Origin of the sequence: Burkholderia cenocepacia (assembly GCF_014211915.1) — a bacterium.
In the GTDB taxonomy this organism is placed as follows: domain Bacteria; phylum Pseudomonadota; class Gammaproteobacteria; order Burkholderiales; family Burkholderiaceae; genus Burkholderia; species Burkholderia orbicola.
The window spans coordinates 401,036-455,796 of the sequence record NZ_CP060041.1 but is presented as its reverse complement, the minus strand read 5'-3'; the positions used below and the strand labels follow the sequence as shown (position 1 = coordinate 455,796).

The 54,761-nt window shown below is 68.1% G+C and carries 57 protein-coding genes and 2 pseudogenes (2 of these 59 running past the window's edge); 24 read left to right on the top strand and 35 right to left on the bottom strand.

Annotated features, from left to right (window positions below):
- A pseudogene (locus SY91_RS31265) lies at nt 1-676 on the bottom strand (prenyltransferase/squalene oxidase repeat-containing protein) (its annotated part extends 152 nt beyond the left edge of the window); the annotation flags it as partial.
- Between SY91_RS31265 and SY91_RS31260 the strand changes: the two are divergent.
- A complete protein-coding gene (locus SY91_RS31260; protein ID WP_043887792.1) occupies nt 616-1,329 on the top strand; it encodes a TetR/AcrR family transcriptional regulator in 714 nt (237 codons plus the stop codon). The pseudogene SY91_RS31265 and the gene SY91_RS31260 sit on opposite strands and share 61 nt — an antisense overlap.
- Before the next feature lie 219 nt (nt 1,330-1,548).
- Here the strand turns inward: SY91_RS31260 and SY91_RS31255 are convergent, their stop codons facing one another.
- Complete coding sequence (locus SY91_RS31255; RefSeq protein WP_023476732.1) at nt 1,549-2,457, bottom strand: LysR family transcriptional regulator; 909 nt, start codon at nt 2,455-2,457, stop codon at nt 1,549-1,551.
- Between the two features lie 130 nt (nt 2,458-2,587).
- On the opposite strand from SY91_RS31255, the gene SY91_RS31250 reads away from it, so the two are divergent.
- The 4 genes from SY91_RS31250 to SY91_RS31235 all read left to right on the top strand — a co-directional run bounded on the left by SY91_RS31250 (nt 2,588) and on the right by SY91_RS31235 (nt 4,255).
- A complete protein-coding gene (locus tag SY91_RS31250) occupies nt 2,588-2,998 on the top strand; it encodes a cupin domain-containing protein (protein ID WP_023476731.1) in 411 nt (136 codons plus the stop codon).
- The gene (locus tag SY91_RS31245) at nt 2,995-3,192 is read left to right on the top strand and encodes a hypothetical protein (RefSeq protein WP_185642899.1); all 198 of its coding nucleotides are present in this window, start codon (nt 2,995-2,997) and stop codon (nt 3,190-3,192) included. Before SY91_RS31250 ends, SY91_RS31245 begins: the two co-directional genes overlap by 4 nt.
- 103 nt (nt 3,193-3,295) lie before the next feature.
- Nucleotides 3,296-3,985 (top strand): carboxymuconolactone decarboxylase family protein, encoded by a 690-nt coding sequence (locus SY91_RS31240; protein WP_409557537.1) that lies wholly within the window; start codon nt 3,296-3,298, stop codon nt 3,983-3,985.
- 42 nt (nt 3,986-4,027) lie between these two features.
- Entirely contained in the window at nt 4,028-4,255 is a 228-nt protein-coding gene (locus SY91_RS31235; protein WP_023476728.1) for a tautomerase family protein, read from the top strand.
- Between the two features lie 86 nt (nt 4,256-4,341).
- Here the strand turns inward: SY91_RS31235 and SY91_RS31230 are convergent, their stop codons facing one another.
- Nucleotides 4,342-5,397, bottom strand: a complete 1,056-nt coding sequence (locus tag SY91_RS31230; RefSeq protein ID WP_023476727.1) for an aldo/keto reductase — start codon at nt 5,395-5,397, stop codon at nt 4,342-4,344.
- A 74-nt stretch (nt 5,398-5,471) separates the two neighbouring features.
- Nucleotides 5,472-6,062, bottom strand: a complete 591-nt coding sequence (locus tag SY91_RS31225; protein ID WP_023476726.1) for a flavodoxin family protein — start codon at nt 6,060-6,062, stop codon at nt 5,472-5,474.
- Nucleotides 6,063-6,178: 116 nt separating this feature from the next.
- Between SY91_RS31225 and SY91_RS31220 the strand changes: the two genes are divergently transcribed.
- The gene (locus SY91_RS31220) at nt 6,179-7,084 is read left to right on the top strand and encodes a LysR family transcriptional regulator (protein WP_006481141.1); all 906 of its coding nucleotides are present in this window, start codon (nt 6,179-6,181) and stop codon (nt 7,082-7,084) included.
- Nucleotides 7,085-7,141: 57 nt separating this feature from the next.
- Here SY91_RS31220 and SY91_RS31215 read toward each other — a convergent pair whose 3' ends face one another.
- On the bottom strand, nt 7,142-8,035 hold the full coding sequence (locus SY91_RS31215; protein ID WP_023476725.1) for a LysR substrate-binding domain-containing protein: 894 nt from the start codon (nt 8,033-8,035) through the stop codon (nt 7,142-7,144).
- A gap of 168 nt (nt 8,036-8,203) precedes the next feature.
- Between SY91_RS31215 and SY91_RS31210 the strand changes: the two genes are divergently transcribed.
- The 4 genes from SY91_RS31210 to SY91_RS31195 all read left to right on the top strand — a co-directional run bounded on the left by SY91_RS31210 (nt 8,204) and on the right by SY91_RS31195 (nt 11,895).
- On the top strand, nt 8,204-8,734 hold the full coding sequence (locus SY91_RS31210) for a hypothetical protein (RefSeq protein WP_006481143.1): 531 nt from the start codon (nt 8,204-8,206) through the stop codon (nt 8,732-8,734).
- Nucleotides 8,727-9,053 (top strand): hypothetical protein, encoded by a 327-nt coding sequence (locus tag SY91_RS31205; protein WP_027805988.1) that lies wholly within the window; start codon nt 8,727-8,729, stop codon nt 9,051-9,053. The genes SY91_RS31210 and SY91_RS31205 overlap by 8 nt, the downstream gene beginning before the upstream one ends.
- 18 nt (nt 9,054-9,071) lie before the next feature.
- Complete coding sequence (locus SY91_RS31200; RefSeq protein WP_023476723.1) at nt 9,072-9,917, top strand: MBL fold metallo-hydrolase; 846 nt, start codon at nt 9,072-9,074, stop codon at nt 9,915-9,917.
- A gap of 412 nt (nt 9,918-10,329) precedes the next feature.
- Nucleotides 10,330-11,895, top strand: coding sequence for a methyl-accepting chemotaxis protein (locus SY91_RS31195; RefSeq protein ID WP_023476721.1), 1,566 nt, complete (start codon nt 10,330-10,332; stop codon nt 11,893-11,895).
- Nucleotides 11,896-11,904: 9 nt separating this feature from the next.
- Here SY91_RS31195 and SY91_RS31190 read toward each other — a convergent pair whose 3' ends face one another.
- The gene (locus SY91_RS31190; RefSeq protein ID WP_023476720.1) at nt 11,905-12,312 is read right to left on the bottom strand and encodes a DUF3224 domain-containing protein; all 408 of its coding nucleotides are present in this window, start codon (nt 12,310-12,312) and stop codon (nt 11,905-11,907) included.
- 250 nt (nt 12,313-12,562) lie between these two features.
- Here SY91_RS31190 and SY91_RS31185 point away from each other — a divergent pair.
- A pseudogene (locus SY91_RS31185) lies at nt 12,563-13,479 on the top strand (acetoacetate decarboxylase).
- 43 nt (nt 13,480-13,522) lie between these two features.
- On the top strand, nt 13,523-14,785 hold the full coding sequence (locus tag SY91_RS31180) for a saccharopine dehydrogenase family protein (RefSeq protein WP_023476718.1): 1,263 nt from the start codon (nt 13,523-13,525) through the stop codon (nt 14,783-14,785).
- 77 nt (nt 14,786-14,862) lie between these two features.
- Here the strand turns inward: SY91_RS31180 and SY91_RS31175 are convergent, their stop codons facing one another.
- A complete protein-coding gene (locus SY91_RS31175; RefSeq protein WP_023476717.1) occupies nt 14,863-15,741 on the bottom strand; it encodes a LysR substrate-binding domain-containing protein in 879 nt (292 codons plus the stop codon).
- A 132-nt stretch (nt 15,742-15,873) separates the two neighbouring features.
- Here SY91_RS31175 and SY91_RS31170 point away from each other — a divergent pair, with 132 nt between their 5' ends.
- Nucleotides 15,874-16,506, top strand: coding sequence for an FMN-dependent NADH-azoreductase (locus SY91_RS31170; RefSeq protein ID WP_023476716.1), 633 nt, complete (start codon nt 15,874-15,876; stop codon nt 16,504-16,506).
- A 78-nt stretch (nt 16,507-16,584) separates the two neighbouring features.
- Here SY91_RS31170 and SY91_RS31165 read toward each other — a convergent pair whose 3' ends face one another.
- Entirely contained in the window at nt 16,585-17,202 is a 618-nt protein-coding gene (locus tag SY91_RS31165) for a LysE family translocator (RefSeq protein WP_023476715.1), read from the bottom strand.
- Between the two features lie 66 nt (nt 17,203-17,268).
- Here SY91_RS31165 and SY91_RS31160 point away from each other — a divergent pair, with 66 nt between their 5' ends.
- The gene (locus tag SY91_RS31160) at nt 17,269-18,192 is read left to right on the top strand and encodes a LysR family transcriptional regulator (RefSeq protein WP_023476714.1); all 924 of its coding nucleotides are present in this window, start codon (nt 17,269-17,271) and stop codon (nt 18,190-18,192) included.
- Between the two features lie 453 nt (nt 18,193-18,645).
- A complete protein-coding gene (locus SY91_RS31155; protein WP_023476713.1) occupies nt 18,646-18,978 on the top strand; it encodes a cupin domain-containing protein in 333 nt (110 codons plus the stop codon).
- A gap of 172 nt (nt 18,979-19,150) precedes the next feature.
- Here SY91_RS31155 and SY91_RS31150 read toward each other — a convergent pair whose 3' ends face one another.
- The gene (locus SY91_RS31150) at nt 19,151-19,450 is read right to left on the bottom strand and encodes an H-NS family nucleoid-associated regulatory protein (protein ID WP_006481154.1); all 300 of its coding nucleotides are present in this window, start codon (nt 19,448-19,450) and stop codon (nt 19,151-19,153) included.
- A 227-nt stretch (nt 19,451-19,677) separates the two neighbouring features.
- Between SY91_RS31150 and SY91_RS31145 the strand changes: the two genes are divergently transcribed.
- Nucleotides 19,678-20,166 (top strand): RidA family protein, encoded by a 489-nt coding sequence (locus SY91_RS31145; RefSeq protein ID WP_006481155.1) that lies wholly within the window; start codon nt 19,678-19,680, stop codon nt 20,164-20,166.
- 42 nt (nt 20,167-20,208) lie between these two features.
- On the opposite strand, the gene SY91_RS31140 is transcribed toward SY91_RS31145, so the two are convergent.
- Nucleotides 20,209-21,198, bottom strand: a complete 990-nt coding sequence (locus SY91_RS31140; RefSeq protein WP_023476712.1) for an AraC family transcriptional regulator — start codon at nt 21,196-21,198, stop codon at nt 20,209-20,211.
- Complete coding sequence (locus SY91_RS31135; RefSeq protein WP_023476711.1) at nt 21,195-22,253, bottom strand: NAD-dependent epimerase/dehydratase family protein; 1,059 nt, start codon at nt 22,251-22,253, stop codon at nt 21,195-21,197. The genes SY91_RS31140 and SY91_RS31135 overlap by 4 nt, the downstream gene beginning before the upstream one ends.
- Nucleotides 22,254-22,760: 507 nt before the next feature.
- On the opposite strand from SY91_RS31135, the gene SY91_RS31130 reads away from it, so the two are divergent.
- Both SY91_RS31130 and SY91_RS31125 read left to right on the top strand, forming a co-directional pair.
- On the top strand, nt 22,761-23,012 hold the full coding sequence (locus SY91_RS31130) for a hypothetical protein (RefSeq protein ID WP_043887787.1): 252 nt from the start codon (nt 22,761-22,763) through the stop codon (nt 23,010-23,012).
- Nucleotides 23,013-23,312: 300 nt separating this feature from the next.
- Nucleotides 23,313-24,398, top strand: a complete 1,086-nt coding sequence (locus tag SY91_RS31125; protein ID WP_226242192.1) for a helix-turn-helix transcriptional regulator — start codon at nt 23,313-23,315, stop codon at nt 24,396-24,398.
- A 35-nt stretch (nt 24,399-24,433) separates the two neighbouring features.
- Here the strand turns inward: SY91_RS31125 and SY91_RS35320 are convergent, their stop codons facing one another.
- Entirely contained in the window at nt 24,434-24,628 is a 195-nt protein-coding gene (locus tag SY91_RS35320; protein ID WP_074808121.1) for a hypothetical protein, read from the bottom strand.
- A 565-nt stretch (nt 24,629-25,193) separates the two neighbouring features.
- On the opposite strand from SY91_RS35320, the gene SY91_RS31120 reads away from it, so the two are divergent.
- The 4 genes from SY91_RS31120 (at nt 25,194) to SY91_RS31105 (ending at nt 29,297) form a co-directional block, all read left to right on the top strand.
- Nucleotides 25,194-26,180 carry a TRAP transporter substrate-binding protein gene (locus tag SY91_RS31120; RefSeq protein ID WP_034175457.1) on the top strand — a complete coding sequence of 329 codons (987 nt, stop codon included), beginning with the start codon at nt 25,194-25,196 and terminating at the stop codon, nt 26,178-26,180.
- The gene (locus SY91_RS31115; protein ID WP_006481161.1) at nt 26,177-26,749 is read left to right on the top strand and encodes a TRAP transporter small permease; all 573 of its coding nucleotides are present in this window, start codon (nt 26,177-26,179) and stop codon (nt 26,747-26,749) included. Before SY91_RS31120 ends, SY91_RS31115 begins: the two co-directional genes overlap by 4 nt.
- Before the next feature lie 4 nt (nt 26,750-26,753).
- Nucleotides 26,754-28,106, top strand: coding sequence for a TRAP transporter large permease (locus tag SY91_RS31110; protein WP_006481162.1), 1,353 nt, complete (start codon nt 26,754-26,756; stop codon nt 28,104-28,106).
- A gap of 99 nt (nt 28,107-28,205) precedes the next feature.
- Nucleotides 28,206-29,297 (top strand): lactonase family protein, encoded by a 1,092-nt coding sequence (locus SY91_RS31105; RefSeq protein ID WP_043887786.1) that lies wholly within the window; start codon nt 28,206-28,208, stop codon nt 29,295-29,297.
- A gap of 25 nt (nt 29,298-29,322) precedes the next feature.
- Here the strand turns inward: SY91_RS31105 and SY91_RS31100 are convergent, their stop codons facing one another.
- Genes SY91_RS31100 through SY91_RS30990 form a run of 23 tightly spaced genes read right to left on the bottom strand, consistent with a single transcriptional unit; the run spans nt 29,323 to nt 53,060 of the window.
- The gene (locus SY91_RS31100) at nt 29,323-29,574 is read right to left on the bottom strand and encodes a hypothetical protein (protein WP_023476707.1); all 252 of its coding nucleotides are present in this window, start codon (nt 29,572-29,574) and stop codon (nt 29,323-29,325) included.
- A 32-nt stretch (nt 29,575-29,606) separates the two neighbouring features.
- Nucleotides 29,607-31,025 carry an FAD-binding oxidoreductase gene (locus SY91_RS31095; protein ID WP_043887784.1) on the bottom strand — a complete coding sequence of 473 codons (1,419 nt, stop codon included), beginning with the start codon at nt 31,023-31,025 and terminating at the stop codon, nt 29,607-29,609.
- A gap of 2 nt (nt 31,026-31,027) precedes the next feature.
- A complete protein-coding gene (locus SY91_RS31090) occupies nt 31,028-31,570 on the bottom strand; it encodes a hypothetical protein (RefSeq protein ID WP_023476706.1) in 543 nt (180 codons plus the stop codon).
- Nucleotides 31,571-31,606: 36 nt separating this feature from the next.
- Nucleotides 31,607-32,686 carry an ABC transporter permease gene (locus SY91_RS31085; protein WP_023476705.1) on the bottom strand — a complete coding sequence of 360 codons (1,080 nt, stop codon included), beginning with the start codon at nt 32,684-32,686 and terminating at the stop codon, nt 31,607-31,609.
- Complete coding sequence (locus tag SY91_RS31080) at nt 32,679-33,692, bottom strand: ATP-binding cassette domain-containing protein (protein WP_023476704.1); 1,014 nt, start codon at nt 33,690-33,692, stop codon at nt 32,679-32,681. Before SY91_RS31080 ends, SY91_RS31085 begins: the two co-directional genes overlap by 8 nt.
- 11 nt (nt 33,693-33,703) lie before the next feature.
- Nucleotides 33,704-34,777: a TauD/TfdA family dioxygenase gene (locus SY91_RS31075; RefSeq protein WP_012337016.1), complete on the bottom strand. Its 1,074-nt coding sequence runs from the start codon at nt 34,775-34,777 to the stop codon at nt 33,704-33,706.
- A gap of 3 nt (nt 34,778-34,780) precedes the next feature.
- Nucleotides 34,781-35,443 (bottom strand): class I SAM-dependent methyltransferase, encoded by a 663-nt coding sequence (locus SY91_RS31070; protein ID WP_011549202.1) that lies wholly within the window; start codon nt 35,441-35,443, stop codon nt 34,781-34,783.
- Between the two features lie 28 nt (nt 35,444-35,471).
- A complete protein-coding gene (locus tag SY91_RS31065; protein ID WP_023476703.1) occupies nt 35,472-36,722 on the bottom strand; it encodes a citrate/2-methylcitrate synthase in 1,251 nt (416 codons plus the stop codon).
- Nucleotide 36,723: 1 nt separating this feature from the next.
- Nucleotides 36,724-38,574, bottom strand: coding sequence for an acyl-CoA dehydrogenase (locus SY91_RS31060; protein ID WP_043887783.1), 1,851 nt, complete (start codon nt 38,572-38,574; stop codon nt 36,724-36,726).
- Nucleotides 38,574-39,668, bottom strand: a complete 1,095-nt coding sequence (locus tag SY91_RS31055) for a hypothetical protein (RefSeq protein ID WP_011549199.1) — start codon at nt 39,666-39,668, stop codon at nt 38,574-38,576. The genes SY91_RS31060 and SY91_RS31055 overlap by 1 nt, the downstream gene beginning before the upstream one ends.
- Nucleotides 39,665-41,254, bottom strand: a complete 1,590-nt coding sequence (locus SY91_RS31050) for an acyl-CoA ligase (AMP-forming), exosortase A system-associated (protein WP_023477841.1) — start codon at nt 41,252-41,254, stop codon at nt 39,665-39,667. Before SY91_RS31050 ends, SY91_RS31055 begins: the two co-directional genes overlap by 4 nt.
- Before the next feature lie 16 nt (nt 41,255-41,270).
- Nucleotides 41,271-42,446, bottom strand: coding sequence for a PLP-dependent decarboxylase (locus tag SY91_RS31045; RefSeq protein ID WP_043888587.1), 1,176 nt, complete (start codon nt 42,444-42,446; stop codon nt 41,271-41,273).
- Entirely contained in the window at nt 42,436-43,419 is a 984-nt protein-coding gene (locus SY91_RS31040; RefSeq protein ID WP_023477839.1) for a 3-oxoacyl-ACP synthase III, read from the bottom strand. The genes SY91_RS31045 and SY91_RS31040 overlap by 11 nt, the downstream gene beginning before the upstream one ends.
- 3 nt (nt 43,420-43,422) lie before the next feature.
- The gene (locus SY91_RS31035) at nt 43,423-44,406 is read right to left on the bottom strand and encodes a ferritin-like domain-containing protein (protein ID WP_023477838.1); all 984 of its coding nucleotides are present in this window, start codon (nt 44,404-44,406) and stop codon (nt 43,423-43,425) included.
- A gap of 1 nt (nt 44,407) precedes the next feature.
- Nucleotides 44,408-45,037, bottom strand: coding sequence for a hypothetical protein (locus SY91_RS31030; RefSeq protein WP_023477837.1), 630 nt, complete (start codon nt 45,035-45,037; stop codon nt 44,408-44,410).
- Between the two features lies 1 nt (nt 45,038).
- Nucleotides 45,039-45,914, bottom strand: coding sequence for a hypothetical protein (locus SY91_RS31025; protein WP_043888586.1), 876 nt, complete (start codon nt 45,912-45,914; stop codon nt 45,039-45,041).
- 7 nt (nt 45,915-45,921) lie between these two features.
- Nucleotides 45,922-46,176, bottom strand: a complete 255-nt coding sequence (locus SY91_RS31020; RefSeq protein ID WP_006481176.1) for an acyl carrier protein — start codon at nt 46,174-46,176, stop codon at nt 45,922-45,924.
- Between the two features lie 58 nt (nt 46,177-46,234).
- Nucleotides 46,235-47,320, bottom strand: a complete 1,086-nt coding sequence (locus SY91_RS31015; RefSeq protein ID WP_023477835.1) for a hypothetical protein — start codon at nt 47,318-47,320, stop codon at nt 46,235-46,237.
- 13 nt (nt 47,321-47,333) lie between these two features.
- Nucleotides 47,334-48,662 carry a hypothetical protein gene (locus tag SY91_RS31010; RefSeq protein WP_006481178.1) on the bottom strand — a complete coding sequence of 443 codons (1,329 nt, stop codon included), beginning with the start codon at nt 48,660-48,662 and terminating at the stop codon, nt 47,334-47,336.
- A complete protein-coding gene (locus tag SY91_RS31005) occupies nt 48,652-49,404 on the bottom strand; it encodes an outer membrane lipoprotein-sorting protein (protein WP_023477834.1) in 753 nt (250 codons plus the stop codon). The genes SY91_RS31010 and SY91_RS31005 overlap by 11 nt, the downstream gene beginning before the upstream one ends.
- Nucleotides 49,401-50,618: an ABC transporter permease gene (locus tag SY91_RS31000; RefSeq protein ID WP_006481180.1), complete on the bottom strand. Its 1,218-nt coding sequence runs from the start codon at nt 50,616-50,618 to the stop codon at nt 49,401-49,403. The genes SY91_RS31005 and SY91_RS31000 overlap by 4 nt, the downstream gene beginning before the upstream one ends.
- A complete protein-coding gene (locus tag SY91_RS30995) occupies nt 50,590-51,300 on the bottom strand; it encodes an ABC transporter ATP-binding protein (protein WP_023477833.1) in 711 nt (236 codons plus the stop codon). The genes SY91_RS31000 and SY91_RS30995 overlap by 29 nt, the downstream gene beginning before the upstream one ends.
- Entirely contained in the window at nt 51,297-53,060 is a 1,764-nt protein-coding gene (locus tag SY91_RS30990; RefSeq protein ID WP_023477832.1) for a fatty acyl-AMP ligase, read from the bottom strand. Before SY91_RS30990 ends, SY91_RS30995 begins: the two co-directional genes overlap by 4 nt.
- Nucleotides 53,061-53,480: 420 nt before the next feature.
- Here SY91_RS30990 and SY91_RS30985 point away from each other — a divergent pair, with 420 nt between their 5' ends.
- Nucleotides 53,481-54,428 (top strand): fatty acid desaturase family protein, encoded by a 948-nt coding sequence (locus tag SY91_RS30985; RefSeq protein WP_043888584.1) that lies wholly within the window; start codon nt 53,481-53,483, stop codon nt 54,426-54,428.
- Between the two features lie 29 nt (nt 54,429-54,457).
- On the top strand, nt 54,458-54,761 hold the beginning of the coding sequence (locus SY91_RS30980) for a ferritin-like domain-containing protein (RefSeq protein WP_124591842.1). Its footprint extends 557 nt past the window's final position; the window shows 304 of its 861 coding nt (coding positions 1-304); it begins with the start codon at nt 54,458-54,460; the stop codon falls past the right edge of the window.

The following is a 54,761-nucleotide window of genomic DNA, read 5'->3' as shown; positions in this document are numbered from 1 at the left end:
AGATGCGCGGGAAGCCCGGCGCATTGTGCGAGCGGTGCCACCAGAAGCCGTCTTCCTGCTGCACCGACTGCAGATACGCGATGCCGCGCTTCACCGAATCGGATTCGCAGTCGCCGAACGCCATCTGCGCGAGCAGCGCCCACGCGGTGCAGTTCGACGTGCTCGCGCCGCCGTTCGTGCCGGCCAGCTTCGGATCGAGGTAGCTGTCGTTGGTCTCGCCCCAGCCGCCGTCAGCGTGCTGCCGCGCGCGCAGCCAGTCGAGCGCGCGGGCGATATAGGGCTGCGACCTGTCCTCGCCGGCGAGCGCGAGGCCGGCCAGCACGCTCCACGTACCGTAGAGGTAGTTCGTGCCCCAGCGGCCCCACCAGCTGCCGTCGGGCTGCTGCGTGCGCTTCACGTAGTCGATCGCGCGGGCGAGCGACGCGCGGTCTGCGGCGCGCTTCGTCACGCCGAAGCACAGCAGCACGCGGCCCGATACGTCCTCGGTCGGCGGGTCGAGCAGCGCGCCGTGATCGGCGAACGGAATCGCGTTCAGATACATGCGGTCGCAGTCCGCGTCGAACGCCGCGAAGCCGCCGTTGCGCGATTGCAGCCCGCGCATCCAGTCGAGCGCGCGTGCGACGCGCGACGCGTACGGGTGCGTGCCGTCCGCGGCGATCGAGCATCGCGCCGCGCGACGTGTCCGCGCCTGTCGAACCGGCTGGAACGCCCGATACACGGGCCTCCGAAGGATCATCGGCGCCGGCCGCAGCCGTGGCCGGCGTGCGGCGAAAAAAAGCGCCGGACCAGGTGCGCGCGCAATTGCTGGCGGCCGCGTCGGAGATCGCGACGCATCACGGCGTGGCCGCGTTGACGCTCGATGCGGTGGCCGAACGGGCCGGCGTGACGAAAGGCGCGCTGCAATATCACTTCGCGAACAAGCAGGGGCTGCTGGATGCGCTGTTCGGGCAGGCGACCGAGCGGTTCGGCGCGCAGTTGACCGCGCGGATGGCGGCCGATTCCAGCGGCGACGGCGCGGCGGCGCGCGCGTATCTGCATGCGGTGCTCGACGCGGCCAATCCGGCCGCGAGTATCGAGGTGCTGCGCGTGCTGGTCGCGTCGATGATCACCGAGCAGGACACGCGTGCGCGCTGGTCGGTGCCGATGCGCGAATGGACACGGCCCGATCCGGTACCGCTCGAACAGGCCGCGACGCTGATGATCTGCCGGCTCGCGGCCGACGGGTTGTGGATTTCGGAATTGCTCGACAGCGTCGAGGTATCGGCCGAATTGCGCGCGGAGATCGTTCGGCAGCTCGATGCGATGAGCAGAGGCGTGTTTCCGAAGTGATGGGCGACGCAGGATCGAGGTCGTCAGGCGAGGTCACGTCGCTCGACGGCGCTGTTCGACGTACCGCGCGTATCGAAGCCGGGATTGCCGATCACGTCTGCCCGTTACTCGACGCAGCGGTGCCGGCGGTGCTCGATTTCCGTTCAATACCGCGGCGGCGCGTCCATGCGGGCATCGCGTTTCCAGCGCTGCCCGCTGTCGACACGCCGGCGTGACGGCTCAAGCTTGCCGCGCATTGCGTTGATAGCCGCTCCTGAGCGCATCGACCACGAGCTCGACGGCCCGCGACGATTTGCGCCGGCTCGGGTAATAGACGTGGTGCCCGACGAACGTCGGAAACCAGTCCTCCAGCACCCAGCCGAGCCGGCCGGCTTCAACGTGATGCGCGACCAGATCCTTCGGCACATAGGCGAGCCCGAAGCCGGCAAGCGCCGCGTCGACCATCTGATAGACGTTGTTGAACGTCAGTTGGCCTTCGACGCGAACCTGCAATTCGCGGCGCCCCTTGCTCAACTCCCACGATAGCAGCGCGTTTCTGGTCGGCAGCCGAAGGTTGATGCAGTTGTGTTGCGTCAGGTCCTGAGGCGTTTTCGTCACGGGTCGGGACGCCAGGTACTCGGGAGAACCGATGATCGACATCGTCATGTCCGGCGCGATACGCTGCGCGACCATGTCCCTGGCGACCTGGTCGCCGAGCCGTATGCCGATGTCGTAGCGGCCGGCGACGAGATCGGTCAGGCCATAGTCGTTCACCAGTTCGACCTTGAGCGCGGGATAGCGACGCAGCAGCGGTTGCAGCCGCGGCCACACGTACTCGTTCGCCGCGTAGTCGGTCGCGGTGATCCGGACGTTGCCGGCCGGCTGATCCGTCATCGCGCGCAGCGACTCCAGCTCCGCCTCGATTTCCTGAAAGCGCGGGGCGATCGATTCCAGCAAGCGCTCGCCGGCCTCGGTCGGCGATACGCTGCGCGTCGTGCGCGTCAGCAACGGAATGCCCATGCGCGCTTCCAGCGCCCGCACCGTTCGGCTCAACGCCGATTGAGACACGCCGAGCTGCGCGGCCGCCCGCGTGAAATTGCGTTCGCGCGCGACCGCCATGAACGCCACCAGATCGTTGAAGTCTTCCATTGATTCATGCATCACAGCATAGGCCTATGCCGATTTTGCCATCTAGTCGCATGAATCGCGAGTCATTAAAGTGGGATGGCTGGCCGCTGGAGCGATCCATGCGGCACCCTTTTCGGTAGAGGACGACATCATGGAACTGAAGCGCGCGGGCTCGCAGCCCTCGATCAAGGGCCCCGACGAATGGTTCACCGGCACGGTCCGGATCGACCCGCTGAACGCACCGCCGCCGCCGGCGCGCGTATCGTGCGCCAGCGTGACGTTCGAGCCGGGCGCCCGCACCGCGTGGCATACGCATCCGCTCGGCCAGACGCTGCTCGTGACCGCCGGCTGCGGCTGGACGCAATGCGACGGCGAACCGCGCGTCGAGATCCGCGCGGGCGACGTGGTCTGGTGCCCGCCGGGCCACAGGCACTGGCACGGTGCGACGTCGACCACCGCGATGACTCACGTCGCGATTCAGGAAGCGCTCGACGGCAAGAACGTCCGTTGGCTGGAGAAGGTCACGGACGAGCAATACCTCGGCAGCGGCGGACCGCGATGAATACGCCAGCAGCCTTGAATTCGATGCCGGCCCGCGCGTCGTTCGCCGCAGCGGCCGCATCGGCCGATGCGGCGGCGAGCGCGGGCATCGCGGTTGCGCGCAGCGGCACGCAGGTCGCGCTTCGGGAGGCACTCGATGGGCGCGACGTCAACCGGCCCGAACACGTCACCGATGCGCAGCACGGCGCGCGTTGACGATCGCACGCGGCGCCTGTCGCGATTCGTCGCCGCGACAGGGCTGGCACTGCTGGCCGCCGCGTGCACCACCATGCAAAGGACCGACACCATGCAGGAACCCTTGTCTGTTGACGCCTTGAAGGCGGTTGCCCCGGCCTTCGAGCGATACACGAGCCATACCGTATTCGACGGCCTTTGGAAGCGACCGCACCTGTCGCTGCGCGATCGCAGCATCGTGACGCTGTCGGTGCTGATCGCCCGCGGCCAGACCGTCGAGATGCCGCTGCATGCGCGTCTCGCGCTGGATCACGGCGTGAAGCCCGCGGAAATATCGGAAATGATCGCGCATCTGGCTTTTTACGCGGGATGGGCCAACGCGAGCGCCGCATCGATCATCGTCAGGCATGTCTATGACGAACGCGGCATCGGGCCCGATCAGCTCGCGCCGGCGGACGTCACGCCGCTGCCGCTGAACGAGGCAGCCGAGGCGCAGCGTGCGCGGACGGTCTCGGAAAACTTCGGCGCGGTCGCGCCCGGCGTGGTCGAGTACACGACCGATGCGCTGTTTCGCGACTTGTGGCTGCGCCCCGGGCTCGCGCCGCGCGACCGCAGCCTGGTGACGGTGAGCGCGCTCGTCGCCAACGGCCAGGTCGCGCAAATCCCGTATCACCTGAATCGTGCGATGGACAACGGGCTCACGCAGGCCGAAGCGTCCGAGACGTTGACGCAACTGGCGTTCTACGCGGGATGGCCGAACGTCTTTTCGGCGCTGCCGGTATTCAAGGACGTATTTTCATGGCGCGCGGCGTGATGCGCGTGCACGCGGTCGTTTCGAATTTCGGAGAAGGATGTCATGCCCCACGTCATCGTCAAAGCCTGGCCCGGGAAGACCGAGGAACAGAAGCAACGTCTCGCGGACGCCATCACGCGCGACGTGATGGACATACTCGGTTATGGTGAGGAATCCGTTTCAGTTGGTTTCGAGGAGATTCCGGCGGATAGATGGAAGGAGGAAGTCTATCGTCCGGATATCGATGCGCGTTCCGGAACGTTGTACAAGAAACCGGGCTATCGGATGTAAGCACACGTCGCACGCCCACCCGGTTCGACACGAGCAGCTTCGCCACCCCCGCGTCGAACCACCGATGAGATGAAGTGCCGCCGCTCCTATTTCGACGCGGTGCGCGTAAACGGCCCGGGAATCCTGCCCGCTTCCTGACGCGCGATCATCCAGCCGGGATAGCAGGGCGGCAACGCGCTCACGGCGTCGAGACGCGCCAGCTCATCGTCGGTCAGGACGACATCGACCGCGCCGAGGTTGTCGTCGAGCTGGTCGATCCGCCTGGCGCCGATGATGACGCTCGTGACCGCCGGCCTGGCGAGCAACCACGCGAGCGCGATCCGCGCGACCGACACGCGATGCGCGCCGGCAATCGCGCGCATTTCCGCGACGCACGGCCAGGCCCGATCGAGATCGACCGGCGGAAAATCGAAATGGCCGCGCCGCGAACCTGCTTCGGTCGCCGCACCGGGGCCGAACTTGCCCGACAGCAATCCGCCGGCGAGCGGCGACCACACGAGCAGCCCCATCTGCTCGTCGACGGCGAGCGGAACCAGTTCGCGCTCCACGTCGCGCCCGGCGATCGAGTAGTAGGCCTGCAGCGTCTCGAAGCGCGTGGCGTGCAGCGCGGCACTCAGGCCGAGCGCCTTGCCGATCTTGCCCGCGCGCCAGTTCGACACGCCGACGTAACGGATCAGCCCCTGTCGCGTGAGATCGTCGAGCGCGCGCAGCGTCTCCTCGATCGGCGTGACGGGGTCGCTCGCGTGAATCTGGTACAGGTCGATATGGTCGACCTGCAGCCGCTCGAGGCTGCGCCGCACCGAATCCATGATGTGACCGCGCGACGCGCCCTGGTCGTTCGGGCCCGCGCCCATCACGCCGGCCGTCTTCGTCGCCAGCACGATTTCGTGGCGCGGGACGCCGAGGTCGCGCAGCGCCTGCCCGACCACGCGTTCGGCCTGGCCGAACGAGTAAATATCCGCGGTGTCGATGAAGTTGATGCCTGCGTCGAGCGCGCGGGCAATCAAGCGGTTCGCGTCGTCCTGGCCGACCGCGCCGATCGCCGCCCACATGCCGGCATCCGCGTTGCCGCCCATCGTCATCGTGCCGAGACACAGCTCGGACACATAGAGGCCGGTGCGGCCCAATTGCTTGTATTTCATTGCAGCGCCCTTCAGAATCGGCCGGACACGATGCGAGGCGTCGGCCGGTGGCGCCCCGCATGAACGGCGGAATGTTAGTTGGAGCGTGATTGGCCGGCCCGCAACTGCCCGGCAATCGCCGCAACGCGCGCGCCATAGCGGCGGGCCGTTTCGAGATCGCCCGGCGACATCTCTTCGGGCGACGCATCGGCCGGCGTCTGCGCCATCGGCGCGATGTAGGCGCCCATGCGGTTCAGGTCGTCGCGCGTCGACGCTTTCAGGTTGGCCGGCTTGATGTCCATGCTGACCCAGATGCCGCCGTGCTGGCCGGCCAGCAGGAAGAAGTATTCGAGCGTATTGAGCTTGTCGCCGTTGATGCTGGCGCTATTGGTGAAGCCGCCGAAGATCTTGTTTTGCCATCCGCTTTCGAACCAGACCTTCGACGACGCGTCCGCGAACTTCTTGAACTGCCAGCTCGGGCCGCCCATGTAGGTCGGCGAGCCGAACAGGATTGCATCGGCGTCGGCCAATGTGTTCCACGCGTCGTCGGCCAGGTTGCCGTCGGCATCGATCGCGACGAGTGCGGCGCCGGCGCCGTCCGCGACGGCGGCGGCCATCCGTTGCGTATGGCCGTAGCCGGAGTGGTAGACGACGGCCGTTTTCACCGGCGGGTTGAGTTGATCCATGAGGGTTTCCTTTCGGTTGGAGCGTCGTTCGGACGACGTGGGAAACCACTCTAGCGAGCGGCGATCGGGTGATAAACGACGACAGATTGAACGTTCTGTTACTTTCCGGATGAACAATGCAGAACCTTGATGCGCTTTTGATTTTTGCCCGTGTCGCCGAAATGGCGAGCTTCACGCGTGCGGCTGAAAGCCTCGGAATTCAGAAAGGACGGGTATCGACGGTCGTCCGCACGCTTGAACGGGACATGGGCGTCGCACTGCTGCATCGGACCACGCGGCGCGTGCAGCTCACCGAAGACGGACGCGCGTTCTATGCGCGCGCAACCGACCTGCTCGCGGAAGTGCAGGAATTGCAGTCGATGTTTTCGGGGCGTGGCGCATCGCTGCGCGGCAGGTTGCGTGTAGACATGCCCACGGAACTGGCGCGCAGCGTCGTGGTGCCGGCGCTGCCGCAACTGATGGCCGCGCATCCGGATCTGGAGCTGGAGCTTTCCAGCACCGACCGGCGTGTCGATCTGGTTCGGGAAGGGTTCGACTGCGTGATCCGGCTGGGCCCGATCGCCGACGAGACGCTGATTGCCCGGCCGCTGGGCAGGCTGCGCATGACGAATGCGGCGAGCCCGGACTATCTGGCGCGGCATGGCGTGCCGCGTACGCTCGCCGATCTGCACAGCCAGGGGCACAGGATGATTCACTACACGCTGACGCTCGGCGCGCGGCATCCCGGCTGGGAATACCCGGACGGCGACGGCTATGCGTGGCTGCCGTTGCCGAGCGCGATGCAGGTCAACAGTGTGCAGACCTATCATGCGGCCGGGCTGGCGGGCATCGGACTGATCCAGGCCGGCTATTCGGCGCTCGCGCATCACATCGAAAGCGGCGCGCTCGTGGAGGTGTTGCCCGACTTGCGGCCCGAGCCGCTTGCCGCGTCGCTCGTCGTCGCGCATCGGCGCAATCTTTCGCCGCGCGTGCGGGCGTTCATGGACTGGATCGGGGGCGTGTTGGAGCCGTACCTCGATTAGCGGGGCGGCGGAGCAGGCCCTTCCGAATCCGTGTCGCGAGGAACAGCGGGCGCGGCATCAACGCGCCAAATCTCGCGCCTCGCCCAGTACCCACTCCGCAAACGCCCGCACCGGCGCCGCGCTCAATTCGATCGGCTCGGGCAGCACGAGGCAGAAGTTTTTCGTCACCGCCGTGCCGTCGGGCCAGGGCGCGACCAGACGCCGTTGTTCAAGCTCGGCGCCGATGTAAAGGCGCGGCACCAGCGCGACGCCCAGGCCGGCCAGCGCGGCCTCGATCAGCATCGAATGAAGATCGTATCGAGGGCCGACCGCCGAATTGGTCAGCACGATGCCGGTCTCGTCGGCATAGCGCTGCCACGCGTCCGGATTCTGCCGCCGGTGAAGGCGCGGCAGCGCATCCAGCGACGGGTTCGCGCCGACTCCTTCGAGAAGCGCCGGACTGCAGACGGGCACCAGCACCTCCTCCAGCAGCGGATGCAGATGCATGCCGGCCCAGGCCGGATGCTCGAAGTGAATGGCCGCGTCGAATCCGCTGCCGGCCAGCAGGAAGGGTTCCATCCGTTCGGCGATATGCACGGTGACGTTTGGATGGCGATCCTGAAAGCGCTTCAGCCGCGGGATCAGCCAGCGGGTCGCGAAGGTCGGAATCGCGGCGATGTCGATGCTCGCGCCTTCGACGGGCTGCCCCATCAGATACAGGCTGTCCCGTTCCAGCCGATCCAGAATCTCGCGCACCTGCACTGCGTATCGCGTGCCGTTGGGGGCAAGCCGCACCCGGTTGCCGACGCGCTCGAACAGCGTCACGCCGAGGAACGCCTCCAGCCGGCCGATCTGGCGACTGACGGCGCCCTCGGTGCGGGCCAGCTCGTCGGCGGCGCGGGCGAAGCTGCCATGTCGGGCCGCCGCCTCGAAGGCCAGGAGCGCGGAATTGCTCGGGATCTTGCGTCGCATGGGGTCTCGTGAGTCGTATCGCGTTCGGCCATCAGCTTGATCAAATATCACTGAAGACTGACTTTAAGTCGATATCTACGCGGAAACCAGCAGATTAGCATTACGTCACTGCACTGAATATCCCGCATTCGACGCGCAGGATGCGCATCCGTCACGAAGGAAAATCCGATGATCTACACCGTGGAATGCAGCTTCGCCGACCCTGCCAGCGAAGCCGAATGGAACGACTTCTACAGCCTCGACAAGCTGCCGGCCCTCATCTCGGTGGCTGGCTTTCACACGTCGCAGCGTTTCAGGGCGATCAACGACGGCTGCCCCGTTTATCTGGCCATTCACACGATCGACGGCCTCGACGTGCTGACCGGCGATGAATATCGGCAAAAAGGCGGCGGCAATTTCGCGCGATGGCAGCAGCACATCACCGACTGGCACCGCAATCTCTATAGCGACATCGGTCGTGCGCCGGCGGTCAATGCCGACGAGCTACTCGTGCTGAGCGCCGGCGGGCCCGACTCGCTGATCGAACTGGGCTTGAAGCCGCTGGCCATGCAGGCCGTCGCACTGGAACAGTTTCCGGCGCGTCGCTGGCTCGCGGTCCTGCCGCGGCGCGCCGCTCCGCTTGGCGACAACGTGCCGGCCGGCCTTTACCTTTACACGCCGATGACCGAACAACTGACGAAGGCGGCCCGCGATGCCTAACGTGACTTTCCATATCGATGCGGAACGCATGCCGCCGGACGCGCGCCTCGCCGAGCTGTCCGACGATTGCATCGACCTTTGTACGCGGGTCCTTCAGGCAGAAATCACGAACGTCCACGTCATTTACGTCGCGGTTCGGCATGGCTGCGGGCATCCCGTTTTCGCGGAAATCCAGTATCGCGACGCGCCGTCTCGCCCGCCCGCGGTCATGAACGCATTCATGGAAGCGCTCGATCACGCTATCGTCCGCCGCACCGGGTTGACCGCACGCATCCGTTGCTTCGGTCATGCCGCACCGAACCTTCACGCCCGAAACTAGCCGCTACGGAGAAGCACGATGTCCAACGTTACGTTTCCCGGCCAACGTGTCGGGGATTTCACGATCACCGCGATCAGTGACGGCTACCTCACGGCCAGCCTCGATTTCCTGTCGAATATCGACGCGACCGACGCCGCCGGGATGCAGCGTGCGGCCGGGCAGCAGGCGCCGTCCGCCGTGCACATCAACTGCTACGTGGTGCGCGGCGCGGGCCGCACGGTGCTCATCGACGCCGGGGCCGGCGGCATCAAGCAATGGGGCGGCCGCCTGATGGACAATTTGCGGCTCGCCGGCATCGAGCCTGCCGCGATCGACACCGTCCTGCTCACCCACGCCCATCCCGACCACGTCGGCGGGCTGGTGCATGCCGATGGACTCGTCGCGTTTCCGAATGCGGAGCTGGTCGCGCATCGACGCGAGGTCGCATTCTGGCGGGACGACGGCAACCTGAGCCGCGCCAGCGAGCGCGCCCGCGGCAATTTCCGGATCGCGCGTCAGGTATTCGACGCTTACCGCGACGCGCTCCGGACCTTCGAGGAAGGCGAGGTGCTTCCCGGAATCGCCACCATTCCGCTACCGGGGCATACCGACGGACATACCGGATACCTGCTCGCATCCGGCGATCAGGGCCTGCTCGTGTGGGGCGACATCGTGCATTTTCCGCACATCCAGATCAGGCGGCCGGACGTGTCGATTGCGTTCGACCAGGATGCGTCGCAGGCAGCGACCACGCGTTCGCGGCTGCTGGACCGGGTCAGCTCGGAAGGGCTGTTGATCGCCGGCATGCATCTGGGCGAACCCGGGTTCGCGCGAATCAGGCGGGCGAGCGGTGAATACGGGCTGTTTTACGAGACCGATGCCTGACGCGATACAGGTGTTTCAGTACGTGCATGTCGACGACTCCGATTCGATCTGTCGACGGACGCTGCGCATTGCAGACGATTCCGCTGGAAGCGCCCGTCGACATGCCGTCCGGCGACCGGCGGCTGAGGGTGAGGGACGCGTGCGGAAACGTTTGGCAGATCGCCACGCACCAGCGCGGCGCGTCGGCCGACGAAATTCGTTCGAGGCTCGGCGATCGCCGGTAGCCGCGCTGCGCCTTCCCCCTCTGTCGCAATCGTCAAGATTCGTGTCGCGTGCGGATAAAAGCCGCCCGTTCCCCGCGCCGTTAACTCGTTCGCAACCCCGCGCCGCGTAGTGCGTCATGGCGCGCGCCGTTCGTGTTCCGGAATTCACCTCCGCCGCTGGCCGTGCCCGGCCGGCTCAAGGGAACGTCATGCGAAAACAACTCACTATCCGTGGTGGACTCGTCGCGACCATCGCCGGCTATACCGTGCTGCTCGTGCTGGTGGTCGGTGCGGGCATCGCGGCCCTCACCATCGGCAACGGTTCGCTCGAGGCGATGTACCGCGACGACACCGCGTCGCTGCTGCACCTGAAGACCAGCTCCGAGCGGATGCTCGTGCTGCGCGAACGCATGAGCGACGTCGCGCAGATCATCAGCGCCGGCCAGCCCGCGAAGGAGGAAGTCGCGCAACTTCACACATTGCTCAAGCAGAGCAACGACGAACTGGACGCGTACACGCATCTGCATGCGCGCGACGCCAGCGAGCAGGCGCTGTTCGACACGCTGCAAAGCCGTCGGCGCGCGCTGCTCGACCGCGTGTTCCTGAAGGCGCTGTCACAGCTCGACGGCGACGACGCATTCAACTTCCTCGACACGCAGCGCACCGCGCCGCCTGCGCTTTTCGCCGCCTACCAGGAGGCGATCGACGCGCTCGAATCGTTCCAGGTCGCGCGCCAGAAGGCCCGCTACGAGGCGGCCGGCATCAATTTCCACCGGATCGTGTGGGGAATGGGGGCGGTTGCGGTGCTGGCGCTCGTCGTCGGCTTCGTTGCGCAGCGCGTGCTCGCGAAGGCGATCGTCGGGCCGATCAATCTCGCGGTCGATCAGTTCGAGAAAATCTCGAAAGGCGACCTGACCGGTACCGTCGTCGTCCCGGGCGAGAACGAGATGGCGTATCTGCTGAATGCGCTGAAGCGGATGCAGGACGGCCTCGTCGATACCGTGAGCCAGGTGCGTGCGAGCACCGAGACGATCGTCGGCGACGTGCGCACCATCGCGAGCGGCAACGTCGACCTGTCCGCACGCACCGAGCAGCAGGCCGTGTCGCTGCAGCAGGCGGCCGCGAGCGTCGAGCAACTGACGGCGGCCGTGCGCCAGAACGCGGACAACGCACGCGATGCGCGCACGTACGTCGAGGGCGCGGCCGGCATCGCGTCGCGCGGCGGCGAAGCGATGCAGCGCGTCGTCGCGACCATGTCGGAAATTTCGACGAGCTCCACGCGCATTTCCGGCATCGTCGGCGTGATCGAGAGCATCGCGTTCCAGACCAACATCCTCGCGTTGAACGCCGCCGTCGAAGCCGCGCGCGCGGGCGAGCAGGGGCGCGGGTTCGCGGTCGTCGCAACCGAGGTGCGCGGGCTCGCGCAGCGCTGTGCGGCGGCGGCGAAGGAAATTCGCGACCTGATCGGTCATTCCGCGCAACGCGTCGAAGACGGCAGCAGCCTGGTCGCGCTGGCCGGCTCGGCGATGACCGAGCTCGTCGCGGCGGTCGAGCGCGTCAACGCGATCATGGGCGAAACGAGCCAGGCGTTCGACGAGCAGTCGTCGGGCATCGAGCAGGTGAACGCCGCGGTGATCCAGATGGAGCAGACGATGCAGCGCAATGCCGCGCTGGTCGAGGAGGCGGCGGCCGCGGCGCTGTCGCTCGACGAACAGGGCGCGCGGCTGAGCGCGGCGGTCGCGCAGTTCCGTCTGCGCGAAGCAGCGCTCGCGTGACGGGCGGGCTTATTGCGGCGCGTCAGGCAATGCGTAGTCGAAGCGGTACGCATGCTGGCCGTTGTCGATGTCGATGCGCATCGCGCCGGACAGCCCGAGCAATTCGTCCGTGCCGGAATCGGGCACGACCGTGATCGACTGCGTCGGCTGCCCGCGCGTCATGGTGGAGCTGTGCTGCAGCACGAAGCTGCCCTTGCGTCCGCCAAGCACGCCTTTGACGGTTTCCATCGCCACGTAGCCGGCCGAGCCCTGAACGCTGCTGCGAAACGCGAGCATTTCACCGTGGCTCACGGCTTCCAGATCGCCGTGAAAATGCTTGTCCAGCGACATGCGGCCGAGCCCGCTGCCTTCCGCGACGTTGCTCAAGGGTTCCGGATTCAGTTTCACTTCGAACGGACCGCGGGCCTGCAGTGTCATGACTGTTCTCCTCGTTGAATGGGCAATCGGCACTATAGGCGAATGCTGTCGGCGATGGGCCGATCGCGGCGCGCAATCGCCGATGAAACGACGCCGCCGGCAAATCGCGCCCCCGCAGTCCGACATATTCCTCTACTAGGCGCCTTGACCTTGAAGCTGACTTAAAGCTTAGAGTGCCTGCTGACGACGGTGAATCGGCAGGCTTCGGGTGTTGCCTGCCCCGATCGACCATCGACGGGAGACAACGAACATGGACAGGCGTTTTACACAGGTCGAATTCGGGCCGCATACGGTCGACGTGCCCGAGGGCGGCTACTACGACCGGTTCCGGATGAATCCGGACCTGGACGCGGTGGCGCGCGACCCGGCCGCGGGGACATCGATTTTTTCCGCCGGATTCCGAAGCGTCAGGTGATGTCGCGCGTGGGCCCGACGTGGGCGCCGAACTTCTACTATCGCTCCAGCAGCATTCAGCTGCTGTTCCTGGCGCCGCTCGACCGCCTGAGAACCATGCTTCCCGTACCGATCGAACCGCTGCTGGCGCTGCCCGGCTACGGGCTCGTCGCGCTGACGTTCTTTTCGTATTCGGTGTGCGACAACGATCCGTACGACGAAGTATCCGTCGCGGTGGTGATCCGCCGGCCCGGCGCGAAAGGGTCGCACGCGCTCGAGCTGATCGACTCGATGCGGCGCCGGAGTTTCTTCGCGCACGTGCTGGCGCTGCCGGTCACGACGGAAATCGCGCGGGTGCGCGGCGTGCACGGCTATCAGCTGCCCAAGTGGCTCGCGGATATCGACGTGGACATCGGCGCGACGGCGCGCGCACGTATCGCCGGCCCGGGCGGCCGGCCGGATCTGAGCCTGAGCGTGCCGCTGCCGGCGCTGACGCAAGTTCCGTCGCAATCGCACATGAGCACCGCGACGATGGTCAATCGCATCGACGGCGAATGGCACCAGTCGTCGGTGCAGACCAACATGCTGTCGTTCGCGCAGCGCCTGTTGCCGCGCAACGTCGAGCTGGTGCGGCACGGCGGCCCGCTGAGCCAGTTGCTCGACGGGCTCGGCGCATCCACCATCATGCGTCTCGACGTGGTCAAGGATGCGCAACTGGTGCTGAATCTGCCGACGCCGTTGACGGCCTTCGATGAACCCGGAAAGCCACGCTAACGATACGGCTGCGTGCGACGTGCGCGCGCCGAAGGAGTCGTCCATGCCGCAACCGACCTACGATCTCGTCGTATTCGGCGCCACGAGTTTCGTCGGGCAGATTCTGGCCCGCTATCTGTCCGACTATCTGTCCGACTATCTGTCCGGCGCGGGTGCGGGCGAGATGCTGCGCTGGGCGATCGCGGGCCGGTCCGACGCAAAGCTCAGGCAAGTCCGGGATACGCTCGGCGCGGCCGGGCAGTCGGTACCGATCATCGTTGCCGACGCGGCCGACGAAGCGCAGCTTCGGGCGCTGTGCGCGCAAGCGCGGGTGGTGGTGTCCACCGTCGGCCCCTACGCGCTGTACGGCGAGCCGCTGGTCCGGGTCTGCGCGCAGACCGGCACCGACTATTGCGATCTCACCGGCGAGACGCAATGGATCAAGCGGATGATCGACAAGTACGAGCCTGCGGCCCGGCAATCGGGCGCGCGCATCGTGCATTGCTGCGGCTTCGATTCGGTGCCGTCGGACATGGGCGTGTTCTTCCTGCAGCAACAGGCGCGGCAGCAGTGGGGCGTGCCGGCCGCTCACGTGAAGATGCGCGTCAAGACGCTGAAGGGCGGCGCGTCGGGCGGCACCGTGGCCAGCGTGATCAACGTCGTGCGCGAAGCGGCGGCCGATCCGGCATTGCGCCGGGAACTGCTCGATCCTTATTCGCTGTGCCCGCCAGGACATGGCTTCACGGTGCGGCAGCATGCGGTTCGATCCGCCGAATTCGATCGCGACTGCGATGCGTGGATCGCGCCGTTCGTGATGGCGGCGATCAACGAGCGCGTCGTGCACCGCTCCAATGCGCTGGCGGGCAATGCGTACGGCAGCCGCTTCACCTATGACGAAGCCGTGATGACGGGCACGGGCCTGAAGGGGCGCGTGAGCGCGCTGACGATGGTGGCGGGCCTCGGTGCGTTCATGGTGGGCGTTCTCATCGGGCCCGTGCGCGGCCTGATGGAGCGCTTCCTGCTGCCGAAGCCCGGCGAGGGGCCGAGCGTCGACGCGCAGCGGGCCGGCCGCTACGATTTGCGCTTTTTCGGCCGCACGGACGACGGCAGAACCCTGCGCGTGAAAGTCACCGGCGATCGCGATCCCGGCTATGGCTCGACCGGCAAGATGCTCGGCCAGGCCGCGATCAGCCTCGCGATCGATGGCAGCCGTGACGGTGTGAAGATCGGGCGCGGCGGCGGTTTCTGGACGCCCGCGACGATGTTCGACGAGCGTTTCGTCGATCGTCTCGTTCGCCACGCGGGCTTGCGTTTCGAGGTGATCTGAGCGCAGTTCGCGTCAGCTATCCGAGCAGCCGCGGGGGGCGTGGATGCCTTCGCCGGTACGCTGGCGGACTCTACCCGCTACGCACGGCGACGCGTGCCCGTGCCCGTGCGGGCGGCCGCTTCGTCCACGATCATCGCGGCGAATTCGGCGGCCGCCGGCATCCGCGCGTCGTGCATCATCACGAATTCCATCGCCGGCAATTCCGGCAAGCCTTCGGGCAAACCCAATTCGCGAAGCGTGTCGTCGATCGCGCTGCGCGGCACCGGCGCGATCGCGATGCCGGCCCGCGCGAAGGTGCGGATGCCGGTCACACTCGGGCTTTCGCACGCGATCCGGTAGCGCATGCCGGCCAGCGCGAGCGCCTTGATGGCGGCGCCGCGGTACGGGCACGGATCGGGAAAGCACGCGAGCGGCACGTCGCCTTCCGGAAGCGGCTCGTGGCGCGCGAACGCCCAGACGAGCGGTTCCTGCCACAACGTCGCGCCGTGGCCCGCGTGCGAGCACCGGCTGCCGATCACGAGATCGAATTCGCCGTTGGCGTGCCGTTGAAACAGGCTGTCGCCGATGTCGACGACCAGATCCAGCCGCAGGCCGCGCCGCGCGGCGCCATGACGGCGCATCAGGTCCGGCAGCCAGCCAGTTGCGAAGTCCTCCGATACACCGATCCGCAGCTTGACGTCGATCGCGTCACCCGTTCCCAGCCTGGCGCGCGCTTCCTCGCTCAGATTGAGCATCGCGCGCGCGTAGCCGAGCAGCGTCTCGCCATGCGCGGTGAGCGTGACGCTGCGCGTGTTGCGCATGAGCAGCGCCTGGCCGACCTGCTCCTCGAGGCGAACGATCTGCGCGCTGACCGCGGACTGGCTGAGGTTCAGCCGGCGCCCGGCGCCGGTGAAGCTGCGCACGTCGGCGACCGCGACGAACGTATGAAGCAGTGCCGTGTCGAGGGGAGCGTTCATTCATCACCAATCCGGGTTAGTTTGATCAATTAATATCGTTTCCGGATTATAGGCCGACCCGCTAGGCTGCGAAGGGCAGTGGGCGAGCGCGCATCCCGCGCGCCGTCGTCACGCTCGACAAGGATCGGCGCCATGACACGCGTGCTCTATATCGAAGGCTCACCCAACAAGGCCTATTCGGCATCCATCGAGGTGTGCGAGGCATTTCTCGACGCGTACCGGCAGGCCCATCCCGATCACGAGATCCGGAAGCTCGACATCTGGGATCTGGCGATGCCCGAATTCGATGGCGCCGCGCTGGCCGCGAAATATGCCGGACTGAGCGGCACGGCGTTGACGCAGGAGCAGGCGGCTGCGTGGCAGCAGATCGAGCGGCTCGCGGCGCCGTTCCACGAAGCGGACAAGTTCCTGTTCGGCGTGCCGCTGTGGAATTTCAGCATTCCGTACAAGCTCAAGCACCTGATCGACGTGATCTCGCAGAAGGACGTGCTGTTCACGTTCGACGGAACGGGTTTTACCGGCAAGCTGGCCGGTAAAAAGGCGGCGGTGGTCTACGCGCGCGGGCTCGCCTATCAGTCGCCGGGGTCGTTTACGCCGGCCGCCGAGTTCGATCTGCAGCGCCCTTACATGGAAACGTGGCTCAAGTTCGTGGGCGTGACGGACATCACGGGGATCGTCGTCGAGCGCACGTTGTTCGGCCCGGACGGGAAGGTCGACCGGAGTCGGGCGATCGACGAGGCACGAACGATCGCACGGACGTTCTGAGGTTGGTGGTGCGGGGCACCCGGCGCAGGGCACCCCGCCGCAGAGCACCCGCCGCCGCGCATCCGTGCGGGTCGAGCGTCAGCGCCCGCCGCGTGCGATGGCGAGCGCGACGCCGAAGCCCACCAGCAGGCAGCCGAACGTGCGATCGATCCAGTGTCGCAGCGACAGCAGCCGATCGCGGACAGCCGTGGCCGAGAGACACATCGCGACGAGGCTGAACCAGCCGGCATGTGCGGCCGCGATGAACGCGCCGTAGCCGAGCTGCACGATCAGCGGCGTGTCGGGCCGGACGGCCTGCATGAACAGGCTGACGATGAACACCGTGGTCTTGGGATTCAGCGCGTTGGTCAGGAAGCCCGTGCGCAGCGCGGCGAGATCCGACAGCGCCGCCACGCGGCTGTCGGCTTGCACGCCGCCGGATTTCGTCATGAGCATCTTCGCACCGAGGTAGATCAGATAGATCGCGCCGATCAGCTTGACGGCATTGAAGAGCCACGGCGACTGACGGATCAGCAGCCCGACGCCCAGCAGCGTGTAGCTCACGTGGACCGTTACGCCGAGCCCGATCCCGCATGCGGTGAGCACGCCGGAACGACGCGACAGCATCAGGCTGTTGCGCGTGACCATCGCGAAGTCCGGCCCCGGGCTGATGACGGCCAGCAGCGTAATGGTGACTACGACTATCCATTCGGTCATACGTTTCTCCTGCGCTGGGTGGGTTGATGGCACAATCCTATCGATCGGGCTTCACCAGGAAAAACGATGATTTCTGACCAGAATGGTGAGTTCGAATCACAATCGATTCGTACGAACCTGCCGTCGCTGATGGCGCTGCGTTGTTTCGACGCGGCGGCGCGTCACGAGCATTTCGGTCGCGCGGCCGACGAGCTGTGCCTGACCCACGGCGCGGTCAGCCGCGCGGTGCGTCTGCTCGAGGACGATCTGGGCGTGGCGCTGTTCGAGCGGCGCAGTCGTCGCGTGTTCCTGACCGAGGCGGGCCGCGCACTCGCCCGGGCCGTCCATGATGGGCTGGGCCTGATGCGTCACGCCGCCCACGCGTTGCGCACCGAGGCCGCCCGTGCGCGGCGTTCGGTCCTGTCGTGCGAGCCGACGCTGCTGATGCGCTGGCTGATCCCGCGCTGGCCGGATTTCCAGGCGCGGCATGCGGGCGTCGATATCCATCTGGCCGCCGCGGGCGGCCCGTTCTCGTTCGACAGCGGTATCGACATGGCGATACGTCGCAACGATTTCGCGTGGCCGGCGGGGTATCACGCCGAGCATCTGTTCGCCGAGCGGGTGGGGCCGGTTTGCCGGCCGGACAAGGTCGGCGCGTGGTTTGCATCGCGGCGCGGCGGCCGCGCGTTGAAGCCCGACGCCGCGCTGCTGCATACGCGGACCCGGCCGGACGCATGGAACGCGTGGGCGGCGGCGTCGAATCAGCCGGCCGCGAACGGGCGCGGGCAGCGGTTCGATCACTTCTACTTCAGTCTGCAGGCGGCCGTTGCGGGGTTGGGCGTCGCGATCGGGCCGTGGCATCTGGTGCGCGACGACATCGAAAGCGGTGTGCTGGTCGCGCCAATGGGGTTCGTCGAGGATGGATCGGATTACTACCTGTTGACGCCGGCGCCGGTGGCGGAAGGAAGTGCGCAGGCGGCGTTGCTGGCGTGGTTGAGGGAGATGGTTTGACGGGGGTTGCTTCGTCGGCACTCGCATCGATATCAACGACCCGGACAATATTGTCGTTCATCGGGCAAACACGACCTCGAATCGAAATAAAGAATGAATGTCCGTGCCGATGCTTGCTCATGCCGGCCTGCGAACGGAAAATGCGTCGATCGACGCGTGCTCGCAAGCCCGTTATTTGCGTGAAGAGCTTGGCCCGACGCTGCGGACGCCGGCGGGATGTCGGCCGGCTTTTACCGAAATGGCGCGCTATGGCGCGCGCGTCGCTAAAAGAATGTCGCGATGTACTTTATCGCGCCAATGAATGAGCGTCGGTAAAGTTGCACCCACTCTTCATCTTTTTATCAGACATTTGACGACGTCCGTGCAGACCAGCGCAATGTCAGGCTGATGCGACCATTTCCGTCGTCTTTAAAGCCGCAGCATTTACCCGACGATCAACGACGAGGCGAAGCGATGCAACTTCAAACCGGTAATTTATTCAGCGTCGACGGGCGGCGCGGCGGCAACGAGCGAATCGACCTGCTCGTGACGAGCCCGCGCGTGAACGTCGAGCGAATCGTATCGATGGGCCATGCGAGCCCGGACGGGTTCTGGTATGACGACGCGCGGGCCGAATGGGTCGTGTTGCTGTCCGGCGCGGCCGTGCTCGAATTCGAAGAAGATGCAACGCGGCTCGATATGCGCGCGGGAGATTACGTGCTGATCGAGCCGCATTGCCGTCATCGTGTCGCGTGGACGCATGACGAAGTGCAAACCGTCTGGCTTGCCGTTTATTATGAACGCTGAAGAAAGGATTGGCGTGCGGTGCGATTGGCCGATTGGCCAGTGCGCGACACGCCGATCGGGCAAGACCTCGTCAACCGGAGCGGCGTTGGAAACCCGCCGGTATCGATGCGCCAATCAATGCCCAAATCGCCGGACGGCGCGTTGAATCGCGCGCCGGCCCATGCCGGGATGCTTATTCCTGAATCAGGAATCGATTGCGATTCTTCGCATCCTTGATCCATGCGGGCGCGCGACCGCGGCCCGACCAGGTCGCCCCGGTCTTCGGATCGCGATACTTTGCCTGCACGGGGGCGCCCGCTTGTTTGGCCGGCCGACCACGGCGTGTACCGAAAATGTCTTTCTCGGTAATGCCGTATTCCGCGACTTTGGTGCGGATGTCGTCGACGACCGCCTGGAATTCAGCGGCGCGCGCGGCTTCGGCTTTCTCGGCCAAAGCGTCCATTTGAGCCTTCAGTTCCTTGTAAGTTGCCATATATCACTCTTCAGGTTTGTGTCCATACATGATAGCGGTTTCAACCGAAATGATGAAGAAAATTGCTGAGACGGTGAATTCCATTGCCGATATGGCAATCCGCGACTGCTTCGAACACCTGAGAAGTGGTTTGACTGGATCGTTCGTGACCGATCTTTTCGTGCGGGACAAGCTTCGGAGACTCAATTATTCTTTATCTTTTTTCAGAGGGATTGGGGAATTCACTGATGAACAGGGATGACAAACTGAAACAGGTCGCAGCCGAATTCGGATTCGATCCGGACGAAACGATCAGGATCGGCGGAAAGTACACGCCCGTTCTGGTCGACGGAAGCACGGCCTACATTGCCGGCCAGGTGCCGCGAATCGGTGAAGTCGTGCATTTCGTCGGCGTCGTGGGCGAATCCGTTTCGCTGGACGATGGCCGCCGGGCAGCCGGTATCTCGGCGCTGCGCGCGCTGTCGCTGATCCGCAAGCATTGCGGCACGCTCGATGCGATCGCGACGGTACCGCGCATGACCGTGTACGTGCGAAGCGCGCCCGGCTTCACGATGCAGAGCGAAGTGGCCGACGGCGCGTCGGACGTGTTGGTCGCGGTGCTCGGCGACGCCGGCATCCATACGCGTTCGTCGGTCGGCGTGCTGCAATTGCCGAAGGGCGCGTCGGTCGAAGCCGATTTCATTTTCGGCTTGAAGCGCAGCGGCACGCCCGGCTGATATGGAATGGCCGGGTAGACAGGGCGGGCCGCTTCGCGTTGATCAACGCGCCGTGCGTGAACGGGCGGCTTCGGGCGTCATTCCGGTCCATTCATTGAATGCGCGGAAGAACGAATTCGGGTCCTGGTAGCCGAGCAGGAAAGCGATCTGGCTGTAGGGCAGATCCGAGCGATCGAGGTAATGCCACGCGAGCTTCTCGCGGACTTCCGCAAGCAGGGTCTTGAAGTTCGCGCCTTCGTCGCCGAGCCGCCGCTGCAGCGTCCGTTTGCTGATCGCAAGCGTTTGCGCGACGCCGTCCGCGGTGGCGAGCCCGCCCGGAATCAGTTCGAGCAGCGTCGCGCGCACGCGCTCGACGATGCCGGCCTCGGCCGACAGTGCGTCGAGGCGGCGGCGCAGGTCGGGTTCGAAAATCTGCCACATCGCATGGTTCGCGGTCACGAACGGACGCCGCGCATCCTGCAGCGCCACGCTCACGGAAGGCGCATCGCCGTACTGCGGCGTCACGCCGAAAAAGCGCGCATAGCCGGGATGGGGGCTGACGTCGCGCGGCAGCATGACGGCGCGCGCGGGCAACTCGGTGCGGGTCGCCAGCCGCGCGAGTTTCACGAAGAAGCCGAGTTCGGCCGCGACCAGCATGCCGGGCGGCGGTACGTCGCGTTCCAGGAAGTCGACGGCGAGGGTGAGCGCGTCGGCCTCGTGCGACACACGCAACCGCATCGGGCCGATCAGCGGCTTGAACTGGCCGATGCGCCGGATCGCGATCTCCAGATTCGGGCTGCACAACGCGGCGAACAGCGGCGGATCGAAGGTTTCGACGGCGAGCAGATCGAGGATGCGCAGCGCGACGGCCGGCGTATTCGCCATGTCTTCCATCGCGCGCCACAGGCCGAAGTACTCGCGGGTCGTCAACCCGTTCTCGGGGCGCGTGAACAGATCGGCGGGCAACTGCGCGCGCCGCAGCAGTTCGTCGGCGCGCAGGCCAAGGTCGACCATCATGACCTGCCAGCCGGGCGAGATCGCGAAGCGGTTCATCTCTGTAATTGCCCGGTTTCGACGAGCTGCTGGAAGAAGTCGTTCATCGACTCGGCGAGCGGGCGATAGCGCATCCCGAGCTCGTTGCGGCTGCGGCTGTTGTCGGCCCGCCAGGGCAGCCCGATGTTGCGGGCGACCACGCGGCGCGTCACGCTCTTGTTCGCGAGCGGGCCGATCAGCCACACCAGCCATTTCGGCAGGATGCGCCGCGGAATCGGGTAGTCGGCGCCATACCGTTCCAGCAGCGTGGCGGCCATCGCCGGCAGGTTCGTGTCGTGCGCCGACACGATGTAACGGCCGTTGGCGTTCGGCAGGAACGCCGCACGCAGATGCGCATCGGCCACGTCGCGGACATCCACCGCACCCAGGCCGAGATCCGGCACGCCGGCCTTCATCGTGCCGTTGCCCATCTGCCGCACGATTTCGAAGCTTTCCGACGTCGCGTACGGATTGATGCCCGGCCCGATCACGAGCGACGGGTTGATGGTGACGAGATCCCAGCGTTGCTGCTGGCGGGCGATCTTCCACGCTTCGCGCTCGGCGACCGTCTTCGAATACGAATAGGGCTGGTGGGTCAGCGACGAACTGGTGTTCCAGATTGCTTCGGTGAACACACCGTCGGGCGTCGCGGCGAGGTCGGCGTTGTCGCCGTAGATCGCCGCGCAACTGCTGGTCAGCACGACGCGCCGCACCGACGGCGTGCGGTTGGCCGTCTCGAGTACGTTGCGCGTGCCGAGCAGCGCCGGATCGACCAGCTCCTTCTGCGGATCGCGGACGGTGACGGTGAAGGGCGACGCGGTATGGAACACGGTCCCGCAACCGGCCATCGCGTCGGCGTACGACCCGGGTTCGAGCAGGTCCGCGCGGAAATAGCGGAGGGTGCCGGGCTTGCCGGCCGCGATGCGCTGGAGATGCTCGAGCTTGTCGGGGCTGTCGGGGTCGCGGACGGCCGCATGGACCGTCACGCCGGCCTCGAGCAGCCGCTGCACGAGCCAACCGGCGACGTAGCCGGTCGCGCCGGTGACCATGACGGGGAGGTCGGTATCGATATTCATGGGCGGGATTCCGTTGCAGAAGTGATGCGCCATGATGCCGCCTTTTGCACGCCACTTCACTCGCAAAGCGCGCCAATCGACATGCAGGGGGCGACAGGCACGACGGCCGATTCGTCGGAGGTGAAAGTGAGCGGAGCGCCGGAATCGTCGCCATCGTATTGCCGGACAACAATGGTCCGTCGCGCCGTCGCGCCCGCTTGCGTTTTTCGCCCTCGTCGTTGCCGGCAACGATTCCTCGCCCATATCGGCCGGCATCCCCACTTTTGGGGATGCCGTCGCCGAGCGGTACGCCTACGATGGTCTACAAGGCGCCGGGGACCGGATATCACCAGAACAATCGAACAGGCCTGCCGTTGCGTGTCGATCGCCGTGAGCGTCCGCACAGTCGGTTGACACGGTCGTCGCGTACGCTGATGCGCAACGTCCGCGGTGCGTCGTTGGCGCCGCGGTCGACGACGCGTTGATGACGGAAGGCCTGATGTCGTATTTCGGGGAATTTCAATCAATATGCTCGCACGAGACTATGTGGAACGAGAGCTCTCCCATATCCAGCGCATGGTGGCGCTGCTGGACAGCGAGACGGACATCGACGACGTGTCGATGTCGGGCGCGGCGCGCGTCAGGCATCCGAGTTACTGGCGCGGGCGTATCGAGGAACTGCTGTCCACGCCCGACGTGCCGCGTCACGTCAGAAAGCTGAGCGAAGCCGTGCTCGCGAAGATCGACGAGATGGAAGCGCGGTTCGTGGCGATGAAGTAAGTGCATCGTCGGGCCGGGTGCCGAACCGCGTTCCATTGCATCGCATCCGGCCTCGCACGCCTCCACTCGCGACAAGATTTCGTCCCGCGCGACCCGCGCCGCAGGCCGCCATCGGCCGTCTGCATCGCCACCGATTCCACGCCCGCCGCGTCAAAAACCACCATTACGTCTGACGAGAAACGGTGACAAACGTGGTATTTCGGCCAAATCCGCATCGGCAATTTGAACAATCAGACCGATTGAGTAAGATGCCCGAACGGCGTTCGACAAAAACGCACGGCGCGGGGTGGCCAGATGCAGATGAACGGATTGATTCCCTCGGCATGGATCGATGACGTCTACGCTGCGGCACTGGGCGATCAACGATGGGAAGCGGTGCTGGACGGGCTGCGTCTGACGGTCGGCACGCGCATGGCCACGCTGCTGTCGTTCGACGACGCGGCGCGGATGCCGGCAATCGAGCGGGCAGCCGGCGACGATCCGTCATGGGTCGCCGCATGCCACCACCGCTACAACACCGAGTTCTACCCGTACGACCCGGTCGTGCCGGTCGCCGCCGACTGGCCGGCAGGGCGCTGGTTCGAGGACGTCAAGCACCTGTCGGTGCGGCAGCGTACACATGGCGTGTTCTATCGGGAATTCATGCATCCGTTCGGGCTCGGCGGCATCTCGGGCCTGTACATCCATCGCGGCGAGGGCGCCGGCGCTTTCCTCAGCGTACAGAGCGGCCCGGAATCGCACGGGTTGTCCGACGCGCAGCGCCGCACCATCGAAATCATGGGCGGCCACATCAGTCGCGCGCTGCGCATCCATGCGCGCATCGGCGAACTCGAAGCGCGCGTGGCTGCTGCGGAGTCGGCGCTCGATGCGGTGCCGGTGCCCGTGTTCCTGCTCGGCCCGCGGCGCGAACTGCGCTATACGAACCGCGCGGCCGATCAGCTGATCGCCGCCGAACCGGCGCTGCGGATCGTCAACGGCCGTTTCGCGCCGGAAGGCTGCGTCGATGACACGCAATGGCGGTACGCGTTCGCGCGCGGCGGGTTATTGCTGCGGCGTACGACGGGCGAGCCGCTGCCGCTTGCGCTGATCCCCGTTCCCGAACAGTCGCGCCTCGCGCGCGAACGGCCCGGCGTCGCGGCGCTGATGACCGCCGCGGACCTGCGTGCGCCGTCGGCGCGTGCGCAACGCTTGCGGGTGTTCTACGGGTTGTCGTCGGCGGAAGCCGAGCTGGCCGTGCTGCTGTGCTGCGACGGACGCTCGCCGCAGGAGTGCGCGGCGCTGCGCGGCGTGTCGATCGGCACGGTCCGCGCGCAGATCAAGTCGATCTACACGAAGACGGACGTGGCGCGCGCCGCGCAACTGACGTCGCTGGTCATGCAGACCTGAGCGCGCGACGCGCGCCGGCGCGGCGGCCTTTTTACCTATCCGCCGCCGATTCCCTGCAGTATCTTGCCGGTCCCGCCGCAGACGGTGCAGGGCTGGCCCTCCACCCTGCCGGTGCCGCGGCAGACGCGGCACGTGTCCTCGCCGATACCCGGCGCGCCTGCGGGGCCTTCGTCGCCGGCGTTCGGCGGGGTAGCCGGGTCGGGGGGCGCTGATGGCTTCGTGGTCGACATCACGGGCTCCTTGTGCGTTGCATGATGTCGCGGCGCGCATCGGACGTGCCTGCCAGGCGGCACGCGCGATGACGACGGAACGACCGCGCGCTACAGCGCCCACGTCGACCCGAACGGCTGCCACTGGTCGATATCCGGAAAATAGTCGACGACCGCCTTGCTGCAAGCCGAGCACGCTGGCCGGTTCAAGCGCGTGGGACAACAAGGCGACGTGGCAATTTTCTGGTCAGTCATCCTACAACATCTGCAAGCGAAGCGACGGAAATGCCACTGGCTGTCCGGAAGCTGCCGCGCCGGCGTCCAGTTCGCATGCTGATCCGTTTCCGGAAAACGTTTCGCGAAAAAATGCGAAAATGGAGAATGCACTTCCTCGATTTCTGCCAACAAACCTTTCTGGCATGGGTTATAGGGGTATGCACCAAGTGAGTTAAACGGTTAACCGACGTACATTCGCTCAACACGTCATACGACGTATGACTCTGCGATTCAAGGACGCGCCTGGATGAAGCAGGTGCCTGCCGACGGATCGCCGCACAACAACGATCGACCATCAAGGAGACTCACCATGAAGCACCGATTCACCGGCTCCCGTACCGCCCTGGCCGTCGCCTTGATGGCCGGCTTCGCGATCTCCGCGCAGGCGCGCGTGTTCCGCTCGGCGGACGTGCACGGCGACAACTTCCCGACCAACATGGCCGTGAAGTTCATGGGCGACGCGCTGTCGAAGCAGACGGGCGGCAAGGATTCGATCAAGGTGTTCGGCAACAGCGCGCTGGGCTCCGAGAAGGACACCGTCGACCAGGTGCGGATCGGTGCGATCGACATGGCGCGCGTGAACGGCGCATCGTTCAACGAGATCGTGCCGGAGTCGCTGATTCCGTCGTTCCCGTTTCTGTTCCGCGACGTCGATCACTTCCGCAAGGCGATGTACGGCCCCGCCGGCCAGAAGATCCTCGATGCGTTCACCGCGAAGGGGATGATCGCGCTGACGTTCTACGAGAGCGGCGCGCGCTCGATCTACGCGAAGCGCCCGGTGCGCTCGCCGGCCGACATGAAGGGGCTGAAGGTGCGCGTGCAACCGTCCGATCTGATGGTCGACGAGATCCGGGCGATGGGCGGCACGCCGACGCCGATGCCGTTCGCCGAGGTCTACACGGGCCTGAAGACGGGCCTCGTCGATGCGGCGGAAAACAACCTGCCGTCGTACGAGGAAACCAAGCATTACGAAGTGGCGCCCGATTACTCGGAGACGCAGCACGCGATGACGCCGGAAGTGCTGGTGTTCTCGAAGAAGATCTGGGACACGCTGTCGCCGCAGGAGCAGGCGGCGATCCGGAAGGCGGCGGCTGACTCGGTGCCGTACTACCAGAAGCTGTGGACCGCGCGCGAGGCGTCCGCGCAGCAGCTGGTGACGAAGGGCGGCGCGAAGATCCTGCCGGCCGCGCAGATCGACCGCGCGGCGTTCGTGAAGGCGATGCAGCCGCTGTGGACCAAGTATGAAAAGACGCCGCAGATGAAGCAGATCGTCGACGAGATCGAGGCCACCAAGTGACGCGTCGCACTTCCCTGAACAGCGCGGCGGCCGCGGGCGGGTCGGCCGCTGCCCCGGACGGCACGCCGCCCGCGCGGCCGCATGCCGCGCCGCTGCTGCGCTGCGTGAACGACGTGCTGTTCCGCGTGCTGGCCGTGATCGCGTCCGCGTGCCTCGCGGTGCTCACGGTGCTGGTGTTCTACGCGGTCGTGATGCGCTACGTGTTCGAGAACGCGCCGGATTTCGTCGAGCCGATCGCGCTGTTGCTCGTGATCGTGATCGCGATGTTCGGCGCCGCGATGAAGGTGCGCGACGGCGGCCATATCGGCCTCGATTCGCTGGTGCGCCGGCTGTCGCCGAAGGCGCGCACGGTGGTCATCGCGATCCAGCACCTGAGCCTGATCGCGTTTGCGATCATGATCATGATCGGCTGCGGCAGCATGGCCGTCGAGACGATGGGCGACCGCATCCCGATCATCGGGCTGCCCGAAGGCGTGCGCTACCTGATCACGATGCCCGCGGCGGTCGCGATCGTCTTCTTCTCGCTCGAGCACCTGCTCGCGCTTCGTCGTTCTTCGTCGGGACAATAACGCCATGGAACTCGCGATCCTGTCCGTCAGTTTTCTGATATTTCTCGTGCTCGGCGTGCCCGTGTCGTTCGCGCTCGGCATTGCGTGCGTGCTGACCTACATGGTCGAAGGCCTGCCGATCGCGACCGCGATGCAGGCGATGATCTCGGGGATGAACGCGTTCTCGTTCCTCGCGGTGCCGTTCTTCATCTTCTCCGGCGAACTGATGCTGCATGGCGGCATCGCCGACCGCATCCTGCGCTTCGCGCAGGCGACCGTCGGCCACTTCCGCGGCGGCCTCGGGATGGCGAACGTCGTCGCGTGCACGCTGTTCGGCGGCGTGTCGGGCTCGCCGACCGCCGATACGTCGGCGATGGGCGGCGTGGTGATTCCGCTGATGAAGCGCGAAGGCTACAGCGCCGCGTACGCGGTCAACGTGACGACGCATGCGTCGCTCGCCGGCGCGCTGATGCCGACGTCGACCAACATGATCATCTACGCGTTCGCCGCGCAGGGCATCACCGGGATGCTGCACGGCCAGCCGGTGAGCGGCGTGTCGATCGGCGACCTGCTGTTCTCGGGGCTCCTGCCGGTGTTGTGGGTGATGGGCTTCGTGCTCGCCGCCGCGTACTGGCAGGCCGTGCGTCACGGCTATCCGCGCCGCGAGGACGGCTCGTCCGCGCTGCCGCGGTTTCCCGGCTGGTATGCGGTGCTGCGCAGCTTCGTCGGCGCGGTGCCGGGGCTGATGGTGATCGCGATCATCCTGGTGTGCGTCGCGAAGGGCATCGCCACCGCGACCGAAGCGGCCGCGATCGCCGTCGTGTACTCGCTGGTGCTGACCGCGGTGGTCTACCGGACGCTGACGGCCGAGAAGCTGCGCCGCGCGCTGTCGCATGCGGCACGCACGACGGGCGTCGTGCTGCTGCTGATCGCGGTGTCCAACATGCTGCGCTTCCAGATGTCGTACCTGGAGATTCCGGATGCGATCGAAGGGCTGCTGAAGCAGTCGACCGCGGCGCCGTGGCTGATGCTGCTGTACATCAACATCATCCAGGTGTTCCTCGGCACGTTCGTCGACATGGCCGCGCACATCCTGATCACGACGCCGCTGTTCCTGCCGATCGCGATGGCGTGCGGCGTCGGGCCGGTGCAGTTCGGGATCATGCTGCTGCTGAACTGCTCGCTCGGCCTCGTGCACCCGCCGATCGGGTCGGTGCAGTTCGTCGGCTGCGCGATCGGCAACGTGTCGATCGGCGAGACGACGAAGATGGCGTGGCCGTACTACCTCGCGATCTTCAGTGCGATCAACATCGTCACGTACATGCCGTTCTTCTCGACGTGGCTGCCGAGCCTGATCAGCGGGCACGCGGTGTTCTGATTGCGTCGCGCGTTTCGCCCGTCGCGGCGCCGGACGACCGAGGTGGTCCGGCGCCGCGGTTGCATGCGCGGTTCCCTTTCTTCACTTCACGGCACTTCGATGAAAACGACTCTCCTGCGGCGCGCCGTGGCGGCGGCTGCGTTGACGATGGCGGCCTCGCTCGCGCACGCGGCGACGTATGCGTACGTGTCGAACAGCGACAGCCGCGATATCTCGGTGTTCAGCGTCGACACGGCGAACGGTGCGCTGACCGCGATCGAAACCGTGCCGGTCGACGGCACCGTGATGCCGATGGCGTTGTCGCCCGATCATCGGCGCCTGTACGCGGCATTGCGTTCGACGCCGTATCGCGTCGTCAGCTTCGCGATCAATCCGCTCGACGGGCGGCTGATCGAGCTGGGCCGCGCGCCGCTCGCGGACAGCATGGCGTACGTGTCGACCGATGCGTCGGGCCGCTACCTGTTCTCGGCGTCGTATGGCGGCAACCTGCTCGCGGTGAACCGGATCGGCGCGGACGGCGTCGCGGGCGACGTGCGGCAGACGGTGAAGACCGGCCCGATGGCGCACGCGATCCGCCAGTCGCCGGACGGCCGCTACGCGTTCGCGTCGGTGCTCGGCGCGGATGCGTGGTTGCGCTTGCCGTTCGATGCGTCGACGGGAATGCTGACCGACGACACGACGCCCGCGTACCGGCTGCCCGACAAGTCGGGCCCGCGCCATTTCGTGTTCTCGTCGAACGGCCGCTTCGCGTACCTGATCGACGAACTCGACGGCAAGCTGCACGTGCTCGCGCTGTCGCACGGCGGCGCCGATGCGCGCCCGATCCAGACCGTGTCGATCCTGCCGCCCGATTTTCACGGCGACAAGCCATGGGGCGCCGATCTCCATCTGACGCCGGACGGGCGTTTCCTGTACGCATCGGAGCGCACGTCGAGCACGCTCGCCGGGTATCGCGTCGACGCGACATCGGGCAGGCTCGTGCGGATCGGCACGTTCGCGACCGAACAGCAGCCGCGCGGTTTTGCGATCGATCCGTCGGGCAAGTATCTGCTCGCGGCGGGGCAGCTGTCGCCGACGCTGGCCGTGTACCGGATCGACGGCCACACCGGGCATCTCGACGCGATCGGCAAGTATCCGGTCGGCAAGGGCGCGAACTGGATCGAGATCGTCACGTACGACGGGACGAACTGATTCGGCGTGCGGCGCGAACGTTCGCCTAACCCCGCGGCGCGTCCGGTACGGCGTCGCCGCCCGATGCGTCATCAGCCGACCGATCGTTGCGCCAGTGCGCAAGCTCGCGCCACAGCGCCGGCCGCGCGTGGTCACGCGGCGGCAATTCAATGACATGCGCGACGCCGCGCACGTTGACCATTGCGCCGGAGTCAGGCAGCGCGGGAATGCCCGCCGACGATGAATCGTCGTCCGGCTCGGCGGTGACGGCGGGGCTGGGCGGGTGTGGCGACATCATGCGAATTTTCCTTGGGGTGTCGAAACGGTGCATCAGTAACGGACCCGCCCGATCAAGCCGAGCGGATCGATCGCGTGCTGGACGGCGCCGGCGAGTTGCCGTTGCGCGGCCGGCACGTGCTTGCGGTAGTACGCGATATTGACCGGCCCGACGCCGTGTTCCGCGCTGAAGCAGCCGCCTGCCTGTACGACGCGGTCGTACAGCGCGCCGCGCAGCGCCACCTGCTGCAGCGCGCCGTAGCGTGCTGCCTCGGCATGCGGAATCGACACGACGAGATGGCAGCCGCCGTCGCCGAAATGGCCGAACGCATGACAGCGCAGCGCCGGATGCGCGGCGGCGAGCCACTGCTCGGCGGCGGCGACGAATCCGGCCAGCGCGCCGCGCGGAAACGACACGTCGAACGACAGCGGCAGGCCGTCCTGCGCGACCGCGGCCGGCAGCGCGTCGCGAATCCGCCAGAACCGTTCCGCCGGCGCGCACGCCGCGTCGAGCACGACGCGTTCGTTCGCCAGGGCGTCGAGCGTCGCGACGGTGCGTTCCTCGAGCAACGCATCGAGCCCCGGCATGCCGGTCGCGATTTCGACGAGCGCGTAGCACGCGGCAGCGTCGGTCTCGAACGGCACGCGCAATGTCGGAAACGCGGCGGCGACACAGCCGACCGCCGCCGCCGACATGAACTCGAATGCCGACAGCAACTCGCCGAATGCGCGCTCGAACGCGAGCAGGCCGGCGAGCGCCGCATCGTACGACGCGAACGCGACGAACGCCGCGCACGACGACCGTTCGAGCGGCGCGAGCGCGAACGACACGGCGGTGACGAGGCCGTTCGCGCCATTCGCGCCGATGAAGCACTGCGCAACGTCGAAGCCCGCGTTGCGCTTGCGCAGCGGCGCGAGCGCGTCGATCACGGTGCCGGCTTCATCCGCAAGCACCACTTCGACGCCGAGCACGTGACGGCGCACGTCGCCGTACTTGATCAGGCGGCTGCCGCCCGCGTTCGCGCCGACGAGGCCGCCGGCGGCCGGATCGCTGCCGAGATCGATCGGCACGCAGAGCCCCGCTTCGCCCGCCAGACGGTTGATGTCGGACAGCCGTACGCCGGCCTCGACCGTGATGCTGCGATTGGCCGGATCGAACGCGCGCACGGTGCGCATCCGCTCGAACGACACCACGCATTGCGTGCCGCTGCGATCGGGCACGGCCGCGCCGACGAGCCCGGTGCGCGCGCCCTGGGCGACGAGCATGATCCGGTGCGCGACGGCGACGCGTGCCAGCGCACGCACGTCGGCGGTCGAAGCCGGTCGCGCGACGCCGAGCGGCACGCCGCCGTGCTGCACGACGTCGGTCGCATACGGCTCGCAGGCCGCGCCTTCGAGCCAGCCGTCGCCGAGTGCCGCGGCGAGCGCGTGCCGTTGCGCGGCGTGTGCCGCGGGGGCGGGCAGCGCGTTCATCGTCAGCTGGCCCGCGCGAGCTGCTTGCGCAGCCGGCCGCGCACGACGACCAGCGCGATCAGCGGCACGACGCCGCCCCACAGCGGGCTGTGGCGCATCGCGATCGACACCGCGAGCGCGACGACGGTGACGGCGAGCAGCACGAGCGACAGCGACCGTGTACGCGCGTGGTCGACGAACGTGCCGTCGACGAAGCCGCCGTCCGACCACGCGGTATGCACGATGCCGACCACCAGCACGCAGACGAGCATCGCCGCCGGCCCGAGTTCCTCGCCCCACAGACGGCTACCTGTCGGCGAGACGAGCGCGAGCACCGCGCCGATCACGAGGAACAGGTCGACGCCGAGCGCGATGCTGTTGCGCTCCGCGCGGCGCATCAGCCACGCGCCGTGCACGAGTGCGAGCACGCCGCCGATCAGGAACGCGTGGGTCCAGCGCAGGTCCGGCTGCTCGGGGCCGAGCCGGCCGTAGAACAGGAACACGATCGCCGGCAGGAAGTTGCTCGCGTGCAGCAGGTAGTCGGTTATGGGATGGTTCGATTTCATCGTGTCTCTCCTTCGTCGAAACAGCGGGGCGACGCGTCAGGCGTCGTGCCAGCGGAACAGCCGCGCGGCGGCGAACAGGAACAGCGCGGTGCACGCGGTCATGCCGAGCAGTTGCGGCGCGAGCTGCGCGTACGGCGCGCCGTCGACCAGCGCGCCGCGCAGCGCGACGGCGAACTGGTTGGTCGGCAGGAACGCGAGCCCGGCCTTCAGCCACGCGGGCGCATCGTGCATCGGGATCGTCAGGTCGCTGAAGAACAGCAGCGGGTAGTAGGTGACGTTGCACGCGAGTTCGGCGGCCGCGAGCGAGCGGGTGCGGCTGGCCAGCAGCACGCCGATGCTCAGCACCATCGCCGCGCCGAGCAGCACGATCGGCAACGCGCGCAGCCCGTCCGGCGTCGCGATCGGCAGCGCGATGCCGAACGCGACGCGCGCGACCGTCAGCAGCACGAGCGCCGACAGCGCCATCATCGCCATCCGCGCGACGATCAGCGCGGCGAGGAACACGCCGCGCGAGACCGGGAAGCACACGTACAGCTTGAACGTATTGCGCTCGCGCAGCGCCGCGATCGCGGTGGTCGTCGAGTTGAGGCCGATCGCCATGAACGCCATCACGAGGATGCCGGTCGCGAAGAACGCGCCATAGTCGAACGGGCGGCGCGTGGGCGCGGCATTCTCGAAGCGTGCCTGCGCGGCCGGCAGTCCGAGCCGCTGCGCGGCGCAGCGTGCGAGCGCGATCTCGACGACCCGCGACGCCGCCTTCACCGCGAGCGAGCCGTTGAAGTCGTAGCGGATCGTCGCCGGCGTGCGCTCGTCGGCGCCGAGCACGACGGTCACGCGCTCGGCCGGCGTGCCGCGGCCGCCGAAGGTCGCCTTCACCGTGTCGCTGTGCGACATGCTGGCGACGATCTCCGCCTTGCACGCCTGGTTGTACGGCGTCGCGCCGCCGGGCACGTCGAACGCGATGTCGGCCGTGCCGAGCGAGCCCGAGCCGCCGAACGCGAACAGCATCACGCTCAGCAGGAACACTGGAAACACGAGCGTCCAGAACAGCGACGAGCGGCTGCGCAGATAGCCGAGCAGCTCGTTGCGCACGAGGATCAGGAACACCTTAGTCATGGGTCGGGCCCTCGGTGCACAGGCGCAGCAGGTCGCCCGGCGTGCTCGGCGCGAGCGCGAGATGCTGGATACCCTGTTCGCCGACGATCCGGTGCACGTTCGGATGCAGCGTCGCATCGCCGAACGCCTCGACCACGTGCGCGGCCGACACGCGCACGCCGGTCACGCCGGGCAGCGCCGCGAGCCGCTTGCGCAGCGCGCGTGCATCGGCTGCGTCGCGGCAATGCAGGACCGCGCGCGCATCGCCGACGAGCTCGGCGCGCAGCGTGTCCTGGTCGCCCTGGTAGCGCACGCCGCCGTCGCGCACCCAGACGAGATCGTCGACCACGCTCAGTTCCTCCTCGGAATGGCAGATCATCGCGACGCTCGTGCCGCTCGCGCGGTGGCGCAGCAGGTCGATCACGACGCCCGCATAGCGACGGTCGAGGCCCGTGAACGGCTCGTCGAGCACAGCCAGTTCGGGCCGGTGCGCGAGCGCGACGTACAGGTCCACGCGCTGGCGCTGCCCCTTCGACAGCGCGCGGCACGGCTTGTCGAGCAGTTCGGCGATGCCGAGCGCGTCGGTGATCGCCGCATCGGTGTGTGCGTACATCGCGCGGTGCAGCGCGACGATCTCGGATACACGCAGATGATCGGGATACTCGACCTTCTGCAATTGCGCGCCGATTCGCTGCAGCGAGCGCGAATCGCGCATGAAGCGTTCGGCCGGCACGTCGAGCACGCGCACGTCGCTGCCGCCGCGCCGGAAGCCGAGCAGCGTTTCGAGCAGCGTGGTCTTGCCCGAGCCGTTCGGCCCGACGATCGCGGTGATCGCGCCGAGCCGGAACCGCACGTGGCGCGCGGAGAAGCGGAAATCGCCGGCCGCGACGTCGATCGCGCGCGCGCCGAGCGCCGCGCCCGGCGCATGTGCGTCGGGCAGCGGCGGCGTGCCCGCGCGCCGCGGCCGGTCGAACGCGGCGCGCGGGGCGAACATCGCGCGCACGGACGCCAGAAACGAAACGCTCATCGTCGGCATCCTCAGTCGAACAGCATGACCTGCGTGTCGCGCGCGCCCCGGTACGGGTTGCGGCCGTGCGCGACCAGCATGTTGTCGACGACGAGCACGTCGCCGGCCTGCCACGGGAACGCGCATTCCTCGTCGTCGAGCGCGTCGTAGATCGCCACCAGATCGTCGAACGGCATCGGTGCGCCGTCGCCGTAGCGGATCTCGTACGGGAACGCGGCGCGCGCGCCGTACATGCGCTGCAGGTAGCGATAGCTGAGCTCGCCCATCGAGCGCGGGTTCGGGTGCTGCGCGCTCGCCTGGTTGAACCACACCGTTTCGCCGGTGCGCGGATGCGTGCGCAGCGCGCTGCCGACGTGCGACACGGTCACGCTGCCGTCGTCGAGCCAGCGGCAGCCGACGCCGCGCTCGGCGCACAGCCGCTCGACTTCGTCGCGCTCGGTCGTGCCGAATGCGTCGTCCCACGGCCGGTGGTACGCGGCGAACGGCAGGTTCGGGTTCGCCGCGAGGCCGTCCGCGCGGTCGCCCGGCGCCGCGAAATTGCGCAGGTACATCACGCCGCGTTCGGCGAACCGCTCACGCAGCGCGGCCGGCACGCGCGCGGTCACGCGCCGCATGTCGCAGATCGGCGTTTCGCCGCCCGCGTCGGCCGGCTGCCGGCAGTAGAACGCGACGAGGCGCGGAAACGCGGGCATGTAGGCCATCTCCTGATGCAGCCCGATCCTGAACGGCGGCGGCATGCGGGTCGACTCGTAGACCTGGCCGTCGATCTGCTTGCGCGGCGCGGCGCCGGCCGTATAGCCGTTCGCGTGCGCCGGATACAGCGCGCCGAGGCGGCCGAACGCGGCGGTGTCGGGCACCGCGAAGCCGCGCCACAGCAGCGCGCCGCATGCGTCGAGCAGCGTGTCGATCGTGTCGAGCCGCGACCGGTACCATGCGACGAACATCTCCGGCGACGTCGCGAGTTCGGCGCTGCGCGGCGTCACGCACAGCGGCAGCGTCGCGCCGGGCGCGACCGGCGCGCAGTGCACGTCGTCGGCGCCGAGCCGCACGGCCGCATGCGCGGCGAGGAAGGCGAGATCGGTCATCGCTCAGGCCAGCGCCGGTTTCTTCAGCAGGATTTCGAAGCCGAGCGCGCCGAGCCCCATGCTCGGGCTGTAGATCGACGCGACTTCGGCCAGACCGGCCTCGGCGACGAGCGCATGCGCTTCGTCGAGCGTGATCTTTTCCTCGACGTGGGTCGGCGGATAGTCGGCGGCCGCGCGCATCTCGGTGAAGCGGTCGAGCAGGTGCTGCGGCGCGTCGCGTCGCATGTCGTGCACGAGCGCGATGCCGCCCGGCTCCAGCACGCGATACATCTCGGTCAGGCTGAGCGCCTTGTCGGGCAGGTGGTGCAGCGTCGCGCGGCCGACCGCCATCGTCAGCGTGCCGTCGTCGAACGGCAGCGCGAGCGCGTCGCCGACGCGCATCTCGATCGTGTCGTCGAGCCCGAGTTCGTGGATGCGCGGGCGGCCTTCGTCGAGCATCGCCGGATCGAGGTCGATGCCGACGTAGCGCCAGCCGCGCATCGCCGGATCGGTCGCGAGCCGCACCGGCACGACGCCGGTGGCGGTGCCGATGTCGGCGATCGTGCCGGCCGTCATCCCGCGCGCCAGCTGGCGGATGCGGCTGATGAACAGCAGGTCCCACGGTTCGAGCGTCTCGGTGGCGAAGCGATCGTAGTCGTTCGCCGGGCGCAGGTTCTTGAGCAGCATGACGTTCCTTGTGCGAGAGAGTGAGGGTTCACAGCCAGCCGACCGGCACGGCGGCCAGCAGCCGTCGCGCGGTCGCGCTGTTGACACCGAACGCCGGGCGGCGGCGGCGTTCCACCGCATGCGCGGCCATCGCCGCGATGCGCGCGCCGAGCCCGATGCCGACGCCCCACGACGGCGCGGCGACACCGAGCTCGAGCAGCGTCGCGGCGGTCAGGAAATCGATGTTCGGCCGCAGCGCGCGGCGCGCGTCGGCCTGCGCGCAGCATGCGTCGAACAGCGTGACGTATGCGCCGTCGAAGCCGGTTTCCGCGAACCGGCCGCGCATGTGTGGCGGACGCGGATCGGCGACGAACAGCGGATGCCCGAAGCCGTACAGCGTGCGTTTCGCGTCGAGCGTCGCATCGATCGCCGCGCGGCCTGCCGCGTCGAGCGCGGCGGCCGGCGCGTCGGTGCCGCCCGGTATCGACCGCGCGAGCGCGGCGAGCCACTGCATCGCTTCGAGTGCCGCGCCGACGTGCGACGGCCCGCTCGCGAGGAAGCCGGACGCGATCGCCTGTGTCAGCGTGACGCCGGTGCCGATCGCGACGCGCGGCGCGAGCACGGTCGGCGTGATGTAGCCGAAGCCGGCGTGCCACGCGACGAGCAGCATGTCCATCGCCGCTTGCGCCGGTGCATCGGCACGCATCGCGCCGGTCAGCACGAGCATGCGTTGCGCTTGCGTCTGCGCTGCATCGAGCGCCGTGCCGCCGCGGGCGTGTGGGTCGGCAGCGAACGGCCGGCCCTCGATCGCCGCATGCAGCAGGAACGGCGCGGCGGCCGCGCACAGCAGCATCGTGTCGAGATCGGCATCGTCGGGCGCCGGGCCGTGCACACGGCCGGCCACGTCGTCGAGGCCGCGCAGCAGGCCGGACGCCGCCGCGAATACCGGCGCGACGCCCGCCGCGCCGAGGTCGGCGGCGACCGACTGAGCGACCGAGCCCGGCGCCAGCGCGTCGGCGAACGCCGCGAGCCGCGCGGCGATCTCCGCCTCGTGCGTGCGATGGTCGGCGTGGCCGGGCGCGACGTCGAACCACAGATGCGCGAGCGCGCCTTCGAACGTCGTCGCGCCGATCAGCGCGTTCAGGTCGAGATCGCGTACCCGCAGCGCCTCGGGGTCGAGCGTCGCGCCGTCGATGTCGGTGCCGCGATGGCGCGTCGTCGGCCGGCCGAGCAGGTTGCGCGGCGCAGCGCCGGGCGTGGTCGTGGTGGCGGAGATGCTGGAGTCGAGTGTCGTATCCATGTCATTCCACCGCGGCAAGTTCGTCGCTGCTGACGCTGATCGCCGCGTGCGCCATCGCGGCGATCACGGCCGCGTGCTGGTCGACGACGGGCAGCACGTTCGCGAAGTAGTAGCGCGCGCTCTTCAGCTTGCCGCGATAGAACGCCAGCTCGGCCGGCGCGTCGGCGGTGTCCGGCGCATCGAGCCGGCGCGTGGCGATCGTCGCCGATTCGAGCAGCACCCACGCCGACGTGACCACGCCGAACATCTCCAGAAAGCGCGTATAGAACTGGCTGCTGCGATGCGTGTGGCCGTCCTGCACGTCGCGGGCGATGTCGTCGAGCGCGGCGGCGATCCGGTCGGCGCCCGCGCGCAGCGCATCGAACAGCGGCCGCAGCTCCGCATGCGTGCCGGCGTGATGCTGCTGCGCGAGGAACGCGTCGAGTTCGTCGCGGTAGTACTGGATCAGCCGCGAATGGCGGCCGAAGCCGAGCTTGTCGCGCACGAGATCCTGCGCCTGGATGTAGTTCGTGCCTTCCCAGATCGACAGGATCTTGACGTCGCGCGCGTTCTGCTCGACCGGGCTCGCATCGGTATAGCCGAGCCCGCCGTGCACCTGGATCGCCGTTTCGCAGATGCGCCACGCCTGGTCGGAGATGAACGCCTTGCAGATCGGCGTCAGCAACAGTTGCAGCTTGCGATGGCGCTCGATCTCGGCCGGGTCGGCGTCGGGCGTGGCTTCGAGCATCGCCGCGCGCGTCGCGGTCGCCGCGAGCTTGCCGAGCAGGCCGCGACAGCCGTCGACACGGCTTTTCATGTCGACCAGCATGCGCTGCACGTCCGCGTGCTCGACGATCGCGACGCGCGCCGCGTGGGTGTTCGACGCGCGCTCGATCGGCCGGCCCTGCAGCCGGCGGCCCGCATACTCGACCGCGTGCAGGTACGCGCTCGACGCGACGCCGACGCCGAACATCCCGGTGCTCATGCGCGCCTGGTTCATCAGCGGCATCAGCTGCAGCAGACCGACGTTGCGCCGGCCGCCGAGCAGCCAGCCTTTCGTCGTGCCGTTCGAACCGAATACCAGATGCGTGTTCGCACAGCCCTTGAGCCCCATCTTGCGCGGCAGGCCGATGCAATCGACGTGGTTCGGCCGCAGTTCGCCGGTTTCCTCGTCGGGCCAGAAGCGCGGCACGACGAGGCACGACAGCGAAAACGAATCCGGCGACGCGGTATCGATGCGGCCGAGCACGAAATACAACGTGTTTTCCGTCAGTTCGTGCATGCCGGCCGAGATGTACACCTTCTCGCCGTCGATTGCGTAGATATCACGTTCGAGCGGCGTCGCGCGCAGCGCCACGGCGGTCAGGTCGGTGCCGGCCTGCGGCTCGGTCGCGCAGAAGCACGCGTCCCAGCGATACGCTTCGAGCGGTGCGATCAGCGCCTTCTGGTGCGGCGTGCCGTGCATCTGCAGCAGCTTGACCGCGGGGCGCGTGAAGCCGCCGTAGGTCATGAACGACGGATTCGCGCCCATGAACATCTCGTAGATCATCTGCGTGACGATCGGCGGCAGCCCGTGCGCGGTGCCGAACAGCGTGTTCGACCATTCGTCGCGAAAGCGCGCCCACAGCGCGTGGAAATGCGAAGGAATCCGTACCTGGCCGTCGTCGAGCAGCGTGCAGCCCTCGACGTCGGCCTGCTGGTAGCTGCGCCCGAGATCGAGCGCAAAATCGCGTGCACGTTCGAGCAGCGCATCGATCGACGCGCGATCGTGCGTGCCGTACAGGCCGTGTTCCGCCAGGAACCGCTTGTCGGCCTCGAACAGTTCCCACAGAAAGAAGCGCAGTTCGCGCAGGCTCACCTTGTATGCGCTCATCATGCGTCTCCTTCGATATCGAGCGCGGCGTCGAGCCCGCCGGCCAGGTCGACCACGGCGGCCGCTGCCGCGCCATGCAGCGCCGCGTCCCACACGAGCACCGTGCGGCGTTCGCCTTCGTCGAGCGCGCCCGCGAGCCGGATCAGCGCGGCGGCCGATTCGGCCGACGACAGATGGCCCGAGCCGTCGTGCTGGATGCGCGCGGCGACCGGAATCGACGCGGCGTCGGCCACGCGCGCCGCGAAGCCGGGATCGAAGCCGGGCGGCACGCACCAGTCGATCTGGTTCGCGCGCAGGTTGGCCTGTTCGAGCGCGCGGCGGATCGCGCGGGCGGCGACCGGCGCGAGCGTGTCGCGCAGCGCGGTTGGCGCATCGGCCCACGGGTCCGTGATCGATGGCCCGAATTCGAGCGCGACGGACCGTACGCCGCCCCACGCCGCAGGTTCCGGCGCCGGGCCCGCGCGCGACACGAGCAGCGCGGCGGCCGCGTCGCCGTAGCCGACCAGGTCGCCGAACTGGCGGAAGAACGGGTAGAGCCACTTGTCGCTGAGGATCACGAGCGCCTGGTCGCCTTCGTCGAGCAGCAGCCCGTCGAGCAGCATCAGCGCCGAATACCAGCCGAGCGTGCCGTTCTGGCCGAGCGCGAACGGCGTCACGCGCTGCAGCCCGAGTTCGTACTGCATGCGGCCGACGACCGAGTCGCCGATCCCTTCGTTGAGCGCGCAACTGGCGACGATCACGTGCGTCGTGCGGGCCAGCGCGCCGGAGCCGAGCTGGTCGCGCAGGTCCAGCGCCGCGTCGGCGGCGAGATCGGCGAGGCTGCGCCCGGGCGGCGCGACGCGCAGCGCGGGCCGGCCGCCCGGCGCGAGGCGCGTGCCTTCGTCGGGCGTCAACGCGCCCATGCCGCGCGGCCGCGCAAAGCGCGCCTGCGGCAGCAGCAGGTGCCGGTAGCCGGGGTGGCGCTCCTGCGCCTGGATCGCGCTGAACACGACGGCGGGCGGCAGCACCACGACGCCGCCGGACAGCGCGAGCGTGCCGGGCGCGGCGACGCGCGGCGCGCCGACACAGGTTTCATCGAGCGTCGACAGGCTCATGCTGCGGTCTCCTCGAGGTTCGGGCGCGCGAACGCGTCGCGATACTGCGCTTTCAATGCGGGTCGGTCGATCTTGCCGTTCGGGTTGCGCGGCAACGTCGGCAGCGGCTCGACGACGAGCGGGTTCATGTAGGTGGGCAACGCGTCGCGGCATGCGCGGGCGATGTCGGCGCGGCACGCGTCGGCGTCGAGCGTCGACACGACGCACGCGGCGATCGCTTCACCGAGCGCCGGGTGCGGGACGCTGAACACCGCGGCCTCGCGGATGTGCGGCAGCGCGAACAGCACGTCCTCGACCTCGGTCGGGCTCACGCGATAGCCGGACGTCTTGATCATGTCGTCGCCGCGCGCGACGAAGTACAGGTAGCCGTCCGCGTCGCGCCGCACGATGTCGCCCGACCACACGGCGACGTCCGGGCGCGGAATCTCGCCGTGCCGGCGCGGCAGCGGACGAAAGCGCTGCGCGGTCAGCTCGGGCCGGTTCCAGTAGCCGAGCGTGACGAACGCGCCGCGGTGCACGAGCTCGCCGGGTTCGTCGGCCGCGCATTCGCTGCCGTCCGCGCGCAGCACGAGGATCTCCGCGTTCGGCACGGCCTTGCCGATCGACGTCGGGCGCAGCGCCGCGTCGGCCGGCGCCAGATAGGTCGAGCGGAACGCCTCGGTCAGCCCGTACATCAGGTACGGCGAAGCGTGCGTGAACAGCGCCTGCAGGCGGTGCAGCAGCGGCGTCGCGAGATGGCCGCCGGTGTTCGCGAAGCGGCGGACCCGCGTGCGTGCGGCGTCGCTCCAGCCGGCGGACGCGATCTGCATCCACAGCGGCGGCACACCGGTGATCGACGTGACGCCGAACGCATCGCAATGGCGCGGCACTTCGGCCGGCTGCAGGAAGTCGAGCGGCGTGTAGCACGCGCCGGATGCCAGCGCGGTCGTGAGCTGGCTCAGGCCCGCGTCGAAGCTGAGCGGCAGCACGCCGAGCACGACGTCGTCGTCGGCGAGGCGCTGGTACGCCGCGACGCTGAACGCGCCCGACACCAGGTTGCGATGCGACACGACGACGCCCTTCGGCTTGCCGGTCGAGCCGGACGTGTAGAGCAGCGCGGCCGGATCGTCGTCGACCGGGCGGCCGGCGGGGGCCGCTGCCGATGCCGATGCCGGCGCGTCGGTGCCCGGCGAATCGATCGCGTCGGCCAGCTCCTCGATCAGCAGCGTGCGCCCGCCGACGAGTGCGGCGAGCGCCGGCAGGCGCTTGAGCCGCTGCGCGCCGGTCACGAACAGCGCGGCGCCGCTGTCGGCGACGATGTGTTCGATCTGCGCTTCCTTCAACTGCGGATTGACCGGTACGAAGATCGCGCCGAGTGCGTTGGCCGCGAGCATCGCGACCACGGTTTCGATGCGCTTCGGCGCGTAGATCGCGACGCGTTCGCCGGGCTGCGCGCCGCGCGCCGCGAGTACGGCGGCGGCGCGCCGGACCGCGCGGGCGAGCTGGTCGTAAGTCAGGGTGCCGCCGCCGTCGGCATACGCCGGATGATGCGGCCAGCGCGCGGCGCCGTGTTCGAGCAGGTCGGCGATGCTGATCAATGCGTTCATGATCGGCTCCTCGGGTTCAGGCCGGCCGCACGTACACGTGCGCGGCTTCGTGGGACAGGAAATGCGCCATCGAGTACGTGCGGTGATACGCGCCGCAGCGCTCGAACACCGCGATGTCGCCGACCTGCGGCGGCGCACCCGCGTCGTCGCGGCCGATCACGTCCGCGCGGCTGCAGGTGCTGCCGACGTAGAGCGTCGGCACGCCGCGCGGCGGCGGCGCGGGCGTGCGGCGCACGAGCGACGGCGCGGCGAGGCGGCGCATCACCGATTCGGTCTGCGCGAGCAGGAACGCATGCGACAGCCCGCCGTCGCAGACGGCGATCGTGCGGTCCTGCCATGTCTTCACCGCGACGACGCGCGTCGCGAACACGCCCGCATCGGCGAAGATCGCGCGGCCCGATTCGTGCGCGAGCGAATAGGGGCCGGCCAGCGGCGCGAGCGCGGCGGCATAGCGGTCGAATGCGGCATCGCCCGGGTGATCGTCGGCAAAGCCGCCGCCGAGGCTCAGCGAACCGAGCGGCGCGCCGTTGGCGGGTGCGAGATCGCGGGCCAGCGCGGCGAGCAATTCGGGCAACACGAGCGTGTCGGGCTGCGTCGGGTCCTGGCGGATGAACGAATGCGGGCCGGAGAAGACGTGCAGCCCGGCCACCGGCAGGCCGGCAGCCGCGAGCGTGCGCACCGCGTCGTGCGCCTCGTTCGGCGTCATCCCGAAGTGGTCGTGCCACAGTGCGCGCGCCTGTTCACCCGCCAGCGCGCCGGCATTCACGCGCAGCAGCACCGCGCCCGGCGTGCTGCCGCCGGCCGCCGCTTCGCGGGCGAGCGGCACGAAGCGCGCGACCGCGTCCGGGTTGTCGAGCACGAAATGGCAGCGCGACGCGAGCCCGGCACGCATGAACATCTCGTCCATCGACGGATTGTTCAGGTAGCGCGGCGTCTTGATCCGGCCGATCACCGCGTCGAGTTCGCCGCGGCTCGCGAGTTCGACGCCGTCTTCGTACGCATGCGCGCAGCGCGCGAGCATGTCCTGATTCGGATTCGCCTTCAGCGACACGATCAGCCGCGTGCCGAGCCGCGCCTTCAGCGACCGGTAGCGAGCGATCGCGATCTCGGGCTCGTACACGTAGCACGGCGTGCGCAGATCGGCGATCCACGCGTGATCGGCGGCGGCGGGAAGCGGGCGCTCAGGCGTCATGGCGGCCCACCGGATGGAGCGTGGCGGCCGCATACGCGCCGCAGTTCGACTGCATCACGCCGAGCACGCGCCGGCCATGCGCGAGCGCATCGAGCCCGACGTCGGCCAGGTTGATCGGGAAATCCGAACAGCACGCGTGGCCGCGCGCATGGATGTTGTCCGCGTAGAGCCGCTCGGCCGGCACGCGCATCGCGCGGCACAGCGCGTTCCAGCCGGGCAGGTCGGCGTTGTGCGGCAGCACGAGGTCGTACGCGTCGAGCGCATGCGGCTCGAGCGCGACGGCCGCGTCGATCGCGCGGCGCGTGTACGGCCATTCCATCATGATCAGGTCGGCCTCGTTCGCGGCGACCGTGTCCGACCCGCGATGCCATTTCGCGTGCGTCTCGATCGCGATGCCGCCGAGCCGGTTCTTCGTGCTGTTGCGCGCGATCAGCATCGCGGCCGCGCCGTCGCACTGCACGCCGGTCATCTGCCGCATCCGGTAATCCTCGCCGTACACGCGGTCGGACGACACGACGAGCGCCGCGTCGAGCTGCGGATGACGGCGCATCAGCGCGCGCACGGTCTCGATGCCGGCCGCGACCGACACGCAGTTCAGTTGAGCGACGGAGCCGAGCCACAGCGGCTCGATGCCGAACTGCGCAGCCACTTCGTGTGGCAGGCTGCGCGGCGCGGGCGGCACGCTGAACTGCTGCGTGTGGACGTGCACGATCGCACCGACGTCGGCCGGCTGCACGCGCGCGGTGTCGAGCAGCCGGCCGACCGCCGCGATCGCGAGATCGGTCTCGCTGGTGTCGAGCGCCATGTGGAAATAGCGGCTGCCCGACTGCGCGATCGCGGCCGCCCGCTGCGCCGGATAGTCGCGCTCGGCGGCCCAGGCCTCGATATCGACGGGCGGGCCCGGCAGCTCGTAGGCCACCGCGTCGATGCCGATCCAGAAATCGCGTGACGCTTGGGAGGAGGTCGTCGTCATGGTTCAGTTGAGCGGCATCGCCGCGTAGTCGAGGACGTCGAGCTTTTCGAAGGTCGCCTGCACGGTCGGCGTGAGCAGCCCCATCTCGCGGATCGTCGGCACCAGGCGCCGGAAGATCGAGCGGCGGATCGAGCTCGACACAGGCGATTCGCGCACCATCGCGCTGCATTCGCGCTTGGACAGCCCCATCGGTTCCCAGATGTCGTCCGCGCACAGGTGCTCGTACAGCACGGCCGCGCCTTCGCAGATGAACTCCTCGCGCTCGCGCAGTTCGTGCGAACTCATCTCCGCGTACACGCGGCACAGCGTGATCCGGCCGACCGCGAAGTGGCGTGCTTCGTCGCGCTGGATTCGCAGGAACAGGTCCTTGATGAACGGATCGGTGCTGTACGCGACGACGCTCTGGAAGATCGACAGCGCGATACCCTCGACCAGCACCTGCATCCCGAGGTTCGTCATGTCGAGCGCGCTGCTCGTGATCGTGTCGTGCAGCAGCCCCTTCAGCGAGCGGCTCATCGGGTAGCTGACGTCGAGCTTTTCGTTCACGAGCTTCGCGTAGGCCTCGACGTGGCGCGCTTCGTCCATCATCTGCGCGGCCGCGCACAGCCGCGCGCTCAGGCCGTCCTCGGCCGACGCGAGCTTCGACGCGCAGATCAGCGCGGCCTGCTCGCCGTGCAGGATCTGCGACAGCAGCCAGCCCTGCGCGTGATGGCGCACCTCGCGCCTGTCGGCGTCCGCGAGCTTGCCCCACAGCTCGGTGCCGTAGATCAGCAGCGTCGGGTCGGGCATGCCGAGCGGGTTCGCCGGGTCGAGGTCGTGGCTCCAGTCGACGTCGGTCGCGACGTCCCACTGCGCGGCCTTCGCCTTCTCGTACAGCCGGTTCAGCGCCTCTTCGCGCAGCGCGTAGTCGTTCGACATCAGCGCGTCGACGGGCATCGACCAGCGGATGTCGGCCGTGTCCTGCATCACGGTAAGCGTGTCATTCATCTCAGGTTCTCCCCGGCCGCGCGGCGGCGCCGGAATGATGGGCGGAATCGGTGAACGGGGCGGCGGCGCGCGACGCGCCCGGGTGCGGTTCAAGGCGGATCGCGAACGACGGCCACGTGCCGCGCAGTTGCGCGTCGAATGTATCGGCGAGCCGCGCGGGCCAGATCGCACAGCACACGCGGTTGTCGCCGGCGAACTCCGCGTCGCGCAGGATGCGATCGCCGATCCACACGACCGGCGCACCGCGCGATGCGTCGCGCAATGCTTCGTCGTACAGGTGCACGCCGAGCAGCACGTGCGGCGCGAGCAGTTCGGCCGGCAGCGCGCCGAAATACGGTGCGCAGACTTCGATGAACAGGCGGGCGTCCGCATGCACGGCGTCGCGAATCCGCGCGGTGACTTCCGCGAGGAATGCGAAATACTGCACGTGGTCGAGCAGCACGCGGCGCTCGCCGCCGGCCACGTCGTACGTATTGCCCGCGTCGTACGCATCGCCGGCCGCTTCCGCGAGCGCGGCGCGCGCATAGTCGGCTGGCGTGTCGAGCGGCATCCGGTACGCGCTGGCCGCGACCGCCACGGGCTGTCGCGCGTCGCGCTCGATCCGGTAGGTGAAGTGAACGGGTCGCACCATGTCACGCCTCGCCGTCGAGAGAAAACGTCGCGTCCGGCGCGAACGCGACGTCGGCGATCGCGTAATAGCCGTTCAGCGCGAGCGAGCAGACGGCCGCGCGGCGCGGCGTGTCGCCGTCGCGGTGCGCGAGCAGCACCGACAGCCACGGGTCGCTGCCGAACGCATGACCGAACACGCCGTGGCCGTCCGGCAGCAGCGGCGTCTTGCCGACCGACGCGAGCAGCGCACGGCGCGACGTGGCCGGAAAGAACGGCAGCGCCGCGTGCAGGCCGGGGCGCGCCGCGCAGAACGTGCGGATGTCGCGGCCGAGCCGCACGACCGCGCTGGCCGGCGGCGCGGCGTCCGCGATGACCGACTGCGCCGGTTCGCGGCCGACGTCGACGAGCAGCGTGCAGACGCCGAAGCCCGAGCGCCCCCAGGCGGGATTGCCGTGCCAGTACGTGTAGCCGTGCACGTCGACGTCGACGATCTGCAGCAGCAGCGTGCGCGGCCCGGTTTCCGCCGCGGTCGCGAGCGCGCGGCGCAGCACGTAGCCCCAGCCCGCGCATTCGTACGAGCAGGTCATCCAGTCGGGCGTGTAGTCGTTCGCGCCGGCAAGGGCCTGCGCGAACACGCGATGCTGCGGCGAATCGTTCATCAGCAGCATCGACAGGATCGTCGAGCTGACCACGTAGTCGTCCGCGCCGATCGCACCGCACAGCCGCTCGCGTTCGGCGCACGCGAGCGTGCCGATCGCGCGGGCCGTATCGTCGAGCGGCACGGCCGCGCCGTCGCGCGACGGCGCGACGCGCCGGTACGCGAGCGCCTGCACGGTCAGCGCGGTCGCCGGGGCCGGCTGGACGGTGGCGGCCGCCACGGGGGCAAGGGGCGCGAGCATCGCCGTATCAGGCCGCGTGCTGCTGGCTGCGCAGTTGCGCGTCGAGCTGCTGCAGCGTCGTGTACTGCGTGATGTTCAGCGCTTCCGGATCGATCGAACCGTAAAGCTGTTCGCAGAACACGATCAGCTCGACGATGTTCAGCGAATCGATGCCGAGTTCGCCGATGCCGGCGTCCGTGTCGACGGTTTCGACGTTGAGGATCTTCGCGACTTCGCGGGACAGGATGTCGAGCGCGTCGGCCGGAACGTTCTGGGTCGTCATGAGGGGAGCTCCTGAAGTTGAGTGGATTTGATCGGGATCGATCGGCCTGTCGCGTGGGTCAACTGCCGGCTTCGCAACGCAGGCTCTTGCGAAGCTCGTGATAACAACGGTACGAACTGCCTTCCATTTTCGAAAACGCCAGCAGGTCGCGCTGGTCGTCGAACAGCGGTACCCTGCCGTCGCGCACGAGCGCGCTCAGGAACTCGTTCGACAGCAGCTTGATCGCGAGCACGCGCTGCACCTTGCCGAAGCTGTAGTGCGCATCGTCGGTCTGGCTGCGCGCGGCGTCCGCGATGAAGCGGTGCACGGCGCGCGCGTCGGCGTCGAGTTCGACGCGGCCGGTCCGCTCGAGCCAGCCGACGTGCGCCATCAGCGCGCGGACGAAGTACGGCCGCACGACGGTCAGGTATTTGTTGAATACGGTCGGGCCGCCGATCCGCAGGCGGTCCTCGGCGGCGACGCGCACCTGGCCGCCGACGTTTGCGAGCTGCAGGTTGCCCGCGAGGAACGGCGCGCCGCAGGTCGAGCGTTTCAGCTTCCGGTATTCGTCGGGCCACACGAGGTAGGCGGCCGGGAACATCACGCCCGGCAAGCGCGCGGCGACCACGGCCATGCAGTCGCGATGCGCCTCGATGCCCCACACCTTGTCGACGGTCAGCGCGAGCCCGTTGTCGTCGCTGCGCACGACCGTGCGCCAGGCAGCGAGCGTCGGGCCGCCGCCGTCGCTCATCAGGAACGCGAAGTTGTGGCCGGCGTCGATGCACTCGCAGGCGCGGCGATTCTGGTCGTCCGAGAAGAACAGCCCGAACATGATGCGGATGAACGCGCGCATGAACGGCTTGAACAGATGATGAAACCCTTCGCGGCCGATCTGCTCGAGCAGCGCTTCGGTGAGCGGCGCTTCGTCGTGCCGCAGCGGGGTCGACGCGGACGCGTCGGGCAGTACGTCCGGTGCCGTGGAGCGCAGCGCGATCACCATCTCGCTGTCGAGCAGCCGCACGGCGGCGGCCTCGACGAGCCGGGCGGCCGCGCGCGGCGGCGTGCCGATCGCGTCGAGGTGGCGCAGCACCGGATACGCGGCCTGGTCGGCCACGCGCAAAAGCAGAGGCGGTGCGATCGGGGCGGGAGCGGAAAGCGTGGACATGGCAGGGTTCCTGTCAGAAGCGCACGCGCACGGCGGCGTCGATGCGGGTGCCGAGACCGACCATCCGGTACTCGGACTGGCTGTCGGAGAAGGCGTGGGTGAGCGCGACATCGACGCTCACGCGTTGGTTCAAGTCGGCGACGACCTGCGCGATCGCGAGCAGGCCCTTGTCCTGCGGCGAATAGACGCCGCGCAGCGAATACTCGACGCGGCCGACTTTCTTGCCGAGCCGCGCGAACAGGTAGTCGCGCAGGCTGCCGTCGACGCTCACGAAATTGGCCGTGCCGCCGAGGCCGGCCAGCGCCGCGCCGGGCGCGACGGGCAGCAGCGCGTTGTTCGCCTGCACCGCGCCGACCATCCGGCGCCACTGGCTCGCGTCGTAACGCGCTTCGTCGTGCGACCACTCGACGATCAGCGACAGGTTGCCCGGCAGCGCGCTCTGCATGCCGAGCGCGCTGCGCCACATGTACTGGCGATCGTTGCGGCGATCGACGGCGTCGTACGCGGCCGCCGTATCGAGCGGCGTGCCGTTCGCGATGAAAGCGGGCAGCGGCCGCGTCGTGCCGCGCTCGACCCACGCGCTCGCATAGACGGTGTTCGAGCGCGCGACGTCGAACGACAGCGTCGCGCCGGTGCCGCCGCGGCCCGCGTGACGGCCGGCGAGCAGCGCGGCCGAGCCGCCCGACCAGTTGTAGGCGCCGCGTACGAGCTGCGTCGCACCTTCGACGTCGCGGTTGTCGACGTCGTTGCGCAGCGTGCGGTTCTCGCCGGCGATGAATTGCAGCGTGGTCTGCTCGCCGGCCCATTTCGCCTCGACGAGCGGCGTGCCTTCGACGTCGCCGTAGCGATCGTAGATGTCGGCAGTCGCGGCCCGCTTCTGGAAGAAGCCGAGCGGGAAGAACGCCTGCGACGTGTCGAGCGTATCGATCCGCTTGCCGGCCGCGAGCGTGATGCCGTTGTCGAACGCGTAGCGCACGCCGGCTTCGTTGAAGCGGCTCGCCTGCGCGCCGAGCGAGTGGTTGCTCGCGACCACGCGCGCATTCACGAACAGGTTCTCGCCGTCGATGCGCGCGAGCAGGCCGGCTTCCTGCTGGTTGCGCGGCGAAGCGCCGATCAGGCGGCCGAGCAGCGCGCGGCCGTCCATGCTGTCGACGGTGCGCGCGTAGCCGATGCCGTTGAGCGTGCCGAGCTGGTCCATCAGCGATTCTCCGTGCGCGAGCGTGCAGCCGAGCGCGAGCGGGATGGCAAGCGCGACACCGGGCCAGCCGCGCCGGGCGCGTTCGGGCGATGAGTGGAGGCGGTCACGATGAGCGTCGGCATCGGCGTCGTACTCACTGGCCATCGGCGAGCGTGTCGGGATTGAACCAGCCCGACGGAATCTTGCGCGGCTGGCCGTCGAGGATGTCGACGACGCTCGCGCGCTGTTTCTCGACCTCGTTGCGATACGTGATCTTGCGGATCACCTTGCGGCCGTTCGCGTCGACCGGCGCGGAGAAATCGGCGCTGCGAAACAGCAGGCCGCTCGCCAGGAAGAACTGCGCGCGCACCGGCACGTCGGTATCGGGCGTGACCCACAGCTTGATCGTCGGGTAGACGTTGTCGGGATCGGTCGCGGTCAGGTCGAGCTCGGTGGCCGGCTTGCCGGCGATCGGCGTCGTGCCGGGCGCGGCCGTCGCGCGATAGCTGTCGGCCCAGTGCGTGCGCGTGATGTCGCTGATCACGACTTCTCCTTGCAGCCGCTGCATTCCGTTGATGCGTACCGCGCTGCGCGTGTTCGGCACGTAGAACCAGTGCCCGCGCGTCGTCGCGAGGTACTTCTGGCCGTCGTTCTCGCCGCTGCGCGTCAGCGCGAGCGTGTCGCCGTTGCCGCGCGTGTAGACGAGATAGCGCGTCGCGTCGCCGGACTGTCCGCCGACTTCGTTGGTGATCTGGATGTTCGTCTGCGTATCGGCGGCCGTGCTGCGATACGCGTCGGCGCGGGCGAGCATGGTCTGGGCCGTCGGCGCGTCGGCCGCCTGCGCGGCGAGCGACGCGCACGCGACGAGCGCGGCGAATGTGGCGAACGTGAGGCGAATGCGATTCATGGGGCGAGTCCTTCGAGGATGTTGCGTTTCGCGAGCCCGAGCGTCGCGAGCAGCGCCGCGGCCACGCCGAGCACGACGAACGCGGCTTCGACGGCGGCCACGGCGACGGGCGATACGGTGAATTCGAGCAGGATCGGCTTCACGCGGCCGGGCGGCGCGGGCAGGTGGATCTGCGCGTGATTGAGCGCGACCATCGTCAGCAGCGCGAGCGCGATGCCGGCGGCCGCGCCGAGCAGGCCGAGCAGCGCGGTTTCCTGGATCAGCACACCGCGCACCGTGGCGGCCGGTACGCCGAGCGCGCGCAGCGTCGAGATCTCGCGGCGGCGCTCGACGATGCTCATCAGGATCCAGTTGCTCATCGACAGCAGGATCGTCACGCAGAGAATCGCGCCGAACACCGAGAACTGGTTCTTGTACAGCGCGACGACCTGGTGATAGAGCGACACGAGCTGGTCCCAGGTCCGCACGTCGAGCGTGGGCAGCGCGGCGCGCAGCGTCGCGGCGGCGGCCGGCGTGCCGGCGGTGTCCTCGAGGAACACCGCGATGCGCGACGCGCGGTCGGTGCGCAGCAGCGCCTGCGCGGCCGTGAACGTCACGTTGACGATCCGTTCGTCGACGTCCTTGTTGCCGGTGCTCATCACGCCGACGATCTGCGCGTCGGTCGCGTTGATGCCGCCGTGCGCGGTCGACGCCATCAGCTGCACGACCGAGCCGACGTGCACGCCGAGCTTGCGCGCGAGTTCGGCGCCGACGACGACTTCGGTGCCCGCGTTCGTCGGCGACAGATAGCGGCCCGACAGCACCGTGTGATAGTCGAAGAAGCCGGGCGGCTCGCGATTCGGCTCGATCCCTTCGCCGACGAAGCCGTAGCTGAGATCGCCGTTCGACACGAGCCCGTCGAAGTCGATGCCGCGCGCGGTCGTCGCGACGCCGGGGAGTTTTGCAATCGCCTGTGTGGCGGCGGTCTGCTCGTCCGCGGTCAGCCCGTATTGCAGCGGCCGTTCGCCGATCAGGTCGAGATAGCCGTGGTGCAGCACCTGCACATGGCCGACGCCGCTGTCGATCGACCCTTCGCGCACCGCGTCGAAGGTCGCGATCACGTAGCCGAGCGCGAGGCTCGACGCGAACGCGGCGACGCCGATCATCGCCATCGTCAGCACGGTGCGGCGCCGGTTGCGCCAGAGGTTACGCCACGCAAACGTCGACCAGTTCACGATTCACTCCCGGTACGCCGTCGCGCATCTCGATGCGGCGCGGCAGGTGCGCGCACAGACGATCGTCGTGCGACGCAATCAGAAAGGCGGTGCCCAGCGTGCGGTTGGTGTCGAGGATCAGCTCGGCGACCGCCCGCGCGTTGGTGCTGTCGAGGCTCGCGGTCGGCTCGTCCGCGATCACGATCGCCGGCTCCTTGGCGAGCGCGCGGGCCAGCGCGACGCGCTGCTGTTCGCCGCCGGACAGCTCGCCGGGGCGGTGCCGCTCGCGCGCGGCGAGCCCCACCGCGTCGAGCATCGCGCGGGCGCGTTCGCGCCGCGTGCGCGGCGTGCCCCATGCGAAGCAGCCGAGCTCGACGTTCTCGAGCGCCGACATCACCGGAATCAGGTTGAATTGCTGGAATACGAAGCCGATGCGTTCGCGGCGAATCCGTTCGAGCGTGTCCGGCGCGTCGTCGATGCGGCGGCCTTCGAGCCAGCGTTCGCCGCTCGTCGGCACGTCGAGAAAGCCGGCGAGGTTGAGCAGCGTGCTTTTGCCGCTGCCCGACGGCCCGACGAGCGCGACGACGTCGCGCTGCCCGATCGAGATCGTCGCGCCGCGCACCGCGACGACGCGGCCCGCGCCTTCGTATGTGCGCGTGACGTCGCGCAGTTCGAGCACCGGGGCGAGGGACGAGACCGTCATGCGAACGCTCCCTGGACTGCTTCGACGGCGGCCGACGCGGGAATCACGGGCAGCGCGCCGTTTGCATAGAGATCGCGACACTTCAGGCGTTGCAGCTTGCCGCTCGTCGTGCGCGGCAGCGAGCCGGGCTCGACGAAACACAGATCCTGCGCGGCGAAGCCGATGCGCGACGCGAGCAGCTGCTGGCACTCGGTGCGCGTTTGCGGCGTCGCGTCGACGGGCCGCGCCTCGATCGCGACGACCAGCCGCTCGGTGCCGGTTTCGGGGTCGGGCAGGCCGAATGCGATGCAGGTGCTCTTGCGCAGCGCGCTGTGCGATGCCAGCGCTTCCTCGATTTCGTGCGGGAAATAGTTGCTGCCGCGGATGATGATGACTTCCTTCTTGCGGCCGAGGATATGCAGCTGGCCGTCCGCGACGTAGCCGATATCGCCGGTGCGGAACCAGCCGTCGGCCGTCAGCGGCGCGGCGATCGTGCCGTCGTCGGGGTTCAGGTAGCCGAGCATCACCGACGTGCCGCGGATCGCGACTTCGCCGACCGCGCGGTTGGCGAGCGCATGGCCGCCGTCGTCGAGGATGCGGAACGCCATCCCGTCGATCGGCGTGCCCATCGCGAGCACCGTTTCGGTCTCCGTGTCCTGGCCGTCGTTCGCGGCGGCCGGCTGCGCGTCGCGGCGCTCGATCAGCGCGCGCCGGTCGAGCGTATCGGCGATCACGTACGGCGCGCCGTCGACCGCGCCTTCGTGCCATGCACGATGCATCGATACCGCGAGCGTCGATTCGGCCATCCCGTAGCACGGTTGCAGCGCCGACGCTGCCAGCCCGTACGGCGCGAACGTCGCGGCGAAATCGCGCAGCGTCGCGTCGTCCACGCGTTCGCCGCCGATGAAGATGTTGCGGCACGCGGACAGATCGACGCCGTCCATCGCGGCGGCGTTGAAGCGGCGCACGCAGTATCGCAGCGCGAAGGTCGGCACCGACGTCGTCGTTGCACGCGCCGACGCGATGCGCTTCAGCCAGCCGAGCGGGTTCCGGATGAAGCTGTTCGGCTGCATCATCAACAGCGGCGCGCGGTAATGCAGGTTCGACAGCAGCGTGAGCAACCCCATGTCGTGATAGAGCGGCAGCCACGACGCGGTGCCGTCGCCGGCCGCGATGTCGAAGCGCACCGATCCGCCGATGCCGAGCACGTTCGCGATCACGTTCTCGTGGCTGAGCACCGCGGCCTTCGGATGCGATGTCGAACCGGACGTGAGCTGCACATGATGCGGATCGCGGCCGCTCTTCGAACTGATCAGTGCGCGCGCGCCGGCGTCCGCCGCGCTCGACAGCGTCGCGAGATCGACCACGCGCGTGGCGGCCGCGGGAAACGCATCGTCGCGCCAGGCCGCGGCTTGCGCGTCCGCGGCAACCACGAGGCGCGGACGGTACAGCTCGCACGCGACGTCCGCGACCTGTCGCCCGGCCGCCGCACGCCGCACGGGAACGGGCACGGTGCAGGGCAGCGCGCCCGTCATCACGCAGGCCATCATCGCGGCCGCATGCTCGACCGACGCCGGCAGCGCGAGCATCACCAGATCGTTCTCGCGTACCCCGAGTTCGCGCAGCGCGCCGGCCTGGCGAAACACCTCTTCCGCGAAGTGCCGGTACGTGATGCCCGCTTCGTGGCCCGCGTCGTCGACGAACGTCATGCGATGCATGGCGCCCGCCACGTCCTCGAGCGATTCGATCAGGCGATGAATGGTGGATGCGTACTTCGTCACGAGGGTTCTCCCCTTGAGGAACACGGCCGCTCGCGCCACGGTGCCGGCGGCGCCGTTCGTCGAGTGAGGTGGATTCTTGCCGGATCGATTCGCCGCGACAAACGGAATCTATGCACGCTATGCATGAGCGCAGCGCATCCACTCGGGGCAGCACATGTTCGTTATCTCTGTGAGCCAGTCCTAGGTGACTGGTCGGTCTCATTCGACCGGTCGTCTAGTTCACGATGTGGTGCGCTCATGCGCGTGCGTCATGCAATGCGTTCGGAAAATTCGTTTGTCCGAAACATCGACTCACAGAAGAATTGCATCCCGGCAGCGCGCCAGCGTCGCCGCGTCATCGTGCCGGGCAGGGCCCGGCTCAAGGAGAGCGTCTTGTCCGTCACCTCATCGCTTGTCGCCCGATCGAAACCGGTTGCAGACATGAAGAGCCGCCCGAGCGGCGTGGTCTTCTCGCTGAAGCTGGTGGTCTACGTCGCGCTCATCGCGCACGGGATGATGTTCGCGCTGTCGGCGCTCGTGATCCTGAAGATCGTCGGCATCCTGCTGATCGGTGCGATGTATGCGCACGGCGTCGAGCTGCAGCACCAGGCGCTGCATTACCAGGGGTTCCGCAGCAAGCGCCTGAACATGGTGTTCGGCGTGCTGCTCGGCATGCCGATGCTCGTGTCGTTCCATGCGTACCAGGACAGCCACCTGCGTCATCACCGGCTGCTCGGCACGCCGGAGAACAAGGAGTTCTTCGACTACGGCGACCAGTACGGCGCGAGCCCCGTCGTCAATGTCGGGCTATGGGTCTGGCGGCTGTCGATGGCCGCGCACTATATCCAGTTCGCGAAGAACGTCGCGAAGCTCGTCGTGCCGGGCGCGCGCTTCGGCGACAACGCGCTCGTGTCGCGCGCGATCCGCCGCGACTATCTGCTGATGGCCGCGGCGATCGCGCTGCTGGCCGCGCTGTCGTTTGTCTTGCACACGTGGTGCGTCGTCTGGGTGTGGGTCGTGCCGCTCGTGTTCGTCGCGGCGCCCGTGCATGCGCTGGTCGAAATGCCGGAGCACTATCGCTGCGACCTGACGAGTACCGACCCGTTCCGCAACACGCGGACGATCGAGAGCAACGCGTTCATGACGTGGTTCACGAACGGCAACAACTATCACGTCGAGCATCACATGATGCCGAGCCTGCCGATCGAGCGGTTGCACGATCTGCATGGCGCGATCGCGCCGCGCATCCGCTATTACCACCGCACGTATCGGCAGTTCTACTACGCGTTGCTGCGCGGCCGGCTGTCGCCGCGCTCGGTGGACGACGATCGGGACGATCGAGAGCCCGATGCCGAAGCGGCCGCGCCGGCGTCCACGCAATCGGCGTGAGCGCCGGTGCCGAACGCCTTGCCACGACGGTGACGACGATGCTCTATCCGGAACTTTTCAGGTCGCTCGAAGCTGTCCGCTGGGACATGGAGAAGGACATCCCGTGGAACCGGTTCGATCCCGCGCTGCTCACCGACGAGCAGGCCGAGACGATCAGGATGAACGCGATCACCGAATGGTCGGCGCTGCCCGCGACGGAAATGTTCCTGCGCGACAACCGGCACGACAGCGACTTTTCCGCGTTCATGAGCGTGTGGTTCTTCGAGGAGCAGAAACACGCGCTCGTGCTGATGGAATACCTGCGCCGCTTCAGGCCGGAGAGGGTGCCGACCG

Excerpts from the sequence above, each read along its gene's own strand:
- SY91_RS31125 (WP_226242192.1), top strand. The coding sequence starts at position 23,313 with ATGAACGGATTGATTCCCTCGGCATGGATCGATGACGTCTACGCTGCG.
- SY91_RS31080 (WP_023476704.1), bottom strand. The coding sequence starts at position 33,692 with ATGAGCGTTTCGTTTCTGGCGTCCGTGCGCGCGATGTTCGCCCCGCGC.
- SY91_RS31180 (WP_023476718.1), top strand. The coding sequence starts at position 13,523 with ATGCCGCAACCGACCTACGATCTCGTCGTATTCGGCGCCACGAGTTTC.
- SY91_RS31030 (WP_023477837.1), bottom strand. The coding sequence starts at position 45,037 with ATGGTGCGACCCGTTCACTTCACCTACCGGATCGAGCGCGACGCGCGA.
- SY91_RS31245 (WP_185642899.1), top strand. The coding sequence starts at position 2,995 with ATGAATACGCCAGCAGCCTTGAATTCGATGCCGGCCCGCGCGTCGTTC.
- SY91_RS31235 (WP_023476728.1), top strand. The coding sequence starts at position 4,028 with ATGCCCCACGTCATCGTCAAAGCCTGGCCCGGGAAGACCGAGGAACAG.
- SY91_RS31215 (WP_023476725.1), bottom strand. The coding sequence starts at position 8,035 with ATGCGACGCAAGATCCCGAGCAATTCCGCGCTCCTGGCCTTCGAGGCG.
- SY91_RS31095 (WP_043887784.1), bottom strand. The coding sequence starts at position 31,025 with ATGAACGCGCTGCCCGCCCCCGCGGCACACGCCGCGCAACGGCACGCG.
- SY91_RS31255 (WP_023476732.1), bottom strand. The coding sequence starts at position 2,457 with ATGGAAGACTTCAACGATCTGGTGGCGTTCATGGCGGTCGCGCGCGAA.
- SY91_RS31140 (WP_023476712.1), bottom strand. The coding sequence starts at position 21,198 with ATGAACCGCTTCGCGATCTCGCCCGGCTGGCAGGTCATGATGGTCGAC.
- SY91_RS31065 (WP_023476703.1), bottom strand. The coding sequence starts at position 36,722 with ATGGATACGACACTCGACTCCAGCATCTCCGCCACCACGACCACGCCC.
- SY91_RS30995 (WP_023477833.1), bottom strand. The coding sequence starts at position 51,300 with ATGACGGTCTCGTCCCTCGCCCCGGTGCTCGAACTGCGCGACGTCACG.
- SY91_RS31015 (WP_023477835.1), bottom strand. The coding sequence starts at position 47,320 with ATGTCCACGCTTTCCGCTCCCGCCCCGATCGCACCGCCTCTGCTTTTG.
- SY91_RS31070 (WP_011549202.1), bottom strand. The coding sequence starts at position 35,443 with ATGCTGCTCAAGAACCTGCGCCCGGCGAACGACTACGATCGCTTCGCC.
- SY91_RS31085 (WP_023476705.1), bottom strand. The coding sequence starts at position 32,686 with ATGACTAAGGTGTTCCTGATCCTCGTGCGCAACGAGCTGCTCGGCTAT.
- SY91_RS31130 (WP_043887787.1), top strand. The coding sequence starts at position 22,761 with ATGCTCGCACGAGACTATGTGGAACGAGAGCTCTCCCATATCCAGCGC.
- SY91_RS31055 (WP_011549199.1), bottom strand. The coding sequence starts at position 39,668 with ATGAGCCTGTCGACGCTCGATGAAACCTGTGTCGGCGCGCCGCGCGTC.
- SY91_RS31135 (WP_023476711.1), bottom strand. The coding sequence starts at position 22,253 with ATGAATATCGATACCGACCTCCCCGTCATGGTCACCGGCGCGACCGGC.
- SY91_RS31220 (WP_006481141.1), top strand. The coding sequence starts at position 6,179 with ATGCAGAACCTTGATGCGCTTTTGATTTTTGCCCGTGTCGCCGAAATG.
- SY91_RS31150 (WP_006481154.1), bottom strand. The coding sequence starts at position 19,450 with ATGGCAACTTACAAGGAACTGAAGGCTCAAATGGACGCTTTGGCCGAG.
- SY91_RS31040 (WP_023477839.1), bottom strand. The coding sequence starts at position 43,419 with ATGACGACGACCTCCTCCCAAGCGTCACGCGATTTCTGGATCGGCATC.
- SY91_RS31050 (WP_023477841.1), bottom strand. The coding sequence starts at position 41,254 with ATGAACGCATTGATCAGCATCGCCGACCTGCTCGAACACGGCGCCGCG.
- SY91_RS31190 (WP_023476720.1), bottom strand. The coding sequence starts at position 12,312 with ATGACACTGCAGGCCCGCGGTCCGTTCGAAGTGAAACTGAATCCGGAA.
- SY91_RS31205 (WP_027805988.1), top strand. The coding sequence starts at position 8,727 with ATGCCTAACGTGACTTTCCATATCGATGCGGAACGCATGCCGCCGGAC.
- SY91_RS31105 (WP_043887786.1), top strand. The coding sequence starts at position 28,206 with ATGAAAACGACTCTCCTGCGGCGCGCCGTGGCGGCGGCTGCGTTGACG.
- SY91_RS31145 (WP_006481155.1), top strand. The coding sequence starts at position 19,678 with ATGAACAGGGATGACAAACTGAAACAGGTCGCAGCCGAATTCGGATTC.
- SY91_RS31170 (WP_023476716.1), top strand. The coding sequence starts at position 15,874 with ATGACACGCGTGCTCTATATCGAAGGCTCACCCAACAAGGCCTATTCG.
- SY91_RS31075 (WP_012337016.1), bottom strand. The coding sequence starts at position 34,777 with ATGACCGATCTCGCCTTCCTCGCCGCGCATGCGGCCGTGCGGCTCGGC.
- SY91_RS30985 (WP_043888584.1), top strand. The coding sequence starts at position 53,481 with ATGAAGAGCCGCCCGAGCGGCGTGGTCTTCTCGCTGAAGCTGGTGGTC.
- SY91_RS31060 (WP_043887783.1), bottom strand. The coding sequence starts at position 38,574 with ATGAGCGCATACAAGGTGAGCCTGCGCGAACTGCGCTTCTTTCTGTGG.
- SY91_RS31165 (WP_023476715.1), bottom strand. The coding sequence starts at position 17,202 with ATGACCGAATGGATAGTCGTAGTCACCATTACGCTGCTGGCCGTCATC.
- SY91_RS31210 (WP_006481143.1), top strand. The coding sequence starts at position 8,204 with ATGATCTACACCGTGGAATGCAGCTTCGCCGACCCTGCCAGCGAAGCC.
- SY91_RS35320 (WP_074808121.1), bottom strand. The coding sequence starts at position 24,628 with ATGTCGACCACGAAGCCATCAGCGCCCCCCGACCCGGCTACCCCGCCG.
- SY91_RS31120 (WP_034175457.1), top strand. The coding sequence starts at position 25,194 with ATGAAGCACCGATTCACCGGCTCCCGTACCGCCCTGGCCGTCGCCTTG.
- SY91_RS31100 (WP_023476707.1), bottom strand. The coding sequence starts at position 29,574 with ATGATGTCGCCACACCCGCCCAGCCCCGCCGTCACCGCCGAGCCGGAC.
- SY91_RS31110 (WP_006481162.1), top strand. The coding sequence starts at position 26,754 with ATGGAACTCGCGATCCTGTCCGTCAGTTTTCTGATATTTCTCGTGCTC.
- SY91_RS31025 (WP_043888586.1), bottom strand. The coding sequence starts at position 45,914 with ATGCTCGCGCCCCTTGCCCCCGTGGCGGCCGCCACCGTCCAGCCGGCC.
- SY91_RS31045 (WP_043888587.1), bottom strand. The coding sequence starts at position 42,446 with ATGACGCCTGAGCGCCCGCTTCCCGCCGCCGCCGATCACGCGTGGATC.
- SY91_RS31225 (WP_023476726.1), bottom strand. The coding sequence starts at position 6,062 with ATGGATCAACTCAACCCGCCGGTGAAAACGGCCGTCGTCTACCACTCC.
- SY91_RS31020 (WP_006481176.1), bottom strand. The coding sequence starts at position 46,176 with ATGACGACCCAGAACGTTCCGGCCGACGCGCTCGACATCCTGTCCCGC.
- SY91_RS31010 (WP_006481178.1), bottom strand. The coding sequence starts at position 48,662 with ATGGCCAGTGAGTACGACGCCGATGCCGACGCTCATCGTGACCGCCTC.
- SY91_RS31035 (WP_023477838.1), bottom strand. The coding sequence starts at position 44,406 with ATGAATGACACGCTTACCGTGATGCAGGACACGGCCGACATCCGCTGG.
- SY91_RS31250 (WP_023476731.1), top strand. The coding sequence starts at position 2,588 with ATGGAACTGAAGCGCGCGGGCTCGCAGCCCTCGATCAAGGGCCCCGAC.
- SY91_RS31155 (WP_023476713.1), top strand. The coding sequence starts at position 18,646 with ATGCAACTTCAAACCGGTAATTTATTCAGCGTCGACGGGCGGCGCGGC.
- SY91_RS31195 (WP_023476721.1), top strand. The coding sequence starts at position 10,330 with ATGCGAAAACAACTCACTATCCGTGGTGGACTCGTCGCGACCATCGCC.
- SY91_RS31160 (WP_023476714.1), top strand. The coding sequence starts at position 17,269 with ATGATTTCTGACCAGAATGGTGAGTTCGAATCACAATCGATTCGTACG.
- SY91_RS31200 (WP_023476723.1), top strand. The coding sequence starts at position 9,072 with ATGTCCAACGTTACGTTTCCCGGCCAACGTGTCGGGGATTTCACGATC.
- SY91_RS31005 (WP_023477834.1), bottom strand. The coding sequence starts at position 49,404 with ATGAATCGCATTCGCCTCACGTTCGCCACATTCGCCGCGCTCGTCGCG.
- SY91_RS31230 (WP_023476727.1), bottom strand. The coding sequence starts at position 5,397 with ATGAAATACAAGCAATTGGGCCGCACCGGCCTCTATGTGTCCGAGCTG.
- SY91_RS31090 (WP_023476706.1), bottom strand. The coding sequence starts at position 31,570 with ATGAAATCGAACCATCCCATAACCGACTACCTGCTGCACGCGAGCAAC.
- SY91_RS31175 (WP_023476717.1), bottom strand. The coding sequence starts at position 15,741 with ATGAACGCTCCCCTCGACACGGCACTGCTTCATACGTTCGTCGCGGTC.